Consider the following 57,107-nt stretch of genomic DNA (forward strand, 5'->3'; position numbering starts at 1 on the left):
CGTGGCGGGGTGGGGTGATCTCTCCACTCGGGCACTGCCTCGGCGGAGAGACTGTCACCCCACCCCGTCTCGCGTCTCGCTGCGCTCGATCGCGAGCCGACCCTCCCCCTCCAGGGGAGGGTAAGCGCGCCTCAATCCACCAAAATCACCCTGATGTCGTTCACGTTGGTCAGCGTCGGTCCAGGCTGCAGCAAGTCGCCGGTCGCCTCGAAGAACGTGGTCGCGTCGTTGTTGTCGAGATAGGCCTGCGGCTCGAGTGCCAGTGCCTTCATCTTTGTGAACGTCGCAGCATCGATCAGCGCGCCGGCGGGATCGGTCGGGCGGCCGGCGCCGCCATCGGCGCCGTCGGTGTCGCCGGCCAGCGCCGCGATGCCGGAAGTATCCTTCAACAGCGAGGCCAGCGCCAGCGCATATTCCTGGTTCGGCCCGCCGCGCCCATTGCCGCGCACGGTGACCGTGAGCTCGCCGCCGGACAGGATCGCGACGCGCTTGCCCTGGCTGCGTGCCTCAAGCGCCAGCTTCGCATGATTGGCCGCGACCTCGCGCGCCTCGCCTTCGAGATCGGCGCCGAGATTGATGGTCTCGTAGCCGGCCTCGCGCGCGAGCTTAACCGCTGCGTCCAGCGACTGCTTGGGCCGCGCGATCAGCTCGAAATGCGCGCGTGCAAAGGCGGCGTCGCCCGGCTTGCAGCTCTCGTTGTTGGGATCGTCGAGCGCGCGGCGCACCGCATCGTCGATGTCGAGCCGGTATTTCGCCACGATCGCGCGCGCATCGGCCAGCGTGGTCGGATCGGGCACGGTGGGGCCGGAGGCGATCGCGGAAGCGTCGTCGTGCGGCACGTCGGAGATCGCGAGCGTCACGATCTCCGCGGCGTTCCGGCCGGCGCGGGCGAGACGGCCGCCCTTGATCCGCGACAGGTGCTTGCGCACGACGTTCATCTCGCCGATCGGCGCGCCCGAGCGCAGCAGCGCCTTGTTGACCGCCTGCTTCTGCGCGAAGCTGATGCCGTCCACCGGCGCGATCCAGTTGGCCGAGCCGCCGCCGGTGAGCAGCACCAGCAGCAGATCGTCCGGCCCGGCCTCGCCCGCGAGTGCGAGCGTGTCGGCGGCGCCCTTCAGGCCGGCTTCATCAGGCACGGGATGACCGGCCTCGACCACGCGAATGCGGCGCGTCGGCACGCCGTAGCCGTGGCGCGTGGTGGCGATGCCGACGAGGCGCTCCGGCGCCAATCCCAGCGCGTCGAGATAATGCCGCTCCGCGGCCGCGGCCATTGCGCCGGCGCCCTTGCCGGCGGCGAGGCAGATCACGCGTCCCCTGGGGGCAGGCCGCAGGTGAGGGGTCAGCACCACGTCGGGATGGGCGGCGGCAACGGCGGCGTCGTAGAGCGCGCGGAGCAGGGGACGTCGGTCGGTCATGGACAATGGCCTTGCGCAGAATGGACTGGCGGCGACGCGGTCGCCGCCATCTGCCTACCGCATCGTGTGCCAAAGCGTAAGCGCCTTCGCCGTCATTCGATTGTGCAATCGCGTGATCACAATTGCCGCACAAGCAAAAGCCCCCTGCGCGATTCAGCGCAGGGGGCTCGTCGTCCCGGCTTTGCAGCTGCTAGCCGCCGGCGTCGGCGCTGATCACCTCGCCGAACAGATCCCACTTGTCGCCCTTGAACTTCATCAGCTGCAGCGAGCTGATCGGCGCGAAGTCGTTCGGCCCGGTATTGATCTTGATGCCGGGCAGCAGCACTTCGGTGCGGAAGTCCTTCAGGCTCGCCGCCTGCTTCATGACGTTCTCGCGCGTGAGATTGTCGCCGCACTTCTTCAGCACTTCGACCAGCGTCTGTGCCACGCCGTAGCCGACGATGGTGCCGCCGTCGAGCTTGTCGCCTTCGGGGAAGTACTTCGTCATGAACTCCAGGAACGCCTTCATGCCGGGATCGTCCTTCCACTGCGGATCGGAGACGTCCTTCAGATAGGCGGCCGAGATGATGTCTTGCGCGTTCTCGAAGCCGGCCGGCTTGATCACGCTGCCGACCGAAGCCGAGACGTTGTTGAGAAAGTGGGTCGGCTTCCAGCCGATTTCGGAGATCTTCTTGATCGCCTGTGCCGCGAATTTCGGCGTGGTGATGTTGATGAAGACGTCGGCGCCGGTGGCTTTCAGCTTGACGATGTGATTGTCGATGGTCGGCTCCGATGTCTCGTAGCTTTCCTCCAGCACGATCATGCTCGCGGCCTTGGCCCCCAAGCCGTCCTTCAGGCCCTTCAAATAGTCCTTGCCGTAATCGTCGTTCTGGTAGAGCACGCCGATCTTGGCGTTCGGCATGGCCTTGAGGATGTACTTCGCGTAGATCTGCGTCTCGCTCTGGTAGTTGGGCTGCCAGCCCATGGTCCATGGGAAGTTCTGCGGATCGTTCCACTTGGTGGCGCCGGTCGCGACGAACAGCTGCGGCACCTTCTTCGAGTTCATGTATTTCTGGATCGCCGAGTTCGGCGGCGTGCCGAGCGAGTTGAAGACGAGCAGCACCTCGTCGCTCTCGACCAGCTTGCGAGCCTGCTCCACCGTCTTCGGCGGCGAGTAGGCATCATCGTAGGAGATGAAATTGATCTTGCGGCCGTTGATGCCGCCCTCTTCGTTGATCTTCTTGAAATAGGCGGCTTCGGTGCGACCGATGATGCCGTAGGCGGAGGCCGGTCCGCTGTAGGGCATGATGTTGCCGATCTTGATCTCGGTGTCGGTCGCACCGCTATCGTACTTCTTCTGGGCCGTTGCGGTTGAGGCCGAGGCCGCGATGAGCGCGAGCGCCAATGATGCGGCCGCAAGCTTGCCGGTGACAGCAGGCATTCCAATCTCCCTGTTTTTCTTGGTTTGCGCGTCCCTTTTCTTGACTTGATTGTTTTTGGCGACGCGAGCGCAATTCAATACGATTTGCCCGAAAGCTTCAAGGAAAAGCCCCTGCGGCAGAACCGCAGGGGCTGCGTCTTTAGTCGTTCGGGACTTACGTCTTTAGCGACTGGTTAATGGTCAGCCGCCGACGTCGCCGCTCAAGATGTCGCCGAATCGCTCCCAATGCTCGCCCTTGAAGCGGATCAGTTGCAGCTGCGAAAGCGGCGCGAAATCGGTGGCGGAGGTGTTGACCTTGATGCCCGGCAACAGGCCCGCAGGCTCGAAGTCCTTGATGTTGGCGGCCTGCTTCATGATGTTTTCGCGGGTCAGATTGTCGCCGCAGGCCTTGAGCACGTGAACGAGACCCTGGCTCACGATATAGCCGTACATCACCGAAGCGTCGGTGCGGTTCGCTTCCGGATAGTACTTATCCAGGAACTCGTTCCAGGCGATCATCGCCTTGTCGTCCTTCCACTGTGCGTCGGTCGGGTCCTTGAAATATTGCGACGAGATGATGTCCTGCGCGTTCTCGAAGCCGGCTGGCTTGATCACGCTGCCGATCGAGGCCGAGACGTTGTTGAGGAAGTGCAGCGGCTTCCAGCCGATCTCCGCGTTCTTCTTGATCGCCTGCGCCGCGAATTTCGGCGTCGTGATGTTGAAGAAGACGTCGGCATTGGTCGCCTTCATCTTGACGATGTGGGAGTCGATGGTCGGCTCGGAGACTTCGTAGCTGTCCTCGATGACGATCATCGAGGCGGCCTTCGCGCCCAGGCCATCCTTGAAGCCCTTCAGATAGTCCTTGCCGTAATCGTCGTTCTGGTAGAGCACGGCGATCTTGGCGTTCGGATGGTTCTTCAGGATGTACTTGGCGTAGATGATCGACTCGCTCTGGTAGTTGGGCTGCCAGCCCATCGTCCACGGGAAGTTCTGCGGATCGTTCCACTTGGTGGCGCCGGTGGCGACGAACAGCTGCGGCACCTTCTTCTGGTTCATGTATTTCTGGATCGCCGAGTTCGGCGGCGTGCCGAGCGAATTGAAGATCAGCAGCACCTCGTCGCTCTCGACCAGCTTGCGCGCCTGCTCCACGGTCTTTGGCGGGGAATAGGCGTCGTCATAGGTGATGAAGTTGATCTTGCGGCCGTTGATGCCGCCTTCTGCGTTGATCTTGCGGAAATAGGCCTCTTCGGTCTTGCCGATCACGCCGTAGGCGGAGGCCGGTCCGCTATAGGGCATGATGTTGCCGATCTTGATTTCGGTGTCGGATGCGCCGGTGTCGTATTTCTTCTGCGCGGACGCTGCCGTGGAAAGGGTGGTAGCCAGCACGAGGGCAGCCGAAAGGGCCCCCAATCGCACATGCATTGCAGGCATTTTGATCTCCCTGGACAGGATTGAATGTGTCGATTGTTCTTGTTGGGAGCGATCGTTGCGCCTCGCTCCGCCGCGTATTCAATACCTATCCACGGCCGTCAGCAAGACAAACGCCCCGCACGGGCGTCGCGGGGGGCGGCGATCGCTTCGAAGGACGATGCTTAATATTCCGGCGCGTGAGATTTTTTGCGCGGCAAACTCACCGCTGGAGTTGCCTTGCGAAGAAGCGGCTATCCTGAATTGCGTTCCTCATTGGCTCATCTCGCTCGAGATGATGTCGCCGAACAGCTCCCATCTCTTGCCCTTGAAGCGCATCATCTGGAGCTGCTCGATCGGGGCGAAATCGTCGGGCGCGGTGTTGATCTTGATGCCGGGCAGCAGCGTGTCGGGTGCGAAGTCCTTCAGGCTGGCGGCCTGCTTCATGACGTTCTCGCGGGTCAGATCGTCGCCGCACATCTGCAGCACCTTCACCATGGTCTGTGCGGCGGCATAGCCGAACACGACGCCGGCATCGAGCTTGTCGGCCTTGGGCTGGTATTGCGCGAGGAAATTGTAGAATTTCTTCATGCCGTCGTCGCCATTCCACTGCGGGTCGGAGCCGTCCTTGGTGTAGGTCGCCGACAGGATGCCTTGCGAGATTTCGATGCCCGCCGGCTCCAGCACGCCGCTGACCGAAGCCGAGACGTTGGAGATGATCTGCATCGGATGCCAGTTGATTTCGGCGGCCTTCTTGATCCCCTGCGCGGCGAATTTCGGGCTGGTGATGCTGATGAAGACGTCGGCGCCGGAGGCTTTCAATTTGACGACGCGCTCATCGATCGTCGGCTCGGAGCTGTCGTAGGCTTCTTCCAGCACGATCATCGAGGTCTTGGGCCCAAGGCCCTCTTTCAGCCCCTTCAGATAGTCCTTGCCGAAATCGTCGTTCTGGTAGAGCACGCCGATCTTCGCGTCCGGCTTCTCCTTCATGATGTATTTGGCGTAGATGCGGGCCTCGCTGACGTAGCTTGGCTGCCAGCCCATGGTCCAGGGATATTGCTTGGGATCGTTCCATTTCGAGGCGCCGCTTGCCACGAACAATTGCGGCACCTTCTTCTCGTTCATGTATTTGCGGATGGCGCCGTTGGTGGAGGTGCCGAGCGAGCCGAAGATCAGCAGCACGTTGTCGCTCTCGACCAGCTTGCGCGCCTGTTCCACCGTCTTCGGCGGCGAATAGCCGTCGTCATAGGAGATGAATTTGATCTTGCGGCCGTTGATGCCGCCCTCGGCGTTGACCTTGTTGAAGTAGGCTTCCTCGGTCTTGCCGATCGCGGCATAGGCGGAGGCCGGACCGCTATAGGGCATGATATTACCGATCTTGATCTCGGTATCGGAAGCGCCGCTGTCGTATTTCTTCTGCGCCAGCGCTTCGCTGCTCATTGCAGTGCACAAGACGAGCGCGGCCCAGAGCGGCGCAACCTGGGAACGAACGGCGGCCATTGTTCTCCTACCCCGGGATGGATCGATCGCATTGAACAAGATTGGCGCCTGTCGTCAACAAAAAGCCCCCGCGGCTGCCCGCGGGGGCTCCTCGTCCTCGATTATCGCGTCAGCCTCACTCGGAGGCGACGTCACCGCTGATGATCTCGCCGAACAGTTCCCACTTCTCGCCCTTGAAGCGCATCATCTGCAGCTGCGCGATCGGAGCGAAGTCGGTGGCGCCGGTGTTGATCTTGACGCCGGGCAGCAGCGTATCCGGCGCGAAGTCCTTCAACGAGGCGGCTTGCTTCATGATGTTGGCGCGGGTGAGATCGTCACCGCACATTTCCAGCACCTTGGCGAGCGTCGACGCCGCGCCATAGCCATAGACCATGCTGGTGTCCGACTTGTCGGCACCCGGCATGTACTTGTCGACGAACTCGTTCCACTTCTTCATGCCGGGGTCGTTGGCCCATTGCGGATCCGTGGAGTCCTTGGCATAGGCGGCCGACAGCACGCCCTGCGCGTTCTCGAAGCCGGCCGGCTTCATCACGCTGCCGACCGAGATCGACACGTTGGTGAGGATCTGAAGCGGTTTCCAGTTGAGCTCGGCGGTCTTCTTGATGGTCTGGGCCGCGAATTTCGGTGTGGTGTAGATCAGCAGCACGTCGGGATTGGCCGCCTTGATCTTGACGATGTGACCGTCGATCGACGGCTCGGAGACCTCATAGCTCTCTTCCATGATGATCATGGAGGAGGCCTTGGCGCCGAGGCCGTCCTTGGTGCCCTTGAGGTAATCTTTGCCGAAATCGTCGTTCTGATAGAGGATCGCGATCTTGGCGTCCGGCTTCTCCTTCATCAGCCATTTCGCGTAGATCTGCGCTTCGCTCTGGTAGGAGGGCTGCCAGCCCATGGTCCAGGGGAAGTTCTTCGGGTCGTTCCACTTGGTGGCGCCGGTCGCCACGAAGAGCTGCGGGATCTTCTTGGAGTTGAGATATTTCTGGATCGCACTGTTCGAAGGCGTGCCGAGCGGGTTGAAAACGAGCAGCACCTCGTCGCTCTCGACCAGCTTGCGAACCTGCTCGACGGCCTTCGGCGGCGAATAGCCGTCGTCATAGGTGACGAAGTTGATCTTGCGGCCGTTGATGCCGCCCTTGTCGTTGATCATCTTGAAATAGGCTTCTTCGGTCTTGCCGATGATGCCATAGGCCGACGCCGGACCGCTGTACGGCATGATGTTGCCGATCTTGATCTCGGTATCGGACGCGCCGGTGTCGTATTTCTTTTGGGCGAGTGCAGCGCCGGAGGTGAGAGTGAAGGCCGCCGTTGCCGTGACCAGCGCGGCGGCTCGCAGTGTTCTTCCAAAATACAATTCGGTCTCCTTGGTTAATTCAACGGGTCTTCAGTTCTTCCTGAGCTTGCCGACGAGTTGCTGGCCCAGGATCGCGACCTGCCTTGCGCCATGCGGCACGAGGTAGATGACGAGGAACAGCAGCACGCCGAACACCGCGCCGGAGAGGCCCTTGGAGATGCTCTCCGCCATGTTCGGCACGAAGATGATGAAGGCCGCACCGATGAACGAGCCGGGCAGCCAGCCGACGCCGCCGACGACCATGCCGAGGAACAGCGAGATCGCGAGCGTGATGGTGTAGCTGTCGGGCGCGACGAACTGCACCGCAATGGCGCCGAGCGAGCCGGCAACGCCGGTGATGCCCGCGGACACGCCGAACGCCAGCGTCTTGTAAAGCGCGACGTTGACGCCCATCGAGGAGGCCGCGATCTCGTTGTCGCGGATCGCCATGAAGGCGCGGCCGGAGCGGGAGCGCAGCAGGTTCACCGAGAAGATGTAGATCGCGACCGTCACGATGAGCGTGAAGTAGTACAGCCACATGTCCTGCGACATCGGCAGGCCGAACGGCGCGTCCGGCTTGGTGACGACGAGGCCCTGCACGCCGCCGGTCCAGTGCTCGAGGAAGTTCAGTTTCAACAGCTGCGGCATCGCGGTCGCAAGCGCGAAGGTCGCGAGCGCGAGATAGACGCCGGACAGCCGTAGCGCCGGCTTGCCGAACAAATAGCCGAACGCGAAGCAGACCGCGGCGGAGATCGGAATGGTCAGCGCGTAGTTGATGTTGGCGTGCTCCATCAGCACCGCCGAGGTATAGGCGCCGACGGCGTAGAACGCGCTCTGGCCGAGCGAGAACTGGCCGCTTCCGCCGGTCAGGATGTTCAGCGCCAACACCGCGAGCCCGTAGATCAGGAGCATCGTCATCTGGAAGATGATGAAGTTCTTGACGAACATCGGCACGATCAACAGCGCCGCCAGCACCACCAGCGAGGTGCCGGTGCCCAGCGTCATGGCCCGCTTCGGAACCGCCTCGACCGCCTCGTGGCCTTCGGCGACGACTTCTTCTGCAGCGCTCATGATCAAACTCGCTTGACGATGTGCCGGCCGAACAGGCCAGCGGGTTTGACGACCAGGACGGAGATGATCAGCGCGAGCGCGATCGGGAGCTTCAGCTCGTTGCCGACGCCTGGGATGTAGGTGCCGGCGAGATTCTCGAAGATGCCGACCAGGAAGCCGCCGACCACGGCGCCGAACGGGCTCGACAGTCCGCCGAGCACCGCCGCGGCGAAGCCGTAGATCAGCACGCCGCCCATCATGTTGGGCTCCAGGAATACGACAGGGGCGATCAGCATGCCGGCGATCGAGCCGATCGCGGTTGCCATGCCCCAGCCGAGCGCGATCATCCAGCTGGTGTTGATGCCGACGAGGCGGGCCGATTCCGGCACCGACGCCGCGGCGCGCATGGCGAGACCGATGCGGGTGTACTGGAAGAAGAAATAGAGCCCGAGCAGCAGCAGCACGGTGACGCCGATCATGCCGGCCTGGTGGGTCGAGATCAGTTGGCTGCCCAGGAACGGTGCGGAGCCGAACGGGGTCGGATATTGCTTGATCGTGAAGTCCCAGATCAGGCCGGCCGACGAGTTGATGATCGCAAACAGCGCGATGAAGCCGGCGACGTTGGTCAGCACCGGTGCTTTGGCAAGCGGCTTGAACAGGATGCGCTCGATCGCGATGCCGGCAACGAAGGAAAGTGCCAGCGTGATCAGGAAGGCGGCCCAATAGGACAAACCCCACTGCATCAGCTGCCACGAGATGAAGGTCGAGAACATCGCCATCTCGCCTTGCGCGAAGTTGAGATGGTCGATGGCCTGGTAGATCATGACCACGGCGAGCGCCATGCAGGCGTAGATCGCGCCCGTGGCGATGCCGGCCAGGACCTGGTTGGTGAACAGCTCCATTGTCCTGGGCTCCTAGAGTCTGACGATTTCGGGTTGAAGTGCGGCGAGGTCGAGGATGCACCTCTCCCCGTAGGGGAGAGGTCGGATTGCGTAGCAATCCGGGTGAGGGGCCGCAGCTCCGACTTGAGACCGTAACCCCTCACCCGGCGCTGCGCGCCGACCTCTCCCAAAGGGAGAGGTGGACTGAGTGCGCCGATACATTGTTGCCATCATCCGCTCCCTCAGTAACCCAGATAGGATTTGCGGATTTCTTCGTTGTTCGCGATGTCCTTGGCCTTGCCGGACATCACGATGCGGCCGGTCTCGATCACATAGGCCTGGTCGGCGAGCTCGAGCGCGAGCTGGGCGTTCTGCTCGACCACCAGGATCGAGACCTTGTCCTCGCGGTTGATCTTGCCGAGGATGCCGAACAGATCGCGCACCACCAGCGGCGCGAGGCCGAAGGAGGGCTCGTCGAGCAGCATCAGCCGCGGCCGCAGCATCAGCGCGCGGGCGACCGCGAGCATCTGCTGCTCGCCGCCGGAGAGCGTGCCGGCCTGCTGGGTGTGGCGCTGCTTCAACACCGGGAAATGCGCATACATGCGCTCGATGTCGGCGACGATGCCGGCGCTGTCCTTGCGGGTGATGGCGCCGAGCTGGAGGTTCTCCTCGACCGTCATGTTGGTGAAGGTGCCGCGGCCCTGCGGCACATGGGCGATGCCGAACCGCACGATGCTCTCGGTGGAGCGGTTGTTGAGCGGCTTGCCGTCGAACTCGATGCCGCCGGTCGAGCGCACCATGTTGCAGATCGCGCGCAGCGTCGTGGTCTTGCCGGCGCCGTTGGCCCCGAGCAGCGTCGTCAGCGATCCCTCGTTCAGCGAGAACGACAGGCCGTGGAGCGCCTGGACCTGGCCGTAATAGGCGCGTAGGTCCTTGACGTTGAGCAGCGTTGTCATTGGTCCTTGCTCCCGAGATAGGCCTTGATGACGTCAGGGTTGGCCTGCACCTGGGCTGGGGTGCCTTCCGCGAGCTTCTTGCCGAAATTCAGCGCGACGACGTGGTTGGCGATCGACATCACGAGGCCCATATGGTGCTCGACCAGCAGCACGGTCATGTGGCGCTCGTCGCGGATGCGGCGGATCAGGTCGCCGAGCACGTGGACTTCCTCATGGTTGAGGCCGCCGGCGGGCTCGTCGAGCAGCAGGATCTTCGGGTCCGCCGCCAGCGCGCGCGCCAGCTCGACCCGCTTCTGCGTGCCGAAGGGCAGGCCGGAGACGATGGTGTGCGCGACGTCTTCGAGGTCGAGATAAGCGAGGATCTCGTGAACCTTCTTGTTGACCGCGGTCTCGCTGCGGCGGACCCAGGCAAGCTTAAGAGAGTCGCTGATGATGTCGCTGGACGTCTTCGAATGTGCGCCGACGCGGACGTTGTCCATCACCGACAGGTTCGGAAACAGCGCCACGTTCTGGAAGGTGCGGCCGATGCCGATCTCGGCGATCCGGTGCGGCGGCCGCGACAGGATGCTCACGCCCTCCATCAGGATGTCGCCGGACGACGGCTGGTAAAGCCGCGACAGGCAGTTGAAGAGCGTGGTCTTGCCGGCGCCGTTCGGGCCGATCAAGCCGAGGATGGCGCCCTTGTGCATGTCGAAGGACACGCCATTGAGCGCGATGATGCCGCCGAACACGACGCTGACGTCGCGAACCGCGAGCAGGGGCGATGGACCCTGCGCGAGCTGTGCCTGCGTCATCTCGTCTCGCTCACGTCGTTCAGTGAGCGATGGGGCGATGCGATCCGCTCCCGGTGATGACAAAGGCTATCTGAATCCCTCGGCCACACGCGCAACTTTTCCTCCTGATTTCAGCTTTTTGCTGATGTCTTTTTTTGAATGCGGCATCAGACCCCCGAGCGCCGCTTCGATGTTCCTTACCATCGTCAAGAGACGCGGTCCAATGTCGTTGATCAAACGCTCTTCCGTGAAACGGAATGCGGGCGCGCCGCAATTGAATGCGTAAGGTCCGGTTCCGTCGTTGAGCTTGAGCGCGACGCCGGCCGCGCCGATGTCGTCGTGCCAGTCGCCGACCGAAATCGCAAAGCCGTATTTCGCGACGGTCTCGCCGGAACGTTCCAATCCCTCGCGCATCTTCGGCCAGCGGCTGCCGTAATGTTCGCGCAGGATGCGCGACACTTCAGCGCGACCTTCATCGTCGAGTGCCCAGAAATAGGCGCGGCCCATCGCGCTGGTTGCAATCGGCACGCGCGAGCCGACGTCAAGTTGAACGCCGACGGTCTCGCTGCCGCGGCTCTGCCCGAAATAGATCATGCTGTGGCGGTCACGGCCGCCGACCGCGACGGCGCCGCCGGTCGCGCGCATCACCTCCTCGCGGAACGGCTCGGACAAATGCCGAACGCCGAGATTGGCCAGCGCCGCGTAGCCGAGCGACATCGCTGCAGGTGCGAGCTGGTACTTCTCGAAGCGGGGAACCGGCGTCAGATAGCCCAGCTTGGTCAGCGTGTAGGTCAGGCGCGACACAGTGGGCTTGGGCAGATTGGTGCGGGACGCAATCTCCTGATTGCCGAGCAGGCCGTCATTGGGTTGGAACGCGCGCAATACTTCCAGTCCGCGGGAAAGCGCGACGACGAAATTCCGATCGGTCGCAGGCTTTTTTCCTGTACGCTTCATCCCTGATCTGCTTCTTGCGCGGAGTCGTTGACAACGTCCGTGCTTCAAAATAACCCTGCCGTCAAGATGCGGAATTAAATTCCGCAATGCGAAATCGAAATAAAGCAAATCTCCACCAAGGAGGGACACCGTGAGCGAAGTGGTCAAGCTTGAGCGTCATGACGAAATCGGGATCGTCACGGTCAATAGCCCGCCGGTCAACGCGCTGAGTGCCGCAGTCCGCGGTGGGATTCTCGAGTGCACCAAGGCCGCAATCGCCGATCCCGCCATCAAGGGCATCGTCCTGACCTGCGCCGGCCGCACCTTCATTGCCGGTGCCGACATCACCGAGTTCGGCAAGCCGCCGAAGCCGCCCGCGCTCAACGACGTGCTGTCCGAGATCGAAAACTCGCCGAAGCCCGTCGTTGCCGCCATCCACGGCACCGCGCTCGGCGGCGGCCTCGAGGTCGCGCTGGCCTGTCATTTCCGCGTCGCGGTGAAAGAGGCCAAGCTCGGCCTGCCCGAGGTCAAGCTCGGCCTGCTACCCGGCGCCGGCGGCACCCAGCGCCTGCCCCGCGCCGTGGGCCCGGAGCTCGCGGTCAAGATGATCGTCGGCGGCGACCCGATCGGCGCGGCGGAAGCCCTGAAGAACGGCTTGATCGAGGAGATCGTCGAGGGCCCGGCCTCGGGCGGCGAGGCTTTCGTGCGCAAGATTCTCGCCGAGAAGCGTCCGCTGCGGCGTCTGCGCGACGACGATTCCAAGCTCGCAGCCGCCAAGGCCGACCGCTCGATCTTCACCAATGCGGTTGCGGCCATGACCAAGAAGTCGCGCGGCCTGGAGGCGCCGTTCGCGGCCGCCGATGCAGTCGGCTACGCCATCGACCTGCCGTTCGACGAAGGCTTGAAGAAGGAGCGCGAGGGCTTCCTCAAGCTGGTCGCCAGCGACCAGTCCAAGGCGCAGCGCTACGCCTTCTTCGCCGAGCGCGAGGCCAACAAGATCGCGGGCGTGCCCGAAGGCACCAAGCCGCGGCCCGTGAACCGCGTCGCCATTCTCGGCGCCGGCACCATGGGCGGCGGCATCGCGATGTCCTTTGCCAATGCCGGCATTCCCGTCACCCTGATCGAGACCGGCGAAGAGCAGCTCAAGCGCGGCATGGGCATCATGCAGAAGAACTGGGAAGCGACCGCCGCGCGCGGCGGCATTCCCGCCGATGCGCCCGCCAAGCGCATGGCGCTGATCGACGGCAAGGTCGGGATCGAGAATGTCGGCGACGCCGATCTCGTCATCGAGGCCGTGTTCGAGACCATGGCGGTGAAGAAGGAGGTGTTCGGCAAGCTCGATCAGTACGCCAAGCAAGGCGCCGTGCTCGCCTCCAACACCTCGTATCTGAACATCGACGAGATCGCGAAGGCGACCAAGCGTCCGCAGGACGTGCTCGGCATGCACTTCTTCTCGCCGGCCAACGTCATGAAGCTGTGCGAGATCGTGCGTGCCGACAAGACCGCGCCGGATGCGCTGGTGACCGCGGTGACGATCGCGCGCAAGATCGCGAAGGTGCCGGCCGTGGTCGGCGTCTGCGACGGCTTCGTCGGCAACCGCATGCTGGCGCAGCGCGGCAAGCAGTCCGAGAAGCTCTTGTTCGAGGGCGCGCTGCCGCAGCAGGTCGATGCCGTCGTCACCAAGTTCGGCATGCCGATGGGCCCGTTCGCGATGAGCGATCTGGCCGGCCTCGACATCGGCTGGCGCTCGCGCAAAGATCGCGGCATCAAGTCCGAGATCGCGGACGCGCTGTGCGAAGCCGGCCGCTTCGGCCAGAAAACCGGCAAGGGCTATTACAAGTACGAAGCCGGTTCTCGTGCGCCGCTGCCTGACCCCGATGTCGAGAAGCTGATCGACGAGACCTTGCTGCGTCTCGGCCGCAAGAAGCGCGTCGTCAGCGACGAGGAGATCCTCGAGCGGATGATGTATCCGATGATCAACGAGGGCGCGAAGATCCTGGAAGAGGGCATCGCCGCGCGTCCGAGCGATATCGATGTGGTCTGGCTCTACGGCTATGGCTGGCCGATCTACCGCGGCGGCCCGATGTACTGGGCCGACAGCGTCGGCCTCAAGCACATCGCCGATCGCCTCTCGTTCTACGCCAAGGAGACCAACGACCCCAGCCTCGAGCCCGCCCCGCTGCTGAAGAAGCTCGCCGCGGAGGGCAAGACGTTCGCCTCGCTCGCGGCGGAGTCGAAGGCGGCGTGATGGGGCCTTGTGCTCTCGGCGTCATTCCGGGATGGCCCGTAGGGCCAAGCCCGGAATCCATTTCGCCTCAGAGTGCGCTGCCTGATGGATTCCGGGCTCGCGACTTCGTCGCGCCCCGGAATGACCACTGAGTGTGATGCAGAAAATGACCCATCCCGGCGAACAGTTTTACCCCGAGGGCGTGCGGTGGGACGACACCATCGTCCAGGGCACGCTGCCGGACCTTCTCGCGAAGGCCGCCGCCGATTACGGCACGCGCACCGCGCTGGAGTTCCGCGATCGTCCGATCACCTATACCGAGCTCGCAGCTCAGGCAGATCGCGCCGCTGCGGCGTTTCTGCGCGCCGGCTGCGGCAAAGGCGCGTCGGTCGCGCTGTTCCTCGGCAACACGCCCGATCATCCCGTCAACTTCTTCGGTGCGCTCAAGGCAGGCAGCCGCGTCGCGCATCTGTCGCCGCTCGACGGCGAGATCGCGCTGACACACAAGGTCTCGGACTCGGGCTCGCGCCTGCTCGTCACCTCCAACCTCCAGGCCCTGCTGCCGACCGCGCTGAAATTCCTGGAGAAGGGCCTGATCGACAAGCTCGTCGTCTGCGAGGACGATCATTGGGGCAAGGTCGGCACCCCCCAGGCGGCGATCCCCGATGATCCCCGCATCGTCACCTTCAGTCGCTTCGTCGAAGGCGCCACCGCGCCTGCGCAATGGCCTGTCGTCGCGGCCGACGACGTCGCGCTGCTGCAATATACCGGCGGCACCACCGGCCTGCCCAAGGGCGCGATGCTCACGCACGGCAATCTCACCTCTGCGGTGTCGATCTACGACGTCTGGGGCAAGCCGGCCCGGGCCGCCCGCGGCGACGTCATCGAACGCGTGATCTGCGTGCTGCCGCTGTTCCACATCTACGCGCTCACCGTCGTGCTGTTGTCCTCGCTCCGCCGCGGCAATCTGATCTCGCTGCATCAGCGCTTCGACGTCGAAGCCGTGATGCGCGACATCGAGGTCAAGCGTGCGACCTATTTCCCCGGCGTGCCGACGATGTGGATCGCGATCGCCGCGCTGCCCGATCTCGACAAGCGCGACTTCTCCTCGCTCGTCAGCATCGGCTCCGGCGGCGCGCCGCTGCCGGTGGAGATCGCGAGCTTCTTCGAGCGCAAGGTCGGCAAGAAGCTGAAGAGCGGCTGGGGCATGACCGAGACCTGCTCGCCCGGCACCGGCCATCCGCCCACGGGCCCGGAGAAGCCCGGCTCGATCGGCCTGATGCTGCCCGGCATCGAACTCGACGTCGTCGCGCTGGACGATCCCAGACGCGTGCTGCCGCCGGGCGAGATCGGCGAGATCCGCATCAAGGGCCCCAACGTCGCCAAGGGCTACTGGAACAAGCCGGAAGGATCGACCGAGGCCTTCGTGGACGGCCGCTTCCTCACCGGCGACATCGGTTATGTCGACACCGACGGCTATTTCTTCCTGGTCGACCGCAAGAAGGACATGATCATCTCCGGCGGCTTCAACGTCTATCCGCAGATGATCGAGCAGGCGATCTACACGATTCCCGGCGTGCACGAGGTCATCGTGCTCGGCATTCCCGACTCCTATCGCGGCGAAGCCGCAAAGGCCTTCATCAAGCTGAGGCCCGAGGCAAAGCCGTTCACGCTCGACGAATTGCGCGCGCAGCTTGCCGGCAAGCTCGGCAGGCACGAATTGCCGGCCGCGGTCGAATTCGTCGACGATCTGCCGCGCACGCCGGTCGGGAAATTGTCGCGCCACGAATTGCGCCAGCGGCAGAAACCGTCTTCCGGGATTCGCGCTGCTGATGCCCCCGCAATGACGAAAATGACGTAACGTTTCACAGGAGGATCCAATGGATCTCGCATTCACGAAAGAAGAGCAGGCGTTTCGCGAGGAAGTGCGGCAGTTCTTCCGCGACAACGTGCCGCCGGATACGCGGCGCAAGCTGGTCGAGGGCCGTCATCTCTCCAAGGACGAGATGGTGACGTGGTGGCGCATCCTCAACAAGAAGGGCTGGGGCGTCAGCCATTGGCCGAAGGAATATGGCGGCACCGGCTGGACCCCCGTGCAGCACTACATCTTCAACGAGGAGCTGCAGGCCCATCCGGCACCGCAGCCGCTCGCCTTCGGCGTCAGCATGGTCGGCCCCGTCATCTACACGTTCGGCAACGAGGCACAGAAGAAATATTACCTGCCGCGCATCGCCAATGTCGACGATTGGTGGTGCCAGGGCTTTTCGGAGCCCGGCTCCGGCTCCGACCTCGCCTCGCTGAAGACGAAAGCCGAGCGCCGTGGCGACAAGTGGATCATCAACGGCCAGAAGACCTGGACCACGCTCGCCCAGCACGCCGACATGATCTTCTGCCTCTGCCGCACCGATCCCTCCGCAAAGAAGCAGATGGGCATCTCCTTCATCGTGTTCTCGATGAAGTCGAAGGGCGTCACCGTGCGCCCGATCCAGACCATCGACGGCGGCCGCGAGGTCAACGAGGTCTTCTTCGACGACGTCGAGGTGCCCATCGAGAACCTGATCGGCGAGGAGAACAAGGGCTGGGATTACGCCAAATTCCTGCTCGGCAATGAGCGCACCGGCATCGCCCGCGTCGGCGTCTCCAAGGAGCGCATCCGCCGCATCAAGGACCTGGCGTCGAAGGTCGAATCCGCCGGCAAGCCGATCATCCAGGATTCCGCCTTCCGCGAGAAGCTGGCGGCCTGCGAGATCGAGCTGAAGGCGCTCGAGCTGACGCAGCTGCGCGTCGTCGCCGACGAAGGCAAGCACGGCAAGGGCAAGCCCAATCCGGCCTCGTCGGTGCTGAAGATCAAGGGCTCCGAGATCCAGCAGACCACCACCGAGCTCTTGATGGAAGTGATCGGCCCGTTCGCCGCGCCCTACGACGTGCACGGCGACGACGGCTCGAACGAAGCCATGGACTGGACCGCCCAGATCGCGCCGAGCTACTTCAACAACCGCAAGGTCTCGATCTACGGCGGCTCCAACGAGATCCAGCGCAACATCATCGCCAAGGCGGTGCTGGGGCTGTGAGCTACGTCCTCTCCGCAATCGCGGAGAGGGCAACATTCCACGTCATTCCGGGGCGCGACGCAGTCGCGAACCCGGAATCCATCGGGCCGCATACGCTGAGGCGAAATGGATTCCGGGCCTGGCCCTTCGGGCCATCCCGGAATGACGAAGCCAGATAATTTCGGGTACGAGGAACCAACGAAATGGATTTTGATCTGTCCGAGGAGCAGCGGCTTCTCAAGGAAAGCATCGACGGCCTGCTGACCGATTCCTACGATTTCGAGCAGCGCAAGAAGTACATGGCGGAGAAGGGCGGCTGGAGCAAAACCGTCTGGCTCAAGCTCGCCGAGCAGGGACTGCTCGGCCTGCCCTTCAGCGAGGCCGATGGCGGCTTCGGCGGCGGCGGCGTCGAGACCATGATCGTGATGGAAGCGCTCGGCAAGGCGCTAGTGCTGGAGCCGTATCTCGCCACGGTCGTGATCGGCGGCGGCTTCCTGCGCCATGCCGGCACCGATGCGCAGAAGGCCGCGCATGTCCCTTCGATTATCGACGGCAGCAAGACGCTAGCTTTCGCCCAGCTCGAGAAGAACTCGCGCTATGATCTGTTCGACGTTACCACGACCGCCAAGAAGAAGGGCGACGGCTACGTGATCGACGGCGAGAAGTTCGTCGTGCTCAACGGCGAGAACGCGGACACCCTCATCGTCACCGCGCGCACCAAGGGCGACCGCCGCGACAAATCCGGCATCGGCGTGTTCCTGGTCCCGGCTAACGCCAAGGGCGTCGCCAAGAAGTCCTATCCGACCCAGGACGGCCTGCACGCCGCCGACATCACCTTCACCGGTGTCGAGGTCGGCCCCGACGCCGTGCTCGGCAACCCCGAGGCTTCGCTCGCGCTGATCGAGCGCGTGGTGGACGAAGCCCGCGTCGCGCTCTGCGCCGAGGCGGTCGGCCTGATGGACGAATCGCTCAAGACCACGGTCGAATACATCAAGACGCGCAAGCAGTTCGGCGTTCCGATCGGCTCGTTCCAGTCGCTGCAGCACCGCGCCTCCGACATGTTCGTCGCCACCGAGCAGGCGCGCTCGATGTCGATGTTCGCGACCATGGCGAACGACTTCGAGGACGCCAGGGAGCGCAGCAACGCAATCGCCGCGGCCAAGGTGCAGATCGGCAAGTCGGCCAAATTCGTCGGCCAGCAGTCGATCCAGCTCCACGGCGGCATCGGCATGACCATGGAGGCGAAGATTGGCCACTACTTCAAGCGCCTCACCATGATCGAGAACACCTTCGGCGACACCGACTACCACCAGCGCCGCGTCGCGGACGCGGGCGGGTTGATCTGACGCCTTGGCGTCATCCCGGGGCGCGCGTAGCGCGAGCCCGGGGATCCATCGGGCGGCATCACGCGCGGTGAAATGGATTCCGGGCTCGCGCCAAGCGGCGCGCCCCGGAATGACCAGGAGAGGGAGCCCAACAACAATGAAAGACACCCCGTTCGATCTCACCGGCAGGGTCGCCGTGGTCACCGGCTCCAGCCGCGGCATCGGCCGCTCCTCCGCCGAGCTGCTCGCCAAGCTCGGCGCCAAGGTGGTCGTCTCCTCGCGCAAGGCGGATGCCTGCAAGGAGGTCGCCGACGGTATCAATGCCGCTGGCGGCGATGCCATCGTCATCCCCTGCAACATCGCGCGCAAGAACGAAGTCGAGGCGCTGATCGCGGGCACCACGAAGCATTACGGCAGGATCGACATTCTCGTCTGCAACGCCGCGGTGAATCCCTATTACGGTCCGCTGCTCGACATCACCGACGAAGCCTTCGACAAGATCATGGGAAGCAACGTCAAGAGCAACATCTGGCTCTCGGCACTGGCGATCCCGCAAATGGCCGAACGCGGCAAGGGCTCGGTGATCATCATCTCCTCGATCGGCGGCCTGCGCGGCTCCACCGTGATCGGCGCCTATGGCATCTCCAAGGCCGCCGACTTCGCGCTGTGCCGTTCGCTCGCCGGCGAATGGGGCCCGAAAGGCGTCCGCGTCAACTGCATCGCGCCCGGCCTCGTCAAGACCGACTTCGCCCGCGCCCTCTGGGAAGACGAAGCCAATCTGAAGCGCCGCACCGCCACCACGCCGCTGCGCCGCATCGGCGAGCCCGACGAAATCGCCGGCGCCGTCGCCTACCTCGCCTCCGATGCCTCGAGCTTCATGACCGGCCAGACCATCGTCATCGACGGCGGCGTGACCACGGCCGCGGTGTAGGCACCGCACCACTTGCAATTGTGCCGCGCGCACGCTTCACTTCACCCTCCCCTGGAGGGGTCCGGGACGAGCGTAGCTCGCCCGTGGGTCGCTGCGCATGCAATGCGCAGCGGGGTGGGTGAAGCCGCAGCAATGGTCTCGACATCGATCCGACGCGCCGCCGCGAAGAAGCTACGAGCGAACACGACACCGCACGAGCGGACGTTATGGCGTGCCCTCAAGGACCTCCCGATGGACGGCTCGCACTTCCGTCGCCAAGCACCAATTGGTCCTTACGTTGTCGACTTCTTCTGCCCGGCGAAGCGCCTCATCATCGAACTCGATGGCGGGCATCATAACGACGACGACACAGCCAAACGCGATCTCGAACGCCAACGCTGGCTCGAAAACGAAGGCTACCGCGTCATCCGCTTCTGGAATTCGGAGCTCGCGGCAGATCTGACGGCAGTGCTCGAACGGATTTATGTCGAGCTGTATGGATCGCGCGAGGCCGAAACCATGCACCTCGAGCACCGGCGCAAGCGAAAAACGTCAACGTAAATCGAGAAGCGCCCTTCTTACCCTCCCCTGGAGGAGGAGGGTCGGATCACATGCAGCGAAGCGGAATGTGATCCGGGGTGGGGTGACGGTCTCTCGACCTGAGCGGTGCCCGAGTGGAGAGATCACCCCACCCCGCTCGCGCTACGCGCGATCGACCCTCCCCCTCCAGGGGAGGGTAAGCAGAGCCGCCTTGACCTTGCCGCCTTAATCCGCTCCCTTGCCGCGACACAACGACCTTCCGGGACAACGCCAGGATACGCCGCCATGTCTTTCGTCCTCGCCATCGACCAGGGCACCACCTCTTCGCGCGCGATCGTGTTTCGCGGCGATATTTCCATCGCGGCGAAGGCGCAGGCCGAGTTTCCGCAGCATTTTCCGGCCTCGGGCTGGGTCGAGCACGAGCCGGAGGACATCTGGACTTCGACCGTGATGGTCTGCCGCGAGGCGATCGAGCATGCCGGCATCAGCGCAAAGGACATCGCCGCGATCGGCATCACCAACCAGCGCGAGACCACGGTGGTGTGGGACCGTGCCACGGGCCAGGCCGTGCACCGTGCCATCGTCTGGCAGGACCGCCGCACCGCCGACATCTGCGCCAGGCTCAAGGCGGACGGCCGCGAGCCCCTGATCTCGCAGAAGACCGGCCTGATCATCGATCCCTATTTCTCCGGAACGAAAGTCGCCTGGATCCTCGACCACGTCCCCGGCGCCCGAGCGCGTGCCGCGCGCGGCGAGTTGATGTTCGGCACCATCGATTGCTACCTGCTCTGGCGCCTCACCGGCGGCAAGGTCCACGCCACCGACGCCACCAATGCCTCGCGCACGCTGCTGTTCAACATCCACACCGGCGCGTGGGACGACGAGCTGCTGGAGATCATCGGCGTGCCGCGCTCGATGCTGCCCGAGGTGAAGGATTCCTCCGCCCGCTTCGGCGAGAGCACGCCCGATTTGTTCGGCGGCGCCATCGCGATCTCCGGCATCGCCGGCGACCAGCAGGCCGCCACCATCGGCCAGGCCTGCTTCCGCCCGGGCATGATGAAGTCGACCTACGGCACCGGCTGCTTCGCTTTGCTCAACACCGGCACCACGCCGGTGGTCTCCAGGAACAAGCTGCTCACCACCGTCGCCTATCAGCTCGATGGCAAGCGCACCTACGCGCTCGAAGGCTCGATCTTCGTCGCCGGCAGCGCCGTGCAATGGCTGCGCGACGGCCTCGGCATCATCAAGCACGCCGCCGAGACTGGCCCTCTCGCCGACCAGTCGGACTCGATGCAGAGCGTCTATCTGGTCCCCGCCTTCGTCGGCATGGGCGCGCCCTACTGGAATCCGCGCGTCCGCGGCGCGCTGTTCGGCCTCACCCGCAACACCGGCCCTGCCGAGCTCGCCCACGCCGCGCTGGAAAGCGTGTGCTACCAGACCTTCGATCTCTGGGCCGCGATACGCGCGGACTGGCCGAGCTCGGAAACGGCAAGCGTCGTGCTCCGCGTCGACGGCGGCATGACCGCCTCCGACTGGACCATGCAGCGCCTCGCCGATCTCCTCGATGCGCCGGTCGACCGCCCCGTGATCCAGGAGACCACGGCGCTGGGCGCCGCCTATCTCGCCGGCCTCAACGCCGGCGTCTATCCCGAGCCGACCAAGTTCGCCGACAATTGGCGCCTCGAGCACCGCTTCAAGCCGAACATGAGCCAGGCCACGCGCGAGCGGAAGCTGGCGGGCTGGGCGCGCGCGGTGAAAGGCGTGCTGGCGAGCGACGAGGGGGAGGGGTAGCGGCTTCCTCACCTCTCCCCGGCTGCGGCGGGGCTATCGCATACGGGATGTGGGCTTGGGCACCGATTCTCTCCACGGCGTCATGGCCGGGCTCGTCCCGGCCATCCACGCCTTTCCACGCAGCACAAAGAACGTGGATGCCCGGGACAAGCCCGGGCATGACGGCCTCCGCAAGATTCAAGTGCGATTGCCCTGCAGCTTGCGGGGAGCGCATCGCCAGATGCGTTCCGGGCGAGGGGCTACAGTGCTAGTTTGCCTCATAGGAATCTCCCATGATCGTCCCCGACGGCTATTCCGACGTCCCGAACGGCAAGATCGCCGCCGTCGTCACCCATCTTGAGATGACCGCACCTCCCGCGCGCCGCGACGATCCGCCGGGAGACTGGTCCCTGCGCAAGGTCGATGCTCCCGCGCTTGCCTGGTACCGCGATCTCTATCGCAGGGTCGGCGAAAACTGGCTGTGGCTGGCGCGGCCGCACCTGACCGACGCCGAGCTCGCCGCCATCATCCACGCGCCCGGCGTCGAGGTCTATGCTCTCGTCGCGGAGGGGCGCGATGAAGGCTTTCTGGAGCTGGATTTCCGCGAGCCGGGCCAATGCGAGGTGGTGTATTTCGGCGTCACCGCCAGCCTGATCGGCACGGGCGCCGCCCGCTTCCTGATGAATCGCGCGCTGGAGATCGCCTGGTCACGTGACCTCCGCCGCCTCTGGCTGCACACCTGCACCTTCGATCATCCCGGGGCGGTGACCTTCTATCAGCGCTCCGGCTTCCGCCCCTTCCGCCGCCAGATCGAAATCGACGACGACCCGCGGCTTGACGGCAGAGCGCCGCGCGATGCGGCGCCGCATGGGAATAGTGCACGACTGCCTCCCTACCGTCATTCCGGGGCGCGCCACTTGGCGCGAGCCCGGAATCCATTTCTCCGCGGGAGACAATGCATGATGGATTCCCAGATTCGCAATTGCGCATCGTAGTTCGCGCTCCGCGCGCGCCCGGGAACAGAAAATCACGAACTGGCGCCATGGTGTGCAGTGAGATCGGCGCTCCCGCATGTCGCTGGGCTCATGCGGGCTACAACTTGTCAGAAAATCTCCTGCCGCCCCCTTGCCAGCGAAAACCCCCGCTGCATCGCATTGAAGCACGTCAATCCCGTCTGCTCCGACCGGCACGTGAATCCGCCGCGCTGCCACACCTCGCCATAGGCCAGCACCGGCAGCGAGGAGTCCATCACGGTGTCGCCGGCGCAGATGCGGCTTGCTGCGCCCTTTGCGCTCATCTCGAAGGCGTGGCCCCAGTCGAGCTCGCAATCGGCGGCGCGGGCGCGCGTCCATGTTCATGATGTCGCAGCGGAGCACGCCCTGGCCGTTGTCGGTGAAGAACTGGCAGGCGATGTTCTTCGACGGCGTCAGGAAGCCGATCGGGCGGTCGTCGATCTGGCGGTTCTGCGCATGGCCGGCGCCGATCATCGGCAGCAGGATCGCTGTCAGGATCAGTCCGCGCGGTGCCGTCATGTCATTCCCGCTCAGCTATCGAAATTCACCGCATTGGTGTTGGCGCCGCAGACCAGAACGGCGACGCGCTCGGCAGGTGAAGGACGATAGCGGCCGGAGAGCACCGCGGCAAAGGCGGCCGCGCCGCCGGGCTCGGCCACGAGGCGCAAGTGCGACCACAGCGCGGTCTGGGCCTGCCGGATTGCCTCGTCGCTGACCAGGACAACGCGCTCGACATGGGCCCGTGCGACCGGAAACATCAGCTCGCCGACGCGGCGCGGCGCAAGGCTGTCGGCGGCGATGCCGCCGGCCGGCGCGTCGACCGGCGTGCCCGCCTCGAACGCTGCGTGCAGGGTTGGCGATTGCTCCGGCTCGACCGCGACGATGCGCGTCCTGCCGGCGTACCATGCCGCAATGCCGCCGATCAGTCCGCCGCCGCCGACCGCCACCAGCAGCGTGTCGATGCCGGGCGCGTCCTGCTCCAGCTCTAGTCCGACGCTGCCCTGGCCGAGCAGGGTTTCGGCCTGATCATAGGCATGGACGGCCAGCGCGCCGGTCTGCGCGACATGCGCCTCGCTCGCGGCGAGCGCATCGGCGTAGCGGCTGCCCGCGATCACGAGCTTCGCGCCATAAGTCCTGATCCGCTCGGCCTTGGCCGGCGAGGTGATGTCGGGCACGAAGATCGTGGCGGGAATGCCGAGCCGCTGCGCCGCATAGGCGACGGCCGCGCCGTGATTGCCGCCGGATGCGGCGACGACACCGGCCGGCGGCACCTGCCGCAGCAACAGATTGGCGAAGGCGCCGCGCGCCTTGAACGATCCGGAATGCTGCAGCATCTCGAGCTTGAACGTGACCGGCGCGGCCGGCAGGCCGAAATCGGCGAGATCGGCCTGAACAAGCGGCGTGCGCCTGATATGCGGACGGATGACCGCCTCGGTCGCCGCAATCCGCTCCCGATTGATGTCCATTGTCGCTGTCATGATACCGTCCAGGATAGCGCAGGCAAGCGTTGACATCAATTAGGTAATTAGCAAAATGGCTAAATGAAATTTGCCGTCGCCTTGCGCGCGCTCGCCAACGAACGCCGCCTGCAGATCCTGGAATGGCTGCGGGATCCGCGGAAGCATTTCCGCGAGCAGGAAGATGGCGACCTGGTCGAGGATGGCGTCTGCGGATTGCTGATCGCCGAGAAGCTCGGCGTCAGCGCGCCGACATTGAGCGAGCACATGCGGGTGTTGACATCAGCCAAGCTGGTGCGCGCCAAGCGGATCAAGCAGTGGACCATGTACAAGCGCAACGAGACGGCCATCGCCGCGATCAAGCGCTCGATCCAGGACGGCCTTTGAGCGTGGTGCGGCGTGAGCCCGTCCCGGACGTCGTTGCAGCGGGTGCAATGCTCCATTCCCAAGATTTTTGTTGCGCCGCACCGAGCTGGTCGTGGAGACTGATCGGCCCCGCCTTGTTCAATGATCGAGAAGAGCGAGAACCATGTTCCTGATCGGCCAATATGATTCCCCCTTCGTCCGCCGCGTCGCGATTGCGCTTCGGCTTTACGGGCTCGCCTTCGAGCACAAGCCATGGTCGACCTTCGGCGACGCCGACAAGATCGCGCCGTACAATCCGCTCCGCCGCGTGCCGACCCTGGTGCTCGACGATGGCGAGGCGCTGATCGAGAGCACGATCATCCTCGATTATCTCGACGACCTCGTCGGGCCCGAGAAGGCCATGCTGCCGCGCGGCGGCACCGAGCGGCGCAAGCATTTGCGCATCTGCGCGCTGGCTTCCGGCCTCGGCGACAAGGCGGTGAGCCTGCTCTACGAGCGCGTGCTGCGGAAGGAGCAGCTCGCGCTATGGGTCGAACGCTGCCAGGCGCAGATCGCGGATGTGCTGAAGGTGCTCGAGGCCGAGCGCGCCAAGGTGACGACGCCGTACTGGCTGGGTGACCGCATCGGCCACGCCGATGTCGCCGTCGCCTGTGTCGTCCGCTTCACCCGCGAAGCGCATCCGCAGCTGTTCGATGCCTCGCGCTATCCGGCGCTCGCGGCACATAGCGAGCGCTGCGAGGCGCTGGCCCCGTTCCAGGAGATCGTCCAGCCGCTGATCCCGCCGAAGGGGTAAAGGTTTCCTTCTGTCATTCCGGGGCGCGCGTAGCGCGAACCCGGAATCCATCGTGCAGCGGGAGATGAGGACAAATGGATTCCGGGTTCGCGCCAAGGGGCGCGCCCCGGAATGACGGCCGTCGGTGAGCTAAATCTAAGACGGCCACAGCAGCCGATGATGCAATAATACCCCTGTTTTGCCCGACGCCGCAAACGCGCCTTCGGCGAGACCGAAAAACCTCAAGCCTTTCAACCCCATCGCTACTGTGCATGGGGTTGTTTTCTCATTTTTTGTTTTGCAGGCGCGCCTAACCCGCGCCGGCGCGCTTCTTCTGCCAGACGAGGTGCACCGCGCAGGTGCAGCCTGGCGGATGCGAGGCGAGGTCTTTCGGTATCTCGTCGTTCGCCGGTGTGGCCGCGAACGCCTCGTCCTCTCGCGAGGGGATGTAGTTCAGCACCGGCGCGAGCCAGCGCTCGGCTTCCGCCACGCTCATGCCCTTGCGCGCCGCGTAGTCCTCGACCTGGTCGCGTTCGATCTTGCCGACGCCGAAATAATAGCTTTCGGGGCTGGCAAAATAGAGCCCGGACACGCTGCTGCCCGGCCACATCGCAAAGCTCTCCGTCAGCTTCACGCCGGCGGTCGCCTCCGCATCCAGCAGCTCGAACAGCGTCGCCTTCTCGGTGTGATCGGGCTGGGCGGGATAGCCGGGCGCCGGGCGGATCCCAGAGTATTTCTCCAGGATCAGCTCCTCATTCGAGAGCGCCTCATCCGGTGCATAGGCCCAGAACTCGCGCCGGACGCGGGCATGCATGCGCTCGGCGAAGGCCTCGGCGAGACGGTCGGCCAGCGCCTTGCACAGGATCGAGGAGTAGTCGTCGTTGGCTTTTCTAAAGCGGTCGGCGACCGCATCCTCGCCGATCCCTGCAGTGACGACGAAGCCGCCGACGTAATCCGGCACGCCGGCCGGCGCGATGAAGTCGGACAGCGCCGCATTGAAGCGGCCCTCGCGCTTCTCCAGCTGCTGGCGCAGCGTGTGCAGCGTCGCGATGCTCTTGGTGCGGCTCTCGTCGGCATAGAGCACGATGTCGTCGCCTTGCGCATTCGCCGGCCAGAAGCCGATCGTCGCGCGCGCCCGGAACCACTTCTCCTTGACGATGGTGTCGAGCATCTTGCGCGCGTCGTCATAGAGCGAGCGCGCGACCTCGCCGACCTTGGCATCGTCGAGGATGGCGGGGAAGCGGCCGGCGAGCTCCCAGGTCTGGAAGAACGGCGTCCAGTCGATATAGGGCACGAGCTCGGCGAGGTCGTAATCGTCGAAGCTCCTCGTGCCGAGGAAGGTCGGCTTCACCGGCTTGTTCGCGGCGAAATCAATCGGCACGCGGTTGGCGCGGGCGTCAGCGAGCTTCAGCCGCTTCTTGTCGGCCTGCGCGCGCAGATGCGCCTCCGAGATCTTGGCGTATTCGGCGCGAACCTCGGCGGCATAGGCCTCGCGCTTCTCCGGCGAGAGCAGCGCGGAGGCGACGCCGACCGCGCGGCTGGCGTCGTTGACATGCACGACGGGACCGGCGCGGTAGCTCGGATCGATCTTGACGGCGGTATGCACGCGGCTGGTGGTGGCGCCGCCGATCAGGAGCGGCAGCTTCAACCCCTCGCGCTGCAATTCGCCGGCGAAGAACGCCATCTCGTCGAGCGAGGGCGTGATCAGACCTGACAGCCCGACGATGTCGGCCTTCTCCGCCTTCACGGTCTCGACGATCTTTGCGGCCGGGACCATCACGCCGAGGTCGATGACCTCGAAATTGTTGCACTGGAGCACGATGCCGACGATATTCTTGCCGATGTCGTGGACGTCGCCCTTCACCGTCGCGAGCACGATCTTGCCGGCCGACGATGACCCTTCCGTGCCGATGCCGCTCGCAAGGTTACGCGCCTTCTCCTCCTCCATGAACGGCATGAGGTAAGCGACGGCCTGCTTCATGACGCGGGCGGACTTCACCACCTGCGGCAAGAACATCTTGCCGTCGCCGAAGAGGTCGCCGACGACGTTCATGCCGGCCATCAGCGGTCCCTCGATCACGTCGAGCGGGCGCGAGGACGTCTTGCGGGCTTCTTCCGTGTCCTGCTCGATGAATTCGGTGATGCCGTGCACCAGCGAATGCGACAGCCGTTTCTCCACCGGCCATTCGCGCCAGGCGAGATCGGCTTCCTTGCTTTCCGTCTTCTTGCCGCGGAATTTCTCCGCGAGCGCCAGCAGCCGCTCGGAGGCACCCGGGTCGCGGTTGAGGACGACGTCTTCGCACACTTGCCGCAGCTCGGGATCGATGTCGTCATAGACGATCATCTGTCCGGCATTGACGATGCCCATGTCCATGCCGGCCTTGATGGCGTGATACAGGAACACCGAGTGCATGGCTTCGCGCACCGGCTCGTTGCCGCGAAACGAGAACGACAGATTCGAGACGCCGCCCGAGACATGCGCGCCCGGCAGGTTCTGCCGGATCCAGCGCGTCGCCTCGATGAAATCGACGCCGTAATTGTTGTGCTCCTCGATGCCGGTCGCGATCGCGAAGATGTTCGGATCGAAGATGATGTCTTCCGGCGGGAATCCGACCTTGTTGATCAGGATGTCGTAGGCACGCTTGCAGATCTCGGTCTTGCGCGCGAACGTATCGGCCTGGCCGACCTCGTCGAAGGCCATGACCACCACGGCCGCACCGTGGCGACGGGCGATCTTCGCCTCGTGGATGAATTTCTCCTCGCCTTCCTTCATCGAGATCGAGTTGACGACCGGCTTGCCCTGCACGCATTTTAGGCCGGCCTCGATCACGGAGAATTTCGAGGAATCGACCATCACCGGCACGCGCGCGATATCGGGCTCGGCGGCGAGGAGATTGAGGAAGGTCACCATCGCAGCTTCCGAATCGAGCAGGCCCTCGTCCATGTTGACGTCGATGATCTGGGCGCCGTTCTCGACCTGGTCGCGCGCCACCTGCAGCGCGGCGGTGTAGTCGCCGGCGGTGATCAGCTTGCGGAAGCGGGCCGAACCGGTGACGTTGGTGCGCTCGCCGACATTGACGAAGGGGATCGCGTCGGTCAGCACGAACGGCTCGAGGCCGGAGAGCCGCAGGCGCGGGGTGATCTCCGGCACGATGCGCGGCTTGTGCGGGGCGACGCTAGCTGCGATCGCGGCGATATGGTCCGGGGTGGTGCCGCAGCAGCCGCCGACGATGTTGACGAGGCCGTCGCGCGCGAACTCGCCGATCAGCCGCGCCATGTATTCCGGCGTCTCGTCATACTGGCCGAACTCGTTCGGCAGGCCGGCATTGGGATAGGCGCAAACGAGCGTGTCGGCGACGCGGCCGATATCGGCGATATGGGCGCGCAGATCTTCGGCGCCGAGCGCGCAGTTGAAGCCGATGGTGATGGGTTTTGCGTGCCGCACCGAATTCCAGAACGCTTCCGGCATCTGGCCCGACAGCAGGCGGCCGGATTTGTCGGTGATGGTGCCCGAGACCATCACGGGCATGTCGATACCGCGCTCTTCGGTGATCTCCGCGATCGCATAGAGCGCCGCCTTGGCGTTCAGCGTGTCGAAGATGGTCTCGACCAGCAGGAGATCGACGCCGCCGTCGATCAGGCCGCGGATCTGCTCGCCATAGGATTTGCGCAAGTCATCGAAGGTGACGGCGCGGTAGCCCGGATTGGAAACATCGGGCGAAATCGAGGCGGTGCGGTTGGTCGGCCCGATGGCGCCGGCGACGAATCGCGGCTTGCCGTCCTCGGCCGCGACGCGCCGTGCGGCATTGCCGGCGAGGCGGGCGCCTTCGCGCGCCATCTCGTAGACGATGTCGGTGAGGTCGTAATCGGCCTGCGCGATCGAGGTCGTGGAGAAGGTGTTGGTCGCGACGATGTCGGCGCCGGCGCGCAAGTACGCGGCGTGAATGTCCTCGATCGCCTGCGGCTGCGTCAGGATCAGCAAATCGTTGTTGCCGCGCAGGTCGCGATGGAAGTTCTTGAAGCGCTCGCCGCGGAAGGCTTTCTCGTCGAGCTGCAGGTTCTGGATCATCGTGCCCATGGCGCCGTCGAGCACGAGGATGCGTTCGCGCGCGGCGTTCAGCAGGGCAGTTCGCTTCGGAGAGACGGTCACGGTCATTTTCTCTTACGCCGCCTTCTGCGCGCTCTTGGCGCGAATGCCGAGCAAATGGCTGATCGCGAACACGAGATCGGCGCGGTTCATGGTGTAGAAATGGAAGGTGTCGACGCCGTGCTTGGCGAGCTTCTGCACCTGGCCGGCCGCAACGGTCGCCGCCACCAGCTTGCGGGTCTCGGCATCGTCATCGAGGCCCTCGAATTTCGCGGCAAGCCAGTCGGGCACAGAGGTGCCGTTCCGGGTGACGAAATTGCGCGCCTGCTTGAAATTGTGCATGGGCATGATGCCCGGCACGATCGGGATGTCGATGCCGCGCGCACGCACGCGGTCGAGATAGCGGAAGTAGAGGTCGTTATCGAAGAACACCTGCGTGATCGCGCGCGTCGCACCCGCGTCGACCTTGGCCTTGAGCGTGTCGATATCCGCATCGAAGTCGCGCGATTCAGGGTGCTTCTCGGGATAGGCCGAGACCGAGACCTCGATATCGCCGTGCCGGTTCTTTATCCCGGCGACGAGCTCGGCCGAGCTCTGATAACCCTCGGGATGGCTCGCATAGGGCGTGCCGATGCCGCCGACAGGATCGCCGCGCAAGGCCACGATGTGGCGGACGCCGACCTCGTGATAGCGGTCGACGATCTCGTCGATCTCGCCGCGCGAAGCACCGACGCAGGTCAGATGCGCGGCCGGCAGCAGCGCGGTCTCTTGCAGGATGCGTGTGATGGTCGAATGGGTGCGCTCGCGCGTCGAGCCGCCGGCGCCATAGGTCACCGAGACGAACTTGGGCTCGAGCGGGGCCAGCCGGTTGATGGTCTCCCAGAGATTGCGCTCCATCTCTTCCGTCTTCGGCGGAAAGAACTCAAAGGAGATCGCAGGCCGCTTCAGGTGCCTGTCCTGCCGGTCGGCTGTCGCAGGCGTGGTCAGGTCAGTCATGGCACCACTCACTCCAATGTCAGGCCGCGATCGGGGTCTAGCCTCGGAGAGCTAAAATACGGCAAAGGCCCCTCAATCGACAGCCCATCATGCATGGGAAGTTGCCCATTTATGCGCTGACATACAGGCTATTCTTACGTCCAGCGCCTTTGGTGGGAGGATGTTTGCTTGACTTAACATATTGATCTTTAAGACGTTATGTTTCGTAAACCATCTTTCGTGAGCTAGTTTCGTGGTGGGCAGATGGAAACCATCCACAAATTAGCGGTATCTGTCCCAACTCCAGCCACTGCCTGCCCCGCCCCTCCTTACACGGCAGGCCTGCGCACCCTGCCCATTGCCGCCGCGACGGCCTCGACTACGTTAAGCCGCCATGATCCCGCTCTCCGTTCTCGACCTCTCCGTCGTCACAACAGGCACCAAGCCCGCCGCGGCGCTGCGCAACAGCATCGATCTGGCGCGTCACGTCGATGGCCTCGGCTATGTCCGCTACTGGCTCGCCGAGCATCACAATCTTGCCTCCGTCGCGAGTCCTGCGCCCGACGTCATGATCGGCCAGATCGCGGCGGTGACGCAGCATATCCGCGTCGGTTCCGGCGGGGTGATGCTGCCCAACCATGCGCCGCTGGTCGTCGCCGAGCGCTTCAAGATGCTGGAGGCGCTGTTTCCGGGCCGGATCGATCTCGGTCTCGGCCGTGCCCCCGGCACCGACGGCGCCACGGCGTATGCGCTCAGAAGCCGGCTCGACCGCCGCGAGGGCGACGATTTCCTGGAGCGGCTGCATGAGTTGATCCTGTGGGAGACCCGCGAATTCCCCGCAGGGCACCCCTACAACAACGTCGTCGCGATGCCCGACGACACCAGGCTGCCGCCGATCTGGCTGCTTGGCTCCAGCGATTATTCCTCGGAATTGGCCGCCCAGGTCGGCATGGGCTTCGCCTTCGCCCATCATTTCGCGTCCCACGACGCGATCGATGCGATGGTGCATTACCGCAATCGTTTTCAGCCCTCGGCCTGGCGTGCGAGCCCGCATGCCATTCTCGCGGTCGCCGTCATCGCGGCCGATACCGACGCGGAAGCCGAAAGGCTTGCCTCGTCCTTCGACCTCAATCGCCTTCGGCGCGACCGCGGCCAATATCTGCCGCTGCCGAGCGTCGAGGAGGCGATGGCCTATCCGTATACGGATGCCGAGCGCACCTCGATCCTGCGCAACCGCTCGCGCCTGTTCGTCGGCAGCCCCGCGACGGTGCAGAAGAAGCTGCAGCCCTTGATCTACGCAAGCAAGCCGGACGAGCTGATGGTGATCACGGCGGTGTATGACCACGAGGCACGAAAGAGGTCGTATTCGCTGCTGGCGGAGGCGTTCGGGCTGGTAAGATAAGTGGCTTAGGCGACTGATCGTCATTCCGGGGCGATGCGAAGCATCGAACCCGGAATCTCGAGGTTCCGGGTTCACGCTTCGCGTGCCCCGGAACGACAGCTATCAATCCTGCGCCTCGCTGAACGTCGCGCGGAACGGATGGCCCGGATACACGCCGACGATGCGGAACTCGCGCGAGAAGAATTTGAGCTCCTCGATGGCGAAGGCGAGGCCCTTGTCATCGGGGTGGCCGTCGACATCGGCATAAAACTGCGTGGCGAAGAAATTGCCGTCGACCATGTAGCTCTCGAGCTTGGTCATGTTGACGCCGTTGGTGGCGAAGCCGCCGAGAGCCTTGTAGAGCGCCGCCGGCAAATTGCGCACGCGGAAAACAAAGGTCGTGACGAGTGGTCCGGTGCCTTGGGGGGCCCATTTCGGCTCGCGCGCCAGCACGACGAAGCGCGTGGTGTTGTGGGCCTCGTCCTCGATGTCCTCGGCGAGGATGTCGAGACCGTAGATCTTTGCGGCAAGCCGCGAGGCGATCGCGGCCACCGTCTTGTCCTTGCGCTCCGAGATGTCGCGGGCGCTGCCGGCGGTGTCGGCGTGCACGATCGGCTTGATGCCGAGCTTGCGGATGATGCGCCGGCACTGGCCGAGCGCGTGCACGTGGCTCTCGACGCTCTTGATGTCTTCGAGCTTGGTGCCCTTCACGGCCATCAGCTGATGGCGGACCGGCAGGAACCATTCGCCGACGATGAAGAGGCCGGACGCCGGCAGCAAATGATGGATGTCGGCGACGCGGCCGGCGACCGAATTCTCGATCGGGATCATGCCGAGATCGGCTTCGCCCGACGAGATCGCCGACAGCGCGTCTTCAAATGTGGCGCAGGGCATCGGCTCAGCGTCGGGATAGGCCTCGACGATGGCGATGTGGGAATTGGCGCCTGGTTCGCCCTGGAATGCGATCTTCATCTTGCTCATGCTCGGCCTTGTAGCAGCGGCTCAGGATTTGGAAAGGATGCTGCGCGCGGTTTCGAGATCGGGCGGGGTGTCGACGCCGCGGGGCACGCTATCGACGATCATGATGTCGATGCGCATGCCGGCCTCCACCGCCCGGAGCTGTTCCAGGCTCTCCTGACGTTCCAGGGGGGACGGCGGCAGCGATACGAACCGCTCCAGCGCGGCGCGGCGATAGGCATAGAGGCCGATGTGGTGGTATCGCGGTCCGTTGCCGTAGGGAGCTGTGGCGCGGGTGAAATAAAGTGCCCGGAGCCGCTTCGGCCCGATCGGCGAACCGATGGCCTTCACCACGCTCGGCGCAAGGTCCTCCTCCTCGGTGTGGATCTGCGAGGCCAGTGTGACGATGTCGACCGCCGGCTCGTCGAAGGGCGGCAGCACCTCGCGGATCGTCGCCGGTGTGATGGTCGGGAAATCGCCCTGGAGATTGATCACGATCTCGGCCTTGCCCTCGGGATCGAGCTTCTGCATGGCCTCGTGGATGCGGTCGGAGCCGGAGGGATGGTCGGCGCGGGTCATCACCGCCTCGCCGCCATGGGCGGTCACGATCGAGGCGATTTCGTCGGTGTCGGTGGCGACCGCAACCCGACCGATTGCAGCGGCCTCTGCGCGGCGCAGCACATGCACGATCATCGGCAGTCCCGCGATATCGGCGAGCGGCTTGCCGGGCAGGCGGGTGGCCGCCATGCGGGCCGGGATCAGCACCAGGATGCGGGGATCGATCATTGGGTTCAAATGTCCGGGGTCAAGAGCTTGAAAACGGAGCGTTTTCCGCACCGGGAAATGGGATGGGACGAGCCTGAAGCCGGGTCGCTTATACGGGTTGCCAGACCCCGGGCAAACCGATATCTCAATGGCAAAACTCGGGGAAACAATAAGGAACGCTTGATTCTCCCGAGGCTCGTCCTGGCGGCCGCCCGGCCGCTCAATCCTTCTTGCGGTGTGGGGCCTGGCCGGAAATGGACTCTTTCGAACTCAACAAGATTCTCGGTGCTGTGCTCGGCACCTGTCTCATTCTGCTGGTGACGAGCTTCACCGCGAGCGCGCTGTTCTCGCCCAAGATGCCGGAAAAGCCGGGTTTCGAGATCGCGGTGAAGGAAGATGCCGGCCACGGCAAGGAAGGCGGCGGCGCCGCTGCTGCATCCTCCGAGCCGATCGAGAAGCTGCTCCAGACTGCCTCCGTCGAAAAGGGCGCCGCCGCTGCCAAGAAGTGCGGTGCCTGCCACACCTTCGAAAAGGGTGGCCCGAATCGCGTCGGTCCGAACCTCTATGGCGTCGTCGGCGAGAAGCGCGGTGAGGGCCGTGGCGGCTTCAACTTCTCCGCCGCCATGAAGGCCAAGGGCGGCACCTGGACATTCGACGACCTCAACAAGTTCATTGCCAACCCGAAGGGCTTCATCCCGGGCACCGCGATGGGCTTCGCCGGTATTCCGAAGGATTCCGAGCGCGCCGACGTCATTGCCTACCTGAACTCGCTGTCGGAGCATCCGCAGCCGCTGCCGACCGCGTCGAAATAAGGCTTCCAGAACCGATTTTCGGATATGCGGCCAGGCTGAAAAGCCTGGCCGTTTCCTTATCCGGGCCTCGCGGCGACGTTATCGGGGCGTTTGGCCGCATCCGATAGGGCGACCGGGCTTCCAAGATGAGGAAAAAGCAACGTATTCGGTCGAAACCTCGCCTATATTGAGCACTTAAAGGGGTAACCTCCTTCAAGATAGGGATGTTGATTTGGCCATTACCCGACGCGATCTCCTGCTCACTGGCACCGCTGCCGCCGTGCTTCCCGCCCTCGGTTCCACTGCGGGTGTTCCCGTTGTCGGCACGGCACACGCGCAATCGGCAAGCGAGCTGTCTTCCAGCGGATTGCCTTGGCGCCACGCGCTGTCCCTGTTCGGAAAGGTCAAGTATCCCGCCGACTTCAAGCGCTTCGACTACGTCAATCCGGACGCCCCCAAAGGCGGTGTCGCGCGCCAGATCGCCGTCGGCACGTTCGACAATTTCAACATCGTCGTCTCGGGCGTGAAGGGCCAGGTCGCCGGCGCCGTCGCGTTCATCTATGAATCGCTCCTGACGCAGTCGCTTGACGAGGTCTCGACCGAATACGGCGCGCTGGCCGAAGCAGTCAGCCATCCCGACGATTTTTCCTTCGTCACCTATCGCCTGCGGCCGCAGGCGAAATGGCACGACGGCAAGCCCGTCACGCCGGAGGACGTGATCTTCTCGCTCGATTCCTTCAAGAAGCATCATCCGATGTACTCGGCCTACTACAGCCATGTGGTGAAGGCCGAGAAGGTCGGCGAGCGCGAGGTGAAGTTCGTGTTCGACGCGCCGGGTAATCGCGAGCTGCCGCAGATCGTCGGGCAGCTCATCGTGCTGCCGAAGCATTGGTGGGAGGGGACCGATGCGCAGGGCCGCAAACGCGATGTGTCCACCACCACGCTCGAAGTGCCGCTCGGGTCCGGTCCCTACAAGATCAAGGATTTCGTTGCAGGACGGTCGATCGCGCTGGAGCGCGTCAAGGACTATTGGGGCCGCGATCTTCCCGTCAATGTCGGCCGCAACAATTTCGACGAGCTGCGCTACGAATATTTCCGCGACGCTACCGTGGCGATCGAGGCCTTCAAGGCCGACCAGGTCGATTGGCGTACCGAGAACAGCGCGAAGAATTGGGCGACGGCCTACGACTTTCCGGCCGTGAGCGAAAAGCGGGTGATCCTCGAGGAATTCGCCAATCGCAGCTCGGGCGTGATGCAGGCCTTCGTGCCGAACCTGCGCCGCGCCAAGTTCAGCGATCCGCGTGTTCGTCGTGCGCTCAACTACGCGTTCGACTTCGAGGAGATGAACAAGCAGATCTTCTTCGGTCAGTACAAGCGCATCAGCAGCTATTTCGACGGCATCGATGAGCTGATGGCAACCGGATTGCCGCAGGGAAAAGAGCTGGAGGTCCTCGAGACGCTTCGCGCCCAGGTGCCACCCGAAGTCTTCACGACGGCCTATACCAATCCGGTCGGGGGCAGTCCGGAAGCGGTGCGCGATAATTTGCGCGAGGCGCTGCGCCTGTTCAAGGAGGCCGGTTATGAGGTGCGCGACCGCAAGCTGATCGACGTCAAGACCGGCGCCCAGTTCTCCCTGGAGTTGCTGAACTCGGATCCGAGCTTCGAGCGGATCACGCTGTTCTACAAGCCGTCGCTGGAACGGCTCGGCATTGCCGTCACCGTGCGGACGGTCGACCCGACCCAATACGAGAACAGGACGCGCGAGTGGGATTTCGACATCGTCACAAACTCCTGGGGCGAGTCGCAATCGCCGGGCAACGAGCAGCGCGAGTTCTGGTCGTCCAAGTCGGCCGACATCGCCGGCTCGCGCAACATCGCCGGCATCAAGAATCCGGCTGTCGACAAGCTGATCGAGCGGGTGATCTACGCCACGGATCGTGACGATCTCGTCGCGGCCACAAAGGCACTCGACCGCGTGCTGCTGTGGAATCACTACGTCGTGCCGCAATGGACCTACAACAAGGTGCGCACCGCGCGCTGGGATCGCTTCGGTCGGCCGGCGGAACTGCCAAAATACGGTCAGTCGGGTTTCCCGTTCATCTGGTGGTACGACGCAGACAAGGCGGCGCGGATCGCAAGAAAATCGTGAAGGACAATCCCCGCATGACGCAGATGTCACGTCGCCATGTGCTGGTCTTGGGTGTTGGCGGCGCCCTCGCGGCGTCGCTGGGCGCGCCGCTGCTGCGCAGCGCGCGAGCATCGGAAGCGGCGACCGAGGCGCACGGCATGTCGGCGTTCGGCGATCTTAGATATCCCGCCGACTTCCACCATTTCGACTACGTCAATGTCGACGCGCCGAAAGGCGGCACGTTCTCGCTGATCCCGTCGGTGCGCGCCTATAACCAGTCCTACCAGACTTTCAACTCGCTCAACGCCTTCATCCTGAAGGGCGATGGCGCGCAAGGCATGGACATGACGTTCTCGCCGCTGATGGTGCGGGCAAGTGACGAACCCGACGCAATGTACGGACTGGCCGCCAAATCCGTGCAAATATCTCCGGACAAGCTGGTCTATCGCTTCACGATGCGACCCGAGGCGAAATTCCACGACGGGACCAGGCTCACCGCCCACGATGCAGCTTTTTCGCTGACGACGCTGAAGACCAAGGGGCATCCGCTGATCATCGTGCAGATGCGCGACATGGTCAGCGCTGAGGCGATCGACGATGCGACGCTCGTCGTCACCTTCGCCAAGGGACGTGCACGCGACGTGCCGCTCTATGTCGCCAGTCTGCCGATCTTCTCGAAGGCGTACTACGCCTCCCGCCCGTTCGATGAATCGTCTCTGGACATTCCGCTCGGCTCGGGTCCGTACAAGGTGGGCAGGTTCGAGGTCAATCGTTACATCGAGTTCGAGCGCGTGAAGGATTGGTGGGCCGCCGATCTGCCGCCCTGCCGCGGCAGCTATAATTTCGATGTCGTCCGCTACGAATTCTACCGCGACCGCGATGTCGCGTTCGAGGGCTTTACCGGCAAGAGCTATCTCTATCGCGAGGAGTTCACCTCGCGCATCTGGGCGACGCGCTATGACTTCCCCGCGGTGAAGGACGGTCGGGTCAAGATGGAGGTCGTGCCCGACGATACGCCGTCCGGAGCGCAAGGCTGGTTCATCAATACGCGGCGCGACAAATTCAAAGACCCCCGCGTGCGCGAGGCCCTGATCAACGCTTTCGACTTCGAATGGACCAACAAGACCATCATGTACGGGGCCTATGCCCGCACCGTGTCGCCATTCCAGAATTCGGACCTGATGGCGGGCAATGCGCCGCCTTCGCCGGAAGAGCTGAAGCTGTTGGAGCCGTTTCGCGGCCAGATTCCCGACGAGGTGTTTGCGGCGCCGTTCATGCCGCCGACCTCCGACGGCTCCGGACAGGACCGCAGCCTGCTCCGCAAGGCGCAGCAATTGCTGAACGAGGCCGGCGTGCCCATCAAGGACGGCAAGCGGGTGCTGCCGAACGGCGAGGTCTTCAAGATCGAGTTCCTGCTGGACGAGCCCTCGTTCCAGCCGCACCACGCGCCTTACATCAAGAATCTGGGCACGCTCGGCATCGAGGCGAGCGTGCGCCTCGTCGATGCCGTACAGCACAAGGCCCGGCAGGAAGATTTTGATTTCGATCTGACCATCCAGCGCTTCAGTATGTCGGCGACGCCAGGCGATGCTATGCGCGCGTTCTTCTCCTCGCAGGTCGCAAACACCAAGGGCTCGTACAATCTCGCCGGCGTCGCCAGTCCGGCGATCGACGCCATGATCGACAAGATCATGGCGGCCGACAGCCGCGAAGAGCTGACCGTCGCCTGCCGCGCGTTCGACCGCCTGTTCCGCGCCGGTCGCTATTGGATACCGCAATGGTACAACAAGACGCACCGGCTGGCTTATTGGGATCAGTTCGGCCATCCGCAGAAGCTGCCGCGCTATGCCAACGGTGTCGGCGCGCCCGACATCTGGTGGCATGAGCCCGCCAAGGCGGCCAAGCTCGAGCAGGCGAAGTAGCCATGAGCGCCTATATCGCCCGCCGCATCCTGCTGATGATCCCGACGCTGCTCGGGATCCTCTTCGTGTCCTTCGTCGTGGTGCAGTTCGCGCCGGGCGGCCCGGTCGAGCGCGTGATCGCGCAGCTCTCGGGTGCCGATACCGGCGGCACCTCGCGCATTTCGGGCGGCGGCGATTTCGCGCAGCGCGCGCCGGGGCAGGTCGGTGCCGGCGGCGATGCCGTCAACTCGAAATATCGCGGCGCGCAGGGCCTCGACCCTGATTTCATCAAGAAGCTGGAGGTGCAGTTCGGCTTCGACAAGCCGGCGCCTGAACGCTTCCTGCTGATGGTGTGGAACTTCGCCCGCTTCGATTTCGGCAAGAGCTATTTTCGCGACGTCAGCGTACTCCAGCTCATCAAGGAGAAGCTGCCGGTCTCGATCTCGCTCGGCCTCTGGCTGACGCTCCTGACCTATCTGATCTCGATTCCGCTCGGCATTCGCAAGGCCGTGAACGACGGCGCGCGCTTCGACACCTGGACCTCGACGGTGCTCGTGCTCGGCTATGCCATCCCCGGCTTCCTGTTCGCGATCCTTCTGATCATCTTGTTTGCCGGCGGCTCGTTCTTCAACTGGTTCCCGCTGCGTGGACTGACCTCGGACGGCTGGTCGCAATTTCCCTGGTATTGGAAGATCGTCGATTATTTCTGGCACCTGACGCTGCCGCTGATCGCCATGGGGCTAGGTGCCTTCACCACCATGACGTTCCTGACCAAGAACTCGTTCCTGGACGAGATTCGCAAGCAATACGTCATGACCGCGCGTGCCAAGGGCTGCAGTGAGAGTCGGGTGCTCTACGGCCACGTCTTCCGCAACGCCATGCTGATCGTGATCGCAGGTTTTCCCGGGACTTTTATCCACGCTTTCTTTTCCGGCTCGCTTCTGATCGAGACCATCTTCTCGCTGGACGGGCTCGGGCTGCTCAGCTTCGAGAGCGTGCTCAACCGCGACTATCCCGTGGTGTTCGGCACGCTCTACATCTTTTCGCTGGTCGGCCTCGTGATCAACCTGATCTCCGACCTGACCTATATGTGGATCGACCCCCGGATCGATTTCGAGGCACGGGAGGTCTGATGACGATCACCGCGCCGACGCCGATCGAGACAACAGCGAAGTCGCCGCTTGGCGATGCCGTTCCGATCACGCGCAAGCCCTTCGCACCTTCGCCGCTGAATAGGCGGCGGTGGCAGAACTTCAAGGCGAATCGCCGCGGCTACTGGTCGTTCTGGATATTCATCGGCTTGTTCGTGATCTCGCTGTTCGCCGAGTTGATCGCGAACGATAGGCCCTTCCTGATCAAGTTCGACGGGCGGCTGTATTGGCCGGCTTTCGTGACCTATTCGGAGACGACGTTCGGCGGCGATTTCGAGACCGCAGCCGACTATCGCGATCCGTACTTGCAGAAGCTGATCAAGGACAAGGGCGGCAGCATCGTCTGGCCGTTGATCCGTTACTCCTATGACACCCACAATCTCGATCTGCCGACGCCGGCGCCGTCGCCGCCGACGTGGATGCTGACGGAGAAGCAGTGCAAGCCGGTGGTGGAGAAGAAGGGACTGAAGAGCTGCCGCGATCTCGAATATAACTGGCTCGGCACCGACGATCAGGGCCGCGACGTCGTCGCCCGGCTGATCTATGGCTTCCGTATCTCGGTGCTATTCGGTCTTTGCCTGACCATCGTCTCCTCCGTCATCGGCATCGCAGCGGGCGCGGTGCAAGGGTATTTCGGCGGCCGGGTCGATCTCATCTTCCAGCGCTTCATCGAGATTTGGACCGCGATCCCCTCGCTCTATCTTCTCCTCATCCTGTCCTCGGTGCTGGTGCCCGGCTTCTTCGTGCTGCTTGGCATATTGCTGCTGTTCTCCTGGGTCTCACTGGTTGGCCTCGTGCGGGCCGAGTTCCTGCGCGGGCGCAACTTCGAATACATTCAGGCGGCGCGGGCGCTCGGCGTCTCCAACCCCGTCATCATGTTCCGCCACCTGCTGCCGAACGCGATGGTTGCGACCATGACCTTCCTGCCCTTCATCGTCTCCTCGTCGGTGATGACGCTGACGGCGCTCGATTTCCTCGGCTTCGGCCTGCCGCCGGGCTCGCCTTCGCTCGGCGAATTGCTGTCGCAGGCCAAGGCCAACGTGCAGGCGCCCTGGCTCGGCTTCTCCGGCTTCTTCTCGGTCGCGATCATGCTGTCGCTCCTGATCTTCATCGGCGAAGCCGTGCGCGACGCCTTCGATCCGCGCAAGACGTTCAGGTAAGGTCATGGACGCGATCAACCAGCCCCTGCTCAGCGTGCGCGATCTCTCGGTGGCCTTCCACCAGGGCGGTGCGACCACGCTTGCGGTCGACAAGGTCTCGTTCCAGATCAAGCGCGGCGAATGCGTCGCGCTGGTCGGCGAGTCCGGCTCCGGCAAGTCGGTGAGCGCGCTTTCGATCCTGAAGCTGCTGCCCTATCCGAACGCCTCGCATCCGTCGGGAAGCATCCGCTTCAAGGGACAGGAGCTGATCGATCAATCCGAGCAGCAGATGCGGGAGATCAGGGGCAGCGACATCTCCATCATCTTCCAGGAGCCGATGACCTCGCTCAATCCGCTGCACACGATCGAAGCGCAGATCGGCGAGATCATCCAGCTGCACAATCCAACCAGCAATGCGCAGGCGCGCAAGCGGACACTGGAGCTGTTGACCCAGGTCGGCATCCCCGAGCCCGAGACGCGGTTGAACAGCTATCCGCACCAGCTCTCCGGCGGCCAGCGCCAGCGCGTGATGATCGCGATGGCGCTCGCCAACGAGCCGGACCTTCTGATCGCGGACGAGCCGACCACGGCGCTCGACGTCACCGTGCAGGCGCAGATCCTGGCGCTGCTCGCCGAGATCCGCTCGCGTCTTGGCATGAGCCTGCTCTTCATCACCCACGATCTCGGCATCGTGCGCCGCATCGCCGACACGGTCTGCGTCATGAAGGGGGGCGTGATCGTCGAGCAGGGGCCGGTCGAGCAGGTCTTCAAGGCCCCGAAACATCCCTATACGCGCGACCTGCTCGCGGCGGAGCCCAAGCCCGATCCGGCGCCGCCGCAGCCGAATGCGCCGGTGGTGATGTCGGCCAATGATCTCAAAGTCTGGTTTCCGATCAAGCGCGGCCTGATGCGCAAGACGGTCGGCCACATCAAGGCGGTCGACGGCGTCAGCGTCGCCGTGCGCAAGGGCGAAACGCTCGGGGTGGTCGGCGAATCCGGCTCGGGCAAGACCACGCTGGGGCTCGCGCTCTTGCGGCTGATCTCCTCGAACGGGCGCATCGTGTTCTTGGGGAACGACATCCAGGGCCTGCGCTTCAAGGAGATGCGTCCGTTCCGGCGCGACATGCAGATCGTGTTTCAGGATCCGTTCGGCTCGCTCTCACCGCGCATGTCGGTCGCCGACATCATCGCCGAGGGCCTGTCCGTGCATCAGCCGACGCTCTCGCGCGAGGAACGCGAGGCGCGCGTCGTCAAGGCGCTCGAGGATGTCGGCCTCAATCCGGAGACGCGCTTTCGCTATCCGCACGAATTCTCCGGCGGTCAGCGTCAGCGCATCTCGATCGCGCGCGCGATCGTGCTGGAGCCTGATTTCGTCGTGCTGGACGAGCCGACCAGCGCCCTCGACATGCTGTTCCAGGCGCAGATGGTCGATCTGTTGCGCGAGCTCCAGCGCAAGCGCGAGCTCACCTACATGTTCATCTCGCACGATTTGCGCGTCGTCGCCTCGCTCGCCAGCCACCTCATCGTGATGCGCGGCGGCAAGGTGGTCGAGGAGGGGCAGGCCACCGAGCTGTTCAGGAATCCGAAGACGGATTACACGCGCGCGCTGTTCGCGGCCGCGTTCCGGCTGGAGACGGCCGGGGACGGGGCGGTGGCGACGTAGCACTTCACCTCTCCCCGAAGGGGAGAGGTGTCGCCCCGCGCCAGGAGGTTAACCGAGCCGCTTGATCGCGACGACGTCACTGCCGGCCGCCTTGATCCGCGCGATCGCCGGCTCGATCGGCTCGATCACCGTTGCCATGTGATGCGCATTGGCGTGAACCATGGTGGTGGCATCGCGCACGATCGCAACATGGCCCTTCCAGAAGATCAGATCGCCGCGCTGCAAGCTGCGCCATTCATGCGGCTCCACCGCGCGCCCGAGGCCGGCGAGCTGCATGTCGCTGTCGCGAGGGCAGCCGATCCCGGCTGATGTCAGCGAGACCTGGACGAGGCCGGAACAATCGATGCCAAAGCTGCTCTTGCCGCCCCACAGATAGGGCGTGCCGACGAAGCGCTCGGCCACCGCGACGAAATCCGGTTCGCGATGATCGAGCACTGCAAGATGCGTTCTTGGCAGATATCTGCCGCCGTGCGTCACGGCAAAGCCGCCGTCCTCGCGCGCCACGGCCAGCTTCGATCCCATCACGAGCGTATCGGCCGGCGGCAGCTTGATCGAAGGGCCGGGGAACGCAAACGTCCGCAGTGCGCAGACCAGGTGCGTTGCGGCAGCCGACGGCTTTGCGAGCGCCGCATCCGGCAGCCAGCCGACATAGTCATCGCCATGGAGCTGGCCCCACGCCCAACCTTCGTCGTTGCGGTCGTAGACCGTGACGCGTTCGCCGCGCAGTGCCTCCGTCATCAGCATCGCGTCCGAGGACGGCTGCTCGCGCACCGGCGCGATCGCTTCGACCACCTCGAATTCCTCGCCGGCGACGTATCGATCCGCCTGCACCCTGCCTTCGAGATATTTTGCGGCGAGGTCGCCCCGCGCCGGCGTCAGCCGCGGGTCATGCATAGCGTTCGCTCAGCAGTGCGTAGATGGCGCGCGCGGCCTGGCACTCGCCGCCCTCGGGCCGCGCCGGCTTCGCCGACGGCGTCCAGCCAAAGATGTCGACATGCAGCCAGCTCCTGGCGTGCTCGACGAAGCGTTGCAGGAACAGGGCGCAGGTGATCGAGCCGGCGAAACCGCCCGACGGTGCATTGGTGATGGTGGCGGTCTTGGAGTCCAGCCAGGCATCGTAAGGCGGCCACAGCGGCATGCGCCACAACGGATCGTTCTCCTTCATCGCGCAGCGCGCGACGTCGGCAGCCAGCGTCTCATCATTGGTGTAGAAGGGCGGCAGATCCGGCCCCAGCGCGACGCGGGCCGCGCCGGTCAGCGTGCCCAGGTCTATCAGCAGATCGGGCGTCTCCTCGTCGGCCAGTGCCAGCGCGTCGGCGAGCACGAGGCGTCCTTCCGCGTCGGTGTTGCCGATCTCGACGGTGATGCCTTTGCGCGAGGTGAAGATATCGAGCGGGCGGAAGGCATTGCCGGCGACGGCGTTTTCCACGGCCGGAATCAACACGCGCAGCCGCACATTCAGCTTCGCATCCATCACCATGCGTGCCAGCGCCAGCACGTTGGCGGCGCCACCCATGTCCTTCTTCATGATCAGCATGCCGCTCGACGGCTTCAGATCGAGCCCGCCGGTGTCGAAGCAGACGCCCTTGCCGACCAGCGTCACTTTGGGATGATCAGGATCGCCCCAGACGATGTCGATCAGCCGCGGCGCGCGGCTGGAGGCCATGCCGACGGCGTGGATCAGCGGGAAGTTCTTTGCCAGGTCTTCGCCGATCGTGCAGGAAAAGCTCGCGCCGAACTCGGCGGCGAGCTCTTGCGCGGCTGCCGCGAGCTCTGAGGGGCCCATGTCGTTGGATGGTGTGTTGATGAGGTCGCGTGCGAGCATTGCCGCATCGGCAATCCGCTCGATCTCGGCCGCATCGACACCGTCAGGCGGCACCAGCCGGACCTCGGGGCGATCAGCTTTGCGATAGCGGGCGAAGCGGTAGCACCCCAGTGCGAACGCGAGCGCGGCCAGCCGCGCATCGTGCGGTGCATTGGCAAAGCGATAGGTGCCGGGCGGCAAAAGCCCGGGCAGGGCGCCGGGCCGAAACAGGTCGCGCGATCTTGCACCCTCTTCCTCGAGCCCGAACAGCACCTGCGCAATGGTGCCGTCGGTCGCGGGCAGCGCCAGATATCCGCCCGGCTTGGCGGCAAAGTCGCTGGTCCGCGCGAACTGGCGTTGCGCCGGCGGCAGCGTCTCTGCGACCTGATCCCAGCTCGATTTGGTGACGAAGGTGATCGGGGTGGCGGTGGACGACGTCTCGAAGACTGAAGGCATTGGCGGGTCCGGATCGTCAGTTCAGGCGAGTCATGCGAACGGACGAGACTTCGCAGAGTTTGGCCGCCGCTGCAATCGGCTTTGCCGTTACCGTTCGGCGAGCCGCTACTCGCCGCAACGCCGGCATGGTAGGTTCCGGCAACGGTCGCCAGAATGAAATCGGGGGCGACCGACGACAAGCGCGCCGGGAGGAGATGCAATGGAGTTTGTGTGGAGCGTGGTCACATTCATCGGCCAGGCTATCGAGGTGATCTTCGGTTATGTCGAGCACCACCATTGGATCTTCGCGTTCCTCGCCGGCGGTTACGTCTTCTACCTCCACGACCGCTCCGTCCACGCGCGCTTCGATGCGCTCGACAGGCGCATCGACGAGATCCGCAAGCGGCTTGCCATCGAATATTGACCGGGCGAGACGAAACCGTCCTCGGACAAATCTCGTATCTCGCGCCGAGAGCTGCCATTCGCGACGCCGCGGCCGCAGGGCTTTACTAGCGTTTTGGTTGTGGCATTATCGGTGAACATTTTAGATTGTGCCGCTCGCCCTGCGTGAGCCCGAACGCGGACACGCAGCAGCACGCGGTCGTTGGCTGCCCAGGTTGGGTCGATACGGCTGAATCGGTTCGTCGAGGCATTTTTCTCATTGTTGGGCGGCGCAGCATTGCAGATGAGCGACGCAAAATGGATAGATCGTTCGTTGTTGCGCAAATTTCCGACCTGCATTTGGACGGGTCGGGCCGGCTGCTTCCAGCCATCGAGACGCTCAGGGGCGCGATTTGCGAGAAGATGGCGGCTGCCGCGAATGTTCCCGATCGCATCCTGCTGATCACGGGCGATCTGGTGGACGACCCGACGCCGCGCGCGCTCGACGAGGCGCTCGCCGCCATCGCATCCTTCCGGCAGACCGGGCTGTTCACCGACATCCAGGCTGTGGCCGGCAATCACGACGTCAAGCGGCCGAGTCAGCGTGCGGGCCGTCACGACGCCTACGATTACCTGCACCTGCCGCGGACCGCGAAGAGCGTCTATTACCGTCAGGCGGGCCTCGACCTGGTGCTGCTCGATTCCAATCGCGCCAGCCTGAAGGCGCGCGCGAGCGGCAAGATCGACGAGAGCGCTTACAAGGCGATGGTCGCTGATTCCGCCCGGCTGAGCGCCGAGCTCGCGGGGAGCATCGGTTCGGCCGGACGTGCCGGCTACGCCGAGCCGGTGGACAACCTGGTGCGCGTGCTGGCCCTGCACCACCATCCGCTGCCGCAGGCGACCGGCGAAGGAAAGCGCTTTCTAGGAATGCCGGACGAGCCGCTGATGTATCTCGCCGCACCCGCGACCTTCCTCGAGGCCGCCACCTCGCTCAACGTCGATCTGGTTCTGCACGGTCATCGCCATGTCGAGGGGCTGACCCGCTATTCCATCCCCGATCCGCGTGCGACGTCGAGCGAGAGGGGTGAGTCGTTCTGGCGCACGATCTACGTGCTCTCCTGTCCGTCCTCGACCGGGCAAGCCGGCGACGATGCCGGTTTCAACCTGGTCCATTTCGGCCCCGTGTCCCATGGCGGCCGCACGGAGCACCGCTTCGCCATAACCCGCTATACGAGGCTCCGCAACGATGCGGTCTTCAGGCCGCTCGATTCCAACCTGCCGGGCGGCGTCATCAGGCTGCCGGCGGGGCGCGACTTTTCCCGTGATCCGGCCGTCCAGTCCGCGATCGAGGCCGCCTCATCCGGCGCGCTGAAACGCGACCAGGTCGCGGCGATCGTCCGCCGGCTGTTCATGCGTGACAGCTTTTACGATGACGCGGAGCCGAACTGGGCGAATGCACTCTACACCTACGTCGTCTCGGCCCATGCCTGGGCGGAGCTCGAGCGCAAGGCCGCGAGATCCGGGCCGGGATTCGACAGCGACGCGCTCGCCGCGGTGAGAACGCTGCTCGGCCAATTGATCGAGCAATCTGCCGACGTGCTCGGCATCGATCGCGCTCAGCTCGATGAGCTCTACGGGACAGGCCTGATCAGCTGTAACGACTTCCTGCGTCAGGTGCCGCGGCTGCCTTGCGACGGTGTCGACGTTCGGCGGCGGGCGCGGCAGAGGCTGCAATTGCTGCGGGAGCTGGGCCAGCAGGTGCAGGCGCTCGGCCTCGATCTCGGCCTCGGCGGGCAAGCGCCGCCGCAACAACCGCCGGCGCGAGAGGAGCACGTCGGATAGCGCCGTTAACCGGCCGTTAGGGTTAACATTCTATTGCTGACGCGTTCGGCTCGATCGAGCAGCTCGAGAGTCAAAGCGTCATGCGTCAACGGATCAGGCTTACCCGGCTACTTGCTTCCACGTCGCTGGTCGCGACGTTGGCGATGGGCCTCGGCGGCTGCACGGCCATGTCGAAACTCTCTGAGGTGACGGGTTCGGTCGCCCCCCGGGCGGACGCAGCCTCTGCCGATCGCGCGCCCACCGATCCGGCGCGTGCGGTCGAAGCCCATGGCGAGCGCTACCGCGCCAATCCCCGGGATGCCGACGCCGCGCTCGCCTATGGACAGGCCTTGCGCGCCAACGGCCAGCGCGCCCAGGCCGCCGCCGTGCTCGAGCAGGCGACCATCGCCAATCCCGGCAACAAGGCGCTGCTTGCCCAGTACGGCCGCGCACTCGCCGACAACGGCAATTTCCAGCAGGCCTTCGACGTGCTGTCCAAGGCGCATTCGCCCGACAATCCGGACTGGCGCCTGCTCTCGGTGCAAGGCACCGCGCTGGACCAGATGGGCCGTCACGAGGAGGCGCGATCCTATTATGCGAGCGCGCTGAAGATCGCACCGGGTGATCCCGGCGTGCTCTCCAACCTCGGCCTGTCCTACATGCTATCGAAGGAGCTGCCGAAGGCGGAAGAGGCGCTGCGGCAGGCCTATGCCTCGCCGCGCGCCAGCGCCCGGGTGCGGCAGAACCTCGGCTTGGTCGTTGGCCTCCAGGGCCGCTTCGCGGAGGCGGAGACCATCGTCAAGGCTGACCTGCCGCCGGACCAGGCTGCGGCCAATGTCGCCTATCTCAAGGAGATGCTGAGCCGTAGCGACGCCCCGCGCGGCGGGTCGAAGCGGACGCCGGTTGCTTCGCTGAGCCAGCCCGACTGATCTGACGTGCTGGCCTTGGTGGCGGACCGCATGGTCCAGGCCGGCCGGCTCACTGCATCTCGGTGACCTTGATGGCGGTGGGTCCGAGAATGACAACGAACAGCACGGGCAGGAAGAACAGGATCATCGGCACCGTGAGCTTCGGCGGCAGAGCGGCCGCCTTCTTCTCGGCCTCGTTCATGCGCATGTCGCGATTCTCCTGCGCCATGACGCGCAAGGAATGGCCGAGCGGGGTGCCGTAACGTTCCGCCTGCTGCAGCGCCAGACACACCGACTTGACGCCCTCGAGCCCGGTACGCCGTGCCAGGTTCTCATAGGCGACCTTGCGATCCTGCAAATAGGACAGCTCGGCCGTGGTCAGGGTGAACTCCTCCGACAGCGCGATCGACTGGCCCACGATTTCGTTCGCAACTTTCCGGAATGCCATCTCGACCGACATGCCGGATTCGATGCAGATCAGGAGCAAGTCGAGCGCGTCGGGAAACGCACGCTTGATCGAGAGCTGGCGCTTGGAGATCGCATTCCTGAGGAACAGCATCGGCGCCTGGAGGCCGAGATAGGCGGCGCCGATGCAGATGCCGATCTTGATCGGCATCGCCTGTTGCATATTTCCGATCACGAACACGTAAAGGGCCGAGCCGATCAAGAACACGATCGGGGCGACCATGCGGGCAAACAGGAAGGTGACGTAGGGCGCCTGGCCGCGGTAACCTGCCATGATGAGCTTGTCCCGCGCAGCTTCCTGCGCGAGCCATTTGGTCAGGTTGAAGTCCTCGACCACCTTGGAGACGAGTTGCTTCGGCGTCTGGCGCAGCGAAACCTTCTCGCTCTTGTTGAGACGCTCACGCTCGCGCTGCCGGATGCGTTCGCGCTCGCTCGCCACCGCCTTCATGCGCTTGGAGAGGCCCTCGCCGGCGAACAACGGCATCACCAGCGTATAGACGGTGGCGCTCGCGGCGATGGCCGCGAGCAGCATGGTCATGAAGCGGACGTCGTGCAGTTTCGAGACGAGGAATTCGACCATACGACACCGTCAGAAATCGAAGTTGATCATCTTCTTCATCACCAGGATGCCGATCGACATCCAAACGACGCAGCCGACCAGCATCAGCTGGCCGGTGGGATGAGTCCAAAGCAGCGAGATGTATTGCGGGGTCGTGAGATAGACCAGGAACATCACGATCGGCGGCAGCGAGCCGATGATGCCGGCCGAGGCCTTGGCTTCCATCGACATGGCCTGGATCTTTTCCTTCATCTTCTTGCGGTCGCGCAGCACCTTGGACAGGTTACCGAGCGCTTCGGAGAGATTGCCGCCCGATTTCTGCTGGATCGACACCACGATGCCGAAGAAATTGGCTTCCGGCAGCGGCATGCGCTCGTAGAGCCGCGCGCAGGCCTCGCCGAGCGGCATGCCGATCGCCTGCGTCTCGATGATGGCCAGAAACTCGCTGCGCAGCGGCTCCGGCGCATCGGCGGCCACGACCTTGATCGATTCGAACAAGGGCAGGCCTGCCTTGATGCCGCGGACGATCACGTCGACCGCATCGGGCAGTGCAGCCAGGAACTTGGTCTCGCGGCGCTTCTTCAAAAAGCCGAGTGCCCAGCGCGGCAGGCCGAAGCCGCCGGCAAAGGCAAGGCCGGCGGCGCCGATCAGGCCGCCGCCCGCGAACAGGGCGGTCGCGAAAAATACGCCCGCCACGACGGCGGACGCGATCCAGAATTTCTGCGGCGTCCAGTCGAGCCCGGCCTGCGAGAGGCGCACGCTGAGCGGAGCACTCTTCTCCTGGGCGCGCCGCGCCTCGAGGTCCTTCAGCGTGGACTCGACCTGTTCGCGGCGCGAGCGCTGGGTCTTCTCGGCCTGCCGGGCGGTGGGCGCTTCGGCGCGCGCGACCGAGGCGCGGCGGCTTTCCGCCTTTCGCTCCCCGGACAGCAGCGGATAGAGGAATACCCAGGCGATGCCACCGACCGCTGCGGTAGCGAGGAAGGCGAGGGCGAGGACCTGCATGTTCATGGCGCTGCCGATCTGCTCACGTCTTCGGCGCGACTTCCGCCGCGTCCAGCGCCGCGGCGAGGCGCTTCTCCTCGCCGTAATAGCGGGCGCGTTCCCAGAACTTCGGACGGCCAATGCCGGTTGAGCGGTGCCGGCCGATGATCTTGCCGTTGGCGTCCTCGCCGACCATGTCGAAGAGGAAGATGTCCTGGGTGATGATGGTGTCGCCTTCCATGCCCATCACCTCGGTGATGTGGGTGATGCGGCGGGAACCGTCGCGCAGGCGCGCGGCCTGGATGATGACGTCGATCGAGGCGCAGATCATCTCGCGGATGGTACGCGAGGGCAGCGAGAAGCCGCCCATCGTGATCATGGATTCGCAGCGCGACAGCGCTTCGCGCGGGTTGTTGGCGTGCAGCGTGCCCATCGAGCCGTCATGGCCGGTGTTCATGGCCTGGAGCAGGTCGAAGGCTTCGGGTCCGCGGACCTCACCGACGATGATGCGCTCGGGGCGCATGCGCAGGCAGTTGCGCACCAGTTCGCGCATCGTGACCTGGCCCTCGCCCTCGATATTGGGCGGGCGGGTTTCCAGCCGCACCACGTGGGGCTGCTGCAGCTGGAGCTCGGCGGCGTCCTCGCAGGTGATGACGCGCTCGTCGTGCTCGATGTAGTTGGTGAGGCAGTTGAGCAGGGTCGTCTTGCCCGAGCCGGTACCGCCGGAAATCAGCACATTGCAGCGGACGCGGCCGATGATCTGAAGGATCTCGGCGCCTTCCGGCGTGATCGCGCCGAATTTGACGAGCTGATCCAGCGTCAGCTTGTCTTTCTTGAACTTGCGGATGGTGAGCGCGGGACCGTCGATCGACAGCGGCGGCACGATGGCGTTGACGCGGGAGCCGTCGGCGAGGCGAGCGTCGCAGATCGGCGAGGATTCGTCGACGCGCCGGCCGACCTGGCTGACGATGCGCTGGCAGATGTTGAGGAGCTGCTGGTTGTCGCGGAAGCGGATGCCGGTGCGCTGGATCTTGCCGCCGACCTCGATGTAGACGGTGTTGGCGCCGTTGACCATGATGTCGGCGATGTCGTCGCGCGACAGCAGCGGCTCGAGCGGGCCGTAGCCGAGGACGTCGTTGCAGATGTCGTCGAGCAGCTCCTCCTGCTCGGCGATCGACATCACGATGTTCTTGATCGCGATGATCTCGTTGACGATGTCGCGGATTTCCTCGCGCGCGGATTCCGAATCGAGCTTGGCGAGCTGGGCAAGGTCGATGGCCTCGATCAGCGCCCCGAAGATGGTCGCCTTGACCTCGTAATAATTGTCCGAACGCCGGCTCTCCATGGCCGGAGGCGGCGGGGCCTTGGCGGGCGCAAGCGGCGGCGAGGCGACGGCCGGCGGAGGCGGAGCGCGCGACACCGTCGGCGCCTGAGCCGGGGCAGGCTCGAGCGACACGGCGCCGGGCTTGGGCGCCCGAAAGTCGGTGTCTGTTCCGCTACGCTTACCGAACACTTAACAACTCCATGCGGCGGCTTATCTTCCCCGCAACTTCTCAATCAGAGGTGAAAGCAGGGACGACTTTTGCTTCTTGGTCTCGCTGCGGCCGGTCAGGCGCTGGGCGATCTGCAGGAACATCTCGATCGACCTGTGGTTGGCGGAGATCTCCGCAATCATCTGGCCGTTGTTGGCCGCCGAGCCGAAGATCTGCGGCTCGAAGGGAATCGAGACGACCGGCTGGCTCTCGATCGCCTTGGCGAACTCCGCGGCGGCGATTTCGGGCCGTTTCGGCACGCCGACCTGGTTCAGGCAGTAGAGCGGCGGCCGGTCGTTGGGACGGGCGGCCTTCAACAGATCGAACAGGTTCTTGGTATTGCGCAGATTGGCGAGGTCCGGGGCGGCCACGATCAGGATGTCGTCCGCTCCGATCAAGGCGCGCTTGGTCCAGCCCGACCATTGATGCGGAACGTCGAGCACGATGCAGGGCATGGTGGAGCGCAGCGTGTCGAAGACGGAGTCGAACGCGTCGGTGCCGAAATCATAGACCCGGTCGAGCGTTGCAGGGGCCGCCAACAGGCTGAGATGGTCGGTGCACTTCGACAGCAGGCGGTCGATGAAGGCGGTGTCGACGCGGTCGGGCGAGAACACCGCGTCGGCGATGCCCTGCGGCGGATCCTGGTTGTAGTCGAGGCCGGCGGTGCCGAAGGCGAGGTCGAGATCGGCGACCACGGCGTCCATCGCGAGGTCGCGCGCGATCGCCCAGGCGACGTTGTGCGAGATGGTCGAAGCGCCGACCCCGCCCTTGGCGCCGACCACGGCGATGATGCGGCCGACCGCCTTGGCTTCCGGCGCCGAGAACAGGTTGCAGATCGAGCGTACGACGTCGATCGCCCCGACCGGCGCGAGCACGTAATCGCTGACGCCGCGGCGCACCAGCTCGCGATAGAGCGTGACGTCGTTGATGCGGCCGATCACGACCACGCGGGTGCCGGCGTCGCAGACGGTGGCGAGCTGGTCGAGCCCGCCCAGCAGGTCGCTGCGACCGTCGCTCTCGAGCACGATCACGTTCGGCGTGGGAGCCGAGCGGTAGGCTTCGATCGCCGCCGCCATGCCGCCCATCTGGATCTTCAGATGAGCCTTGCCGAGACGGCGATCCTCGCCGGCCGACTGTACCGCCGCCGCCGTCTCCACGGTTTCGCAGAAGGCCTGGACCGAGACGCGCGGCGCGGGCGCAATATGCTCCTCGACCGGCGGAGGAGCTGCTGCCGGCTGCTCTTCGTGTGTCTGGCGCGCGTAACTGATCATTTGCCTGTGTCGCTGAGTTTGGCCTTGTCGGCATCGGGATAGGCGACTCCCGTCGGCATTCCCTTGCGATACTTCTCGAAGGCGGCAGTGCGCCGTATCGTGTAGGAAGGTGTCTCGGGCCGCGGCTGCTCGAGGTCCGATGGATTGTCGACCATGGCCGCGAGGTTGCGCTGATAGGCGCAGCCGTAATTGTAATAATCCTTGTTCTCGAACCAGCTCTTGTTCTTCATCGAAGGGCCGATGTCGTCCGGCCACAGGCCGCAGGGACCCGCAACCGCGGCAATCTTGGAATAAGTCAGCCGGATCGGCGGCAGGAACCGCTTGTCCTCGGGCTGGTAGGGACGAATACTGATGCCGCGCGGCGGAACGCCTGCCCCTGCCAGCATGGCCTGGATCTCGCGCATCGTGTCCGCGACCGGACGCGCATTGGGCGTGCCGGAAGGCACGTCGATGCGAATGGCGCCGGTGCCTTCGTGCAACCATGCCGATGCGACGCCCATCACGTCCGCGCGTTGCGCAGCCGTCAATCCGCCACGGGCATGACCGACGAAGACGACGATCGAGCGGTTCTGCTCCTCGATCGCGATCGGATGGCGCTGCTTGTAGTCGTCGGGAATGGAGGCGGTCACGACCTCGTTGTGCTGGCAGCCGCCGAGCGCGAGCGTCAGACCGACGAGCGCGCCACCGAGGCGGACGGCGCGTTTGCGAAGCTGGGGTGGTCTTGTGATCATCGTAAAGTCCCCGTTCCGCCTCACTCGGTGATAAACCCGTAGGTACCGCGGTAGTTCTTGGCCGGTTCGGTCCGTCCAGGTACGCCGTAGAGCCGGTTGATGTTGCCGATCAGCTGGGCCTGCGGATCGGCAGGCGGCGCGAAGCCGTCATCCGGCCGCGACAGGTCCTTCGGCGCCACCGCGCGGACGACATAAGGCGTCACGATCACGACCAGCTCGGTCGCGTTGTTGACGAAGTCGCGGCTGCGGAACAGCGTGCCCAGGATCGGCAGCTGCATCAGCCCCGGCAATCCGCTGATCGCCTGCTTGGTCTGCTGCTGGATCAGGCCGGCCATCGCCATCGCGCCGCCGGAAGGAATTTCCAGCGAGGTCTCGGCGCGGCGGGTCCTGATCGAGGGCACCGTCAACGAGTTTACCGAGTTCGGGGTCACCGCCTGCGACAGCGTGATCGCATTCTCGTTCGACAGCTCCGAGACCTCGGTCATCACCCGCAGGCTGATCTTGCCCTCGCTCAGCACGACGGGGGTGAAGTTCAGCGAGATGCCGAACTTCTTGAAGCTGATCTGGGTGGTACAGACATGCGTGGTGGGGTCGCACGCATAGCCCGCCGGAACCGGGAATTCACCGCCCGCGATGAACGTCGCCGATTCACCGGAGATCGCGGTCAGGTTCGGTTCGGCCAGCGTGCGGATCACGCCGGCGGTTTCCATCGCGCGCAGCGTGGCCTGCACCGACGGGGTGGCGCCGAACTTCGTGGTCAGGTTGTTGCCGTCCACGAGGTTCTTGCCGAGCGCGGTGAACGGGTTCGAATTGGTGAAGCTCACCACCGAGGTGCCGTAGTTGAGGTTGGCAGAGAGGTCGATGCCGAGCTGCTTGACGATGTTGCGCTGGACCTCGGCCACCGTCACCTTGAGCATGATCTGGTCGCGGCCGCGCACCACGATCGAGTTCACGACCTTGTCGGCACCGCCGGCCAGGCGCGCGGCGAGATCGTTGGCCTGCTGCGCTTCCAGCGGATTGGCAGCCGTGCCGGTCAGGACGACGCCGTCGCCGAGGCCGTCGATCTGGATGTCCGCATTGGGCAGGACCTGCTTCAGCGCGGCCCGCACGCCGTTGAGGTCGCGCTTCACCGCGATGTCATAGGCCGCAATCTGCTGCCCGGCGGAATCGAAGAACACGATATTGGTCTGGCCGACCGCGGCGCCGATGATATAGGCGCGCTGTGCGGAGCGGACCACCGCATTGGCGATCTTGGGATCTGCGACCAGCACGTCCTTGATGTCGCGCGGCAGGTCGATCACGATGGACTTGCCGATGCCGAGCGAGAGGAAACGTGCGTTGATCTGGCCGTCCGCCGCGGCCGGCGCCACGGGACGGTAATCGGCTGCGATCGCCGGGTTGAGCGCCAGCGCGAGGGCGGCCGAAAACGACAGGGCGCGGACCAGTGAGGTCCGCATCGTCGCCGAATCTGCCCTGCATTTGATGTCGACTGTCTTCATCGTGCCTTAGCCGTCTGACTTGGAATGCCGTAGCGAATGATCGAGACGCCCTCTCGCTTCTGCGCGGAGTCATCGAGCGTGATCTCGCTCATCTTGACGTCGACGATGCTGCGAAGCGCCAGCGACAGCGTGCCGCTCTGCCGCGCCGCGGAGAGTGTTGCGGTCTGCGCGGGATTGAGCTCGAGGGTGACGGTCTTGCCGATCACCGCGTTCTGCCCGTCCTTCTCCTTGGGCGCCTGGTCGATGGCCAGGACCCGGATATTGGCCAGGATGATCTCGGAGGTGACGATATCGGGAGCGCCGCTGCTCTGGTCCGGGTTCTTGAGCCGGCGCGTGAGCAGGACGTCGACGCGGTCGTTGGGCAGGATGAAGCCGCCCGCGCCGGTCTCCGGCGAGATCTCGGTCGAGATCGCCCGCATGCCGGTGGGCAGGATTGCCGCCATGAAGCCGGAGCCTTCGGCCTTGACCAGCTTCTGGTCGCGGATCGGCTCACCCTGAATGAAGGGCGCGCGCGCGATCGAGCCGACCACCTGGGTCGCGCCGTCTGGGCGCTCGTTGCGCCGGATGAAGGTGGCGCTGGCGGTCGCGGTCGGCCAGGTCTGCCATTGCACGTCTTCGGGCTTCACGGTCTGCCCTAGGCCGATGTCGTTCTTGGCCACGAGGACGTCGACGGTCGGCAGCTGCGCGACCGGAACCGGAGGCGGCGCAGAATTGTCGGAGCCGCTCGCCAGGTACGCGGCGACGCCGCCGGCGCAGATGGCGACCGTCAGGACGACAATGCGTGCCCTATTCATACGCTTCAACTTTCCAACAATACGCCGCGACGCTGCCGCCGCCGTCATCGGCAGTTGACCAGCTATTCGTCAAAGCATGGTTAATGAGGCGTATCTAAATCGCCTTAACGCCGGGTTTACCCGGGCCGTTCAGCGCAATGCGAGGTGAGCGAGGTCGATCGCCTTCACCCATTCGGTCTCCGGGTAGACCATCAGCGCGCTCAGCGCGAGCGCGATGCCGTAGGGAATGCCGCTCTCCTTGGCGTGCAGCCGTGCGAGCCAGGCCTGTCCTGCCAGCCCATAAGGCAGCGGCCATTGCCGGAACTGCAGCAGCAGAAGCGTCAGCGCGCCGCCGAACAGCGAGGCGTAGAGCAGGAAGTTCATCAGGTGTGGGAAGCCGAACCAGAGCGCGACGGAGGCAGCGACCTTGGCGTCGCCGCCGCCCACCCAGCCCATGGCGAAACAGGTGAAGGCCACGGCCAGGACAAGCGCACCGGCGCCGACATGACTGAGCATCTCGTAAGGTGCCATGCCACCGGCGAGGGCGAGCGCGAAGAAGCCTGCCACCAGCGCCAGCGACACGCGGTTCGAGATCGTCATCGTGAAGAGATCGCTCGCGGCGGCGAACGCCATCAGGGCCGGGAAGAGCAGAAGGCGCGCAAGGTCGAGGATCATGGGCTGCGTCTTGAGGCCTGGGTTTGTCGCGGAGCTGCTTCGAGCGATGCTAGCGCGCGATGCTAAACAAACCGACAACGGCGGCACGGGCGCGCGGCCCTCGGCCACCGAACGCGCTTTCACCAGAAGCTGGCAATGCGTGCGGCGAGCGCGACCGTCGCAACCAGCAGCGCAAGGCAGATCCAATAGACCGGCGAGCCAGCCTGCGCCGCTTCCGCCTCGCGCGCCGCGACCGCGGCATCGGTTCTGAACTTGTGCAACGCCACTGGAACTCGCCGTCTTCAGAAAAACAAACGCCCCGGAGGTCCGGGGCTTTTGCCGTCCTTCGTGGACCCGCTTACTTCAGCGACGTGCTGATCGAGGTGAACTTGGCGTTCAGCGTGGTGCCGAGATTGTTGACGACGGTGATGATGGCCAGCGCGATGCCGGCGGCGATCAGGCCGTATTCGATGGCGGTGGCGCCGGATTCATCCTTCGCGAAACGCGCAATCAAGCTCTTCATGAACAAAACTCCGTCTGGGTGGGGACCGCCTCGTTCGGCGCTGTCGTTGACGCGACGACCATGAGAGCCGAGCTCTTTCGGGGGAGTTAATTCGATCGGGTAAACCCGGCTCCGGCGCGATGCTTTTGCCCAGAGTGAATTTCGCCTTAAGATGGCCTCTGCAATTCGTTCCGGTTCCGGATGCGTCGCCAACGCGGCACCTGCTTCACCCTCCCTTAAATTTCGCGGCGTAGGCGTAAGGCTACAGCGGAATTCGCGGAGAGAGGCGACGATGTCGAGCCTGCCCATGCAAGTCGCCTTGATGCTCGGCGAGACGATCGTGAAGGTGATCCCGGTCACCTTCGTGCTCGCGGCGGTGTTCACCGTGCTGGAGCATTTCTGGGCCTGCAATCCCGGCGCGCCGTGGTGGCGCAAGCGGGAGATCGTCACCGACATCTGCTACTGGTTTTTCGTCCCGGTGTTCGCCCGCACCATGCGGATCGGGCTGCTGGTCGTCGGCGCCAGCGTCGTCTTCAACATTCACGACGCCGACGAGCTCATCGCCTTCTACGACAACGGCCACGGTCCGCTGGCGCAGCTGCCGCTGTGGCTGCAGGCCCTGCTGTTCCTGGTGCTGTCCGATTTCATGCTGTACTGGCTGCACCGGCTTTTCCACGACGGCGGCTTCTGGAAGTATCACGCCGTCCATCATTCGTCGGAGGAGATCGGCTGGATCTCCGCGGCGCGCTTCCATCCAGTCAATCTCTTGCTCGGGACGA

The 57,107-nt window shown here is 64.5% G+C and carries 48 protein-coding genes and 1 pseudogene (1 of these 49 running past the window's edge); 21 read left to right on the forward strand and 28 right to left on the reverse strand.

Going from position 1 to position 57,107, the window contains the following annotated elements:
• Positions 1-131 precede the first annotated feature (131 nt).
• The 10 genes from HZZ13_RS16040 to HZZ13_RS16085 all read right to left on the reverse strand — a co-directional run bounded on the left by HZZ13_RS16040 (position 132) and on the right by HZZ13_RS16085 (position 11,665).
• Positions 132-1,415 (reverse strand): glycerate kinase type-2 family protein, encoded by a 1,284-nt coding sequence (locus tag HZZ13_RS16040; RefSeq protein ID WP_197960531.1) that lies wholly within the window; start codon positions 1,413-1,415, stop codon positions 132-134.
• Positions 1,416-1,605: 190 nt separating this feature from the next.
• Positions 1,606-2,835 (reverse strand): ABC transporter substrate-binding protein, encoded by a 1,230-nt coding sequence (locus HZZ13_RS16045; protein ID WP_197960532.1) that lies wholly within the window; start codon positions 2,833-2,835, stop codon positions 1,606-1,608.
• A 180-nt stretch (positions 2,836-3,015) separates the two neighbouring features.
• Entirely contained in the window at positions 3,016-4,245 is a 1,230-nt protein-coding gene (locus HZZ13_RS16050) for an ABC transporter substrate-binding protein (protein ID WP_197960533.1), read from the reverse strand.
• Positions 4,246-4,494: 249 nt separating this feature from the next.
• A complete protein-coding gene (locus tag HZZ13_RS16055) occupies positions 4,495-5,721 on the reverse strand; it encodes an ABC transporter substrate-binding protein (protein WP_197960534.1) in 1,227 nt (408 codons plus the stop codon).
• A gap of 115 nt (positions 5,722-5,836) precedes the next feature.
• Positions 5,837-7,072, reverse strand: coding sequence for an ABC transporter substrate-binding protein (locus tag HZZ13_RS16060; RefSeq protein ID WP_197960535.1), 1,236 nt, complete (start codon positions 7,070-7,072; stop codon positions 5,837-5,839).
• Positions 7,073-7,102: 30 nt separating this feature from the next.
• Positions 7,103-8,122, reverse strand: coding sequence for a branched-chain amino acid ABC transporter permease (locus HZZ13_RS16065; RefSeq protein WP_197960536.1), 1,020 nt, complete (start codon positions 8,120-8,122; stop codon positions 7,103-7,105).
• A 2-nt stretch (positions 8,123-8,124) separates the two neighbouring features.
• Positions 8,125-9,003, reverse strand: a complete 879-nt coding sequence (locus tag HZZ13_RS16070; protein ID WP_197960537.1) for a branched-chain amino acid ABC transporter permease — start codon at positions 9,001-9,003, stop codon at positions 8,125-8,127.
• Positions 9,004-9,224: 221 nt separating this feature from the next.
• Positions 9,225-9,938, reverse strand: a complete 714-nt coding sequence (locus HZZ13_RS16075; protein WP_197960538.1) for an ABC transporter ATP-binding protein — start codon at positions 9,936-9,938, stop codon at positions 9,225-9,227.
• Positions 9,935-10,732 carry an ABC transporter ATP-binding protein gene (locus HZZ13_RS16080; protein WP_197960539.1) on the reverse strand — a complete coding sequence of 266 codons (798 nt, stop codon included), beginning with the start codon at positions 10,730-10,732 and terminating at the stop codon, positions 9,935-9,937. The genes HZZ13_RS16075 and HZZ13_RS16080 overlap by 4 nt, the downstream gene beginning before the upstream one ends.
• Before the next feature lie 66 nt (positions 10,733-10,798).
• The gene (locus tag HZZ13_RS16085) at positions 10,799-11,665 is read right to left on the reverse strand and encodes an IclR family transcriptional regulator (RefSeq protein ID WP_197960540.1); all 867 of its coding nucleotides are present in this window, start codon (positions 11,663-11,665) and stop codon (positions 10,799-10,801) included.
• Positions 11,666-11,795: 130 nt separating this feature from the next.
• Between HZZ13_RS16085 and HZZ13_RS16090 the strand changes: the two genes are divergently transcribed.
• From HZZ13_RS16090 to HZZ13_RS16125, 8 genes and pseudogenes are all read left to right on the forward strand, one after another.
• Entirely contained in the window at positions 11,796-13,892 is a 2,097-nt protein-coding gene (locus HZZ13_RS16090; RefSeq protein WP_197960541.1) for a 3-hydroxyacyl-CoA dehydrogenase NAD-binding domain-containing protein, read from the forward strand.
• 145 nt (positions 13,893-14,037) lie between these two features.
• On the forward strand, positions 14,038-15,732 hold the full coding sequence (pimA, locus tag HZZ13_RS16095; RefSeq protein WP_197960542.1) for a dicarboxylate--CoA ligase PimA: 1,695 nt from the start codon (positions 14,038-14,040) through the stop codon (positions 15,730-15,732).
• Between the two features lie 19 nt (positions 15,733-15,751).
• On the forward strand, positions 15,752-16,942 hold the full coding sequence (pimC, locus tag HZZ13_RS16100; RefSeq protein ID WP_197960543.1) for a pimeloyl-CoA dehydrogenase large subunit: 1,191 nt from the start codon (positions 15,752-15,754) through the stop codon (positions 16,940-16,942).
• A 182-nt stretch (positions 16,943-17,124) separates the two neighbouring features.
• Positions 17,125-18,267, forward strand: coding sequence for a pimeloyl-CoA dehydrogenase small subunit (gene pimD / locus HZZ13_RS16105; RefSeq protein ID WP_197960544.1), 1,143 nt, complete (start codon positions 17,125-17,127; stop codon positions 18,265-18,267).
• Positions 18,268-18,403: 136 nt separating this feature from the next.
• Positions 18,404-19,177, forward strand: a complete 774-nt coding sequence (locus HZZ13_RS16110; RefSeq protein ID WP_197960545.1) for an SDR family NAD(P)-dependent oxidoreductase — start codon at positions 18,404-18,406, stop codon at positions 19,175-19,177.
• Between the two features lie 132 nt (positions 19,178-19,309).
• Positions 19,310-19,717: an endonuclease domain-containing protein gene (locus HZZ13_RS16115; protein WP_197960546.1), complete on the forward strand. Its 408-nt coding sequence runs from the start codon at positions 19,310-19,312 to the stop codon at positions 19,715-19,717.
• 264 nt (positions 19,718-19,981) lie between these two features.
• The gene (gene glpK / locus HZZ13_RS16120) at positions 19,982-21,487 is read left to right on the forward strand and encodes a glycerol kinase GlpK (protein ID WP_197960547.1); all 1,506 of its coding nucleotides are present in this window, start codon (positions 19,982-19,984) and stop codon (positions 21,485-21,487) included.
• A gap of 272 nt (positions 21,488-21,759) precedes the next feature.
• A pseudogene (locus HZZ13_RS16125) lies at positions 21,760-22,335 on the forward strand (GNAT family N-acetyltransferase); the annotation flags it as partial.
• 233 nt (positions 22,336-22,568) lie between these two features.
• Here the strand turns inward: HZZ13_RS16125 and HZZ13_RS36835 are convergent.
• Together HZZ13_RS36835 and HZZ13_RS16135 are read right to left on the reverse strand one after the other, a co-directional pair.
• Entirely contained in the window at positions 22,569-22,763 is a 195-nt protein-coding gene (locus HZZ13_RS36835; RefSeq protein WP_246504449.1) for a DUF6636 domain-containing protein, read from the reverse strand.
• A 246-nt stretch (positions 22,764-23,009) separates the two neighbouring features.
• The gene (locus tag HZZ13_RS16135; protein ID WP_197960549.1) at positions 23,010-23,993 is read right to left on the reverse strand and encodes a threonine/serine dehydratase; all 984 of its coding nucleotides are present in this window, start codon (positions 23,991-23,993) and stop codon (positions 23,010-23,012) included.
• A gap of 27 nt (positions 23,994-24,020) precedes the next feature.
• Here HZZ13_RS16135 and HZZ13_RS16140 point away from each other — a divergent pair, with 27 nt between their 5' ends.
• A complete protein-coding gene (locus HZZ13_RS16140) occupies positions 24,021-24,323 on the forward strand; it encodes an ArsR/SmtB family transcription factor (protein ID WP_124159270.1) in 303 nt (100 codons plus the stop codon).
• A gap of 142 nt (positions 24,324-24,465) precedes the next feature.
• A complete protein-coding gene (locus tag HZZ13_RS16145) occupies positions 24,466-25,095 on the forward strand; it encodes a glutathione S-transferase family protein (protein ID WP_197960550.1) in 630 nt (209 codons plus the stop codon).
• A 289-nt stretch (positions 25,096-25,384) separates the two neighbouring features.
• On the opposite strand, the gene metH is transcribed toward HZZ13_RS16145, so the two are convergent.
• Both metH and metF read right to left on the reverse strand, forming a co-directional pair.
• Complete coding sequence (gene metH, locus HZZ13_RS16150) at positions 25,385-29,230, reverse strand: methionine synthase (RefSeq protein WP_197960551.1); 3,846 nt, start codon at positions 29,228-29,230, stop codon at positions 25,385-25,387.
• Between the two features lie 6 nt (positions 29,231-29,236).
• A complete protein-coding gene (gene metF, locus HZZ13_RS16155; protein ID WP_197960552.1) occupies positions 29,237-30,157 on the reverse strand; it encodes a methylenetetrahydrofolate reductase [NAD(P)H] in 921 nt (306 codons plus the stop codon).
• A 373-nt stretch (positions 30,158-30,530) separates the two neighbouring features.
• Here metF and HZZ13_RS16160 point away from each other — a divergent pair, with 373 nt between their 5' ends.
• Positions 30,531-31,538 (forward strand): LLM class flavin-dependent oxidoreductase, encoded by a 1,008-nt coding sequence (locus tag HZZ13_RS16160; RefSeq protein WP_197960553.1) that lies wholly within the window; start codon positions 30,531-30,533, stop codon positions 31,536-31,538.
• 102 nt (positions 31,539-31,640) lie between these two features.
• Here the strand turns inward: HZZ13_RS16160 and HZZ13_RS16165 are convergent, their stop codons facing one another.
• The gene (locus HZZ13_RS16165) at positions 31,641-32,498 is read right to left on the reverse strand and encodes a prephenate dehydratase (protein WP_197953968.1); all 858 of its coding nucleotides are present in this window, start codon (positions 32,496-32,498) and stop codon (positions 31,641-31,643) included.
• A gap of 21 nt (positions 32,499-32,519) precedes the next feature.
• Positions 32,520-33,260, reverse strand: a complete 741-nt coding sequence (locus HZZ13_RS16170; RefSeq protein ID WP_197960554.1) for a 3-deoxy-manno-octulosonate cytidylyltransferase — start codon at positions 33,258-33,260, stop codon at positions 32,520-32,522.
• Positions 33,261-33,493: 233 nt separating this feature from the next.
• On the opposite strand from HZZ13_RS16170, the gene HZZ13_RS16175 reads away from it, so the two are divergent.
• From HZZ13_RS16175 to HZZ13_RS16200, 6 genes are all read left to right on the forward strand, one after another.
• Positions 33,494-34,051: a c-type cytochrome gene (locus HZZ13_RS16175; protein ID WP_197960555.1), complete on the forward strand. Its 558-nt coding sequence runs from the start codon at positions 33,494-33,496 to the stop codon at positions 34,049-34,051.
• 211 nt (positions 34,052-34,262) lie between these two features.
• Entirely contained in the window at positions 34,263-36,179 is a 1,917-nt protein-coding gene (locus HZZ13_RS16180) for an extracellular solute-binding protein (RefSeq protein WP_197960556.1), read from the forward strand.
• 14 nt (positions 36,180-36,193) lie between these two features.
• Positions 36,194-38,080, forward strand: a complete 1,887-nt coding sequence (locus HZZ13_RS16185) for an extracellular solute-binding protein (protein WP_197960557.1) — start codon at positions 36,194-36,196, stop codon at positions 38,078-38,080.
• 2 nt (positions 38,081-38,082) lie between these two features.
• Positions 38,083-39,192 (forward strand): microcin C ABC transporter permease YejB, encoded by a 1,110-nt coding sequence (locus HZZ13_RS16190; protein WP_197960558.1) that lies wholly within the window; start codon positions 38,083-38,085, stop codon positions 39,190-39,192.
• Positions 39,192-40,370: an ABC transporter permease gene (locus HZZ13_RS16195; protein ID WP_197960559.1), complete on the forward strand. Its 1,179-nt coding sequence runs from the start codon at positions 39,192-39,194 to the stop codon at positions 40,368-40,370. The genes HZZ13_RS16190 and HZZ13_RS16195 overlap by 1 nt, the downstream gene beginning before the upstream one ends.
• Before the next feature lie 4 nt (positions 40,371-40,374).
• Complete coding sequence (locus tag HZZ13_RS16200) at positions 40,375-42,012, forward strand: ABC transporter ATP-binding protein (protein WP_197960560.1); 1,638 nt, start codon at positions 40,375-40,377, stop codon at positions 42,010-42,012.
• 48 nt (positions 42,013-42,060) lie between these two features.
• Here the strand turns inward: HZZ13_RS16200 and HZZ13_RS16205 are convergent, their stop codons facing one another.
• Both HZZ13_RS16205 and HZZ13_RS16210 read right to left on the reverse strand, forming a co-directional pair.
• Positions 42,061-42,906 (reverse strand): C40 family peptidase, encoded by an 846-nt coding sequence (locus tag HZZ13_RS16205; RefSeq protein WP_197960561.1) that lies wholly within the window; start codon positions 42,904-42,906, stop codon positions 42,061-42,063.
• Positions 42,899-44,272, reverse strand: a complete 1,374-nt coding sequence (locus HZZ13_RS16210; protein WP_197960562.1) for a leucyl aminopeptidase family protein — start codon at positions 44,270-44,272, stop codon at positions 42,899-42,901. The genes HZZ13_RS16205 and HZZ13_RS16210 overlap by 8 nt, the downstream gene beginning before the upstream one ends.
• Positions 44,273-44,471: 199 nt before the next feature.
• Between HZZ13_RS16210 and HZZ13_RS16215 the strand changes: the two genes are divergently transcribed.
• From HZZ13_RS16215 to HZZ13_RS16225, 3 genes are all read left to right on the forward strand, one after another.
• A complete protein-coding gene (locus tag HZZ13_RS16215) occupies positions 44,472-44,675 on the forward strand; it encodes a hypothetical protein (RefSeq protein ID WP_100176090.1) in 204 nt (67 codons plus the stop codon).
• Between the two features lie 275 nt (positions 44,676-44,950).
• Positions 44,951-46,474: a metallophosphoesterase family protein gene (locus HZZ13_RS16220; RefSeq protein WP_197960563.1), complete on the forward strand. Its 1,524-nt coding sequence runs from the start codon at positions 44,951-44,953 to the stop codon at positions 46,472-46,474.
• Between the two features lie 80 nt (positions 46,475-46,554).
• Positions 46,555-47,382, forward strand: coding sequence for a tetratricopeptide repeat protein (locus tag HZZ13_RS16225; protein WP_197960564.1), 828 nt, complete (start codon positions 46,555-46,557; stop codon positions 47,380-47,382).
• 49 nt (positions 47,383-47,431) lie between these two features.
• Here the strand turns inward: HZZ13_RS16225 and HZZ13_RS16230 are convergent, their stop codons facing one another.
• The 10 genes from HZZ13_RS16230 to HZZ13_RS16275 form a co-directional block, all read right to left on the reverse strand.
• On the reverse strand, positions 47,432-48,406 hold the full coding sequence (locus HZZ13_RS16230; protein WP_197960565.1) for a type II secretion system F family protein: 975 nt from the start codon (positions 48,404-48,406) through the stop codon (positions 47,432-47,434).
• A gap of 9 nt (positions 48,407-48,415) precedes the next feature.
• Positions 48,416-49,393 carry a type II secretion system F family protein gene (locus tag HZZ13_RS16235; protein ID WP_197960566.1) on the reverse strand — a complete coding sequence of 326 codons (978 nt, stop codon included), beginning with the start codon at positions 49,391-49,393 and terminating at the stop codon, positions 48,416-48,418.
• Positions 49,394-49,409: 16 nt separating this feature from the next.
• Positions 49,410-50,879 carry a TadA family conjugal transfer-associated ATPase gene (locus HZZ13_RS16240; RefSeq protein WP_197960567.1) on the reverse strand — a complete coding sequence of 490 codons (1,470 nt, stop codon included), beginning with the start codon at positions 50,877-50,879 and terminating at the stop codon, positions 49,410-49,412.
• Positions 50,880-50,900: 21 nt separating this feature from the next.
• Positions 50,901-52,169: a CpaE/TadZ family protein gene (locus HZZ13_RS16245; protein WP_197953951.1), complete on the reverse strand. Its 1,269-nt coding sequence runs from the start codon at positions 52,167-52,169 to the stop codon at positions 50,901-50,903.
• Complete coding sequence (locus HZZ13_RS16250) at positions 52,166-52,900, reverse strand: CpaD family pilus assembly protein (protein WP_197960568.1); 735 nt, start codon at positions 52,898-52,900, stop codon at positions 52,166-52,168. The genes HZZ13_RS16245 and HZZ13_RS16250 overlap by 4 nt, the downstream gene beginning before the upstream one ends.
• Before the next feature lie 20 nt (positions 52,901-52,920).
• Positions 52,921-54,399, reverse strand: a complete 1,479-nt coding sequence (locus tag HZZ13_RS16255) for a type II and III secretion system protein family protein (protein ID WP_197960569.1) — start codon at positions 54,397-54,399, stop codon at positions 52,921-52,923.
• Positions 54,396-55,193 (reverse strand): Flp pilus assembly protein CpaB, encoded by a 798-nt coding sequence (gene cpaB, locus HZZ13_RS16260; protein WP_197960570.1) that lies wholly within the window; start codon positions 55,191-55,193, stop codon positions 54,396-54,398. Before cpaB ends, HZZ13_RS16255 begins: the two co-directional genes overlap by 4 nt.
• Before the next feature lie 129 nt (positions 55,194-55,322).
• Entirely contained in the window at positions 55,323-55,847 is a 525-nt protein-coding gene (locus HZZ13_RS16265; protein ID WP_197960571.1) for an A24 family peptidase, read from the reverse strand.
• 119 nt (positions 55,848-55,966) lie between these two features.
• Positions 55,967-56,107, reverse strand: coding sequence for a hypothetical protein (locus HZZ13_RS16270; protein WP_197960705.1), 141 nt, complete (start codon positions 56,105-56,107; stop codon positions 55,967-55,969).
• Positions 56,108-56,184: 77 nt separating this feature from the next.
• Positions 56,185-56,349, reverse strand: coding sequence for a Flp family type IVb pilin (locus HZZ13_RS16275; protein ID WP_197960572.1), 165 nt, complete (start codon positions 56,347-56,349; stop codon positions 56,185-56,187).
• Positions 56,350-56,620: 271 nt separating this feature from the next.
• Here HZZ13_RS16275 and HZZ13_RS16280 point away from each other — a divergent pair, with 271 nt between their 5' ends.
• Positions 56,621-57,107, forward strand: partial view of a sterol desaturase family protein gene (locus HZZ13_RS16280; protein ID WP_197960573.1) — the 5' portion only. 341 nt of this gene lie beyond the right edge of the window; only the first 487 of its 828 coding nucleotides appear in the window; it begins with the start codon at positions 56,621-56,623; its stop codon lies beyond the right edge, outside the window.

Source organism: Bradyrhizobium agreste (assembly GCF_016031625.1).
GTDB lineage: Bacteria > Pseudomonadota > Alphaproteobacteria > Rhizobiales > Xanthobacteraceae > Bradyrhizobium > Bradyrhizobium agreste.

What these genes read in the sequence shown, in the direction of transcription:
- pimD (WP_197960544.1), top strand. Translation starts at nt 17,125, where the DNA reads ATGGATTTTGATCTGTCCGAGGAGCAGCGGCTTCTCAAGGAAAGCATC.
- HZZ13_RS36835 (WP_246504449.1), bottom strand. Translation starts at nt 22,763, where the DNA reads ATGAGCGCAAAGGGCGCAGCAAGCCGCATCTGCGCCGGCGACACCGTG.
- HZZ13_RS16210 (WP_197960562.1), bottom strand. Translation starts at nt 44,272, where the DNA reads ATGCCTTCAGTCTTCGAGACGTCGTCCACCGCCACCCCGATCACCTTC.
- HZZ13_RS16275 (WP_197960572.1), bottom strand. Translation starts at nt 56,349, where the DNA reads ATGAAGAGCTTGATTGCGCGTTTCGCGAAGGATGAATCCGGCGCCACC.
- HZZ13_RS16175 (WP_197960555.1), top strand. Translation starts at nt 33,494, where the DNA reads ATGGACTCTTTCGAACTCAACAAGATTCTCGGTGCTGTGCTCGGCACC.
- HZZ13_RS16250 (WP_197960568.1), bottom strand. Translation starts at nt 52,900, where the DNA reads ATGATCACAAGACCACCCCAGCTTCGCAAACGCGCCGTCCGCCTCGGT.
- HZZ13_RS16235 (WP_197960566.1), bottom strand. Translation starts at nt 49,393, where the DNA reads ATGAACATGCAGGTCCTCGCCCTCGCCTTCCTCGCTACCGCAGCGGTC.
- metF (WP_197960552.1), bottom strand. Translation starts at nt 30,157, where the DNA reads ATGACTGACCTGACCACGCCTGCGACAGCCGACCGGCAGGACAGGCAC.
- HZZ13_RS16135 (WP_197960549.1), bottom strand. Translation starts at nt 23,993, where the DNA reads ATGTCAACGCTTGCCTGCGCTATCCTGGACGGTATCATGACAGCGACA.
- HZZ13_RS16070 (WP_197960537.1), bottom strand. Translation starts at nt 9,003, where the DNA reads ATGGAGCTGTTCACCAACCAGGTCCTGGCCGGCATCGCCACGGGCGCG.
- metH (WP_197960551.1), bottom strand. Translation starts at nt 29,230, where the DNA reads ATGACCGTGACCGTCTCTCCGAAGCGAACTGCCCTGCTGAACGCCGCG.
- HZZ13_RS16190 (WP_197960558.1), top strand. Translation starts at nt 38,083, where the DNA reads ATGAGCGCCTATATCGCCCGCCGCATCCTGCTGATGATCCCGACGCTG.
- HZZ13_RS16110 (WP_197960545.1), top strand. Translation starts at nt 18,404, where the DNA reads ATGAAAGACACCCCGTTCGATCTCACCGGCAGGGTCGCCGTGGTCACC.
- HZZ13_RS16265 (WP_197960571.1), bottom strand. Translation starts at nt 55,847, where the DNA reads ATGATCCTCGACCTTGCGCGCCTTCTGCTCTTCCCGGCCCTGATGGCG.
- HZZ13_RS16145 (WP_197960550.1), top strand. Translation starts at nt 24,466, where the DNA reads ATGTTCCTGATCGGCCAATATGATTCCCCCTTCGTCCGCCGCGTCGCG.
- HZZ13_RS16085 (WP_197960540.1), bottom strand. Translation starts at nt 11,665, where the DNA reads ATGAAGCGTACAGGAAAAAAGCCTGCGACCGATCGGAATTTCGTCGTC.
- HZZ13_RS16160 (WP_197960553.1), top strand. Translation starts at nt 30,531, where the DNA reads ATGATCCCGCTCTCCGTTCTCGACCTCTCCGTCGTCACAACAGGCACC.
- HZZ13_RS16140 (WP_124159270.1), top strand. Translation starts at nt 24,021, where the DNA reads ATGAAATTTGCCGTCGCCTTGCGCGCGCTCGCCAACGAACGCCGCCTG.
- HZZ13_RS16075 (WP_197960538.1), bottom strand. Translation starts at nt 9,938, where the DNA reads ATGACAACGCTGCTCAACGTCAAGGACCTACGCGCCTATTACGGCCAG.
- glpK (WP_197960547.1), top strand. Translation starts at nt 19,982, where the DNA reads ATGTCTTTCGTCCTCGCCATCGACCAGGGCACCACCTCTTCGCGCGCG.
- HZZ13_RS16195 (WP_197960559.1), top strand. Translation starts at nt 39,192, where the DNA reads ATGACGATCACCGCGCCGACGCCGATCGAGACAACAGCGAAGTCGCCG.
- HZZ13_RS16080 (WP_197960539.1), bottom strand. Translation starts at nt 10,732, where the DNA reads ATGACGCAGGCACAGCTCGCGCAGGGTCCATCGCCCCTGCTCGCGGTT.
- cpaB (WP_197960570.1), bottom strand. Translation starts at nt 55,193, where the DNA reads ATGAATAGGGCACGCATTGTCGTCCTGACGGTCGCCATCTGCGCCGGC.
- HZZ13_RS16045 (WP_197960532.1), bottom strand. Translation starts at nt 2,835, where the DNA reads ATGCCTGCTGTCACCGGCAAGCTTGCGGCCGCATCATTGGCGCTCGCG.
- HZZ13_RS16205 (WP_197960561.1), bottom strand. Translation starts at nt 42,906, where the DNA reads ATGCATGACCCGCGGCTGACGCCGGCGCGGGGCGACCTCGCCGCAAAA.
- HZZ13_RS16050 (WP_197960533.1), bottom strand. Translation starts at nt 4,245, where the DNA reads ATGCCTGCAATGCATGTGCGATTGGGGGCCCTTTCGGCTGCCCTCGTG.
- HZZ13_RS16200 (WP_197960560.1), top strand. Translation starts at nt 40,375, where the DNA reads ATGGACGCGATCAACCAGCCCCTGCTCAGCGTGCGCGATCTCTCGGTG.
- HZZ13_RS16115 (WP_197960546.1), top strand. Translation starts at nt 19,310, where the DNA reads ATGGTCTCGACATCGATCCGACGCGCCGCCGCGAAGAAGCTACGAGCG.
- HZZ13_RS16170 (WP_197960554.1), bottom strand. Translation starts at nt 33,260, where the DNA reads ATGATCGATCCCCGCATCCTGGTGCTGATCCCGGCCCGCATGGCGGCC.
- HZZ13_RS16230 (WP_197960565.1), bottom strand. Translation starts at nt 48,406, where the DNA reads ATGGTCGAATTCCTCGTCTCGAAACTGCACGACGTCCGCTTCATGACC.
- HZZ13_RS16065 (WP_197960536.1), bottom strand. Translation starts at nt 8,122, where the DNA reads ATGAGCGCTGCAGAAGAAGTCGTCGCCGAAGGCCACGAGGCGGTCGAG.
- HZZ13_RS16040 (WP_197960531.1), bottom strand. Translation starts at nt 1,415, where the DNA reads ATGACCGACCGACGTCCCCTGCTCCGCGCGCTCTACGACGCCGCCGTT.
- pimA (WP_197960542.1), top strand. Translation starts at nt 14,038, where the DNA reads ATGACCCATCCCGGCGAACAGTTTTACCCCGAGGGCGTGCGGTGGGAC.
- HZZ13_RS16055 (WP_197960534.1), bottom strand. Translation starts at nt 5,721, where the DNA reads ATGGCCGCCGTTCGTTCCCAGGTTGCGCCGCTCTGGGCCGCGCTCGTC.
- HZZ13_RS16225 (WP_197960564.1), top strand. Translation starts at nt 46,555, where the DNA reads ATGCGTCAACGGATCAGGCTTACCCGGCTACTTGCTTCCACGTCGCTG.
- HZZ13_RS16165 (WP_197953968.1), bottom strand. Translation starts at nt 32,498, where the DNA reads ATGAGCAAGATGAAGATCGCATTCCAGGGCGAACCAGGCGCCAATTCC.
- pimC (WP_197960543.1), top strand. Translation starts at nt 15,752, where the DNA reads ATGGATCTCGCATTCACGAAAGAAGAGCAGGCGTTTCGCGAGGAAGTG.
- HZZ13_RS16215 (WP_100176090.1), top strand. Translation starts at nt 44,472, where the DNA reads ATGGAGTTTGTGTGGAGCGTGGTCACATTCATCGGCCAGGCTATCGAG.
- HZZ13_RS16245 (WP_197953951.1), bottom strand. Translation starts at nt 52,169, where the DNA reads ATGATCAGTTACGCGCGCCAGACACACGAAGAGCAGCCGGCAGCAGCT.
- HZZ13_RS16220 (WP_197960563.1), top strand. Translation starts at nt 44,951, where the DNA reads ATGGATAGATCGTTCGTTGTTGCGCAAATTTCCGACCTGCATTTGGAC.
- HZZ13_RS16185 (WP_197960557.1), top strand. Translation starts at nt 36,194, where the DNA reads ATGACGCAGATGTCACGTCGCCATGTGCTGGTCTTGGGTGTTGGCGGC.
- HZZ13_RS16255 (WP_197960569.1), bottom strand. Translation starts at nt 54,399, where the DNA reads ATGAAGACAGTCGACATCAAATGCAGGGCAGATTCGGCGACGATGCGG.